General features: G+C 72.8%; 51 protein-coding genes, 1 tRNA gene and 3 pseudogenes (1 of these 55 only partly in view). 26 read left to right on the forward strand and 29 right to left on the reverse strand.

The genetic code is table 11. From position 1 onward, the window contains the following. A pseudogene (locus RM779_RS14050) lies at positions 1–583 on the reverse strand (hypothetical protein); the annotation flags it as partial. A gap of 209 nt (positions 584–792) precedes the next feature. On the opposite strand from RM779_RS14050, the gene RM779_RS14055 reads away from it, so the two are divergent. Together RM779_RS14055 and RM779_RS14060 are read left to right on the forward strand one after the other, a co-directional pair. Then, positions 793–2799, forward strand: coding sequence for an MDR family MFS transporter (locus RM779_RS14055; RefSeq protein ID WP_311618019.1), 2007 nt, complete (start codon positions 793–795; stop codon positions 2797–2799). A 193-nt stretch (positions 2800–2992) separates the two neighbouring features. Beyond that, the gene (locus RM779_RS14060) at positions 2993–3682 is read left to right on the forward strand and encodes an HAD-IA family hydrolase (RefSeq protein WP_311618020.1); all 690 of its coding nucleotides are present in this window, start codon (positions 2993–2995) and stop codon (positions 3680–3682) included. Positions 3683–3866: 184 nt separating this feature from the next. Here the strand turns inward: RM779_RS14060 and RM779_RS14065 are convergent, their stop codons facing one another. Beyond that, the gene (locus RM779_RS14065; protein WP_311618021.1) at positions 3867–4445 is read right to left on the reverse strand and encodes a superoxide dismutase family protein; all 579 of its coding nucleotides are present in this window, start codon (positions 4443–4445) and stop codon (positions 3867–3869) included. A gap of 197 nt (positions 4446–4642) precedes the next feature. On the opposite strand from RM779_RS14065, the gene RM779_RS14070 reads away from it, so the two are divergent. Then, complete coding sequence (locus RM779_RS14070) at positions 4643–5308, forward strand: DedA family protein (protein WP_311618022.1); 666 nt, start codon at positions 4643–4645, stop codon at positions 5306–5308. A gap of 403 nt (positions 5309–5711) precedes the next feature. Further along, positions 5712–6317 carry a response regulator transcription factor gene (locus RM779_RS14075; RefSeq protein WP_311618023.1) on the forward strand — a complete coding sequence of 202 codons (606 nt, stop codon included), beginning with the start codon at positions 5712–5714 and terminating at the stop codon, positions 6315–6317. On the opposite strand, the gene RM779_RS14080 is transcribed toward RM779_RS14075, so the two are convergent. The 12 genes and pseudogenes from RM779_RS14080 to RM779_RS14135 all read right to left on the reverse strand — a co-directional run bounded on the left by RM779_RS14080 (position 6204) and on the right by RM779_RS14135 (position 19738). Then, positions 6204–8063 carry an ATP-binding cassette domain-containing protein gene (locus RM779_RS14080; protein ID WP_311618024.1) on the reverse strand — a complete coding sequence of 620 codons (1860 nt, stop codon included), beginning with the start codon at positions 8061–8063 and terminating at the stop codon, positions 6204–6206. The two genes, RM779_RS14075 and RM779_RS14080, sit on opposite strands and share 114 nt — an antisense overlap. Continuing rightward, entirely contained in the window at positions 8056–9786 is a 1731-nt protein-coding gene (locus RM779_RS14085) for an ABC transporter ATP-binding protein (RefSeq protein ID WP_311618025.1), read from the reverse strand. Before RM779_RS14085 ends, RM779_RS14080 begins: the two co-directional genes overlap by 8 nt. A 101-nt stretch (positions 9787–9887) precedes the next feature. Beyond that, entirely contained in the window at positions 9888–10028 is a 141-nt protein-coding gene (locus RM779_RS14090; protein ID WP_107485122.1) for a SapB/AmfS family lanthipeptide, read from the reverse strand. Between the two features lie 104 nt (positions 10029–10132). Then, complete coding sequence (gene lanKC, locus RM779_RS14095; protein WP_311618026.1) at positions 10133–12748, reverse strand: class III lanthionine synthetase LanKC; 2616 nt, start codon at positions 12746–12748, stop codon at positions 10133–10135. A 100-nt stretch (positions 12749–12848) separates the two neighbouring features. Beyond that, positions 12849–13649 carry an SAM-dependent methyltransferase gene (locus tag RM779_RS14100; protein ID WP_311618027.1) on the reverse strand — a complete coding sequence of 267 codons (801 nt, stop codon included), beginning with the start codon at positions 13647–13649 and terminating at the stop codon, positions 12849–12851. Between the two features lie 194 nt (positions 13650–13843). After that, positions 13844–14317 carry a carboxymuconolactone decarboxylase family protein gene (locus RM779_RS14105; RefSeq protein ID WP_311618028.1) on the reverse strand — a complete coding sequence of 158 codons (474 nt, stop codon included), beginning with the start codon at positions 14315–14317 and terminating at the stop codon, positions 13844–13846. 111 nt (positions 14318–14428) lie between these two features. Then, complete coding sequence (locus tag RM779_RS14110) at positions 14429–15211, reverse strand: SDR family NAD(P)-dependent oxidoreductase (RefSeq protein WP_311618029.1); 783 nt, start codon at positions 15209–15211, stop codon at positions 14429–14431. Between the two features lie 236 nt (positions 15212–15447). Continuing rightward, positions 15448–15989: pseudogene (locus RM779_RS14115) on the reverse strand (alpha/beta hydrolase). A 190-nt stretch (positions 15990–16179) separates the two neighbouring features. Beyond that, positions 16180–17382 (reverse strand): MBL fold metallo-hydrolase, encoded by a 1203-nt coding sequence (locus RM779_RS14120; RefSeq protein WP_311618030.1) that lies wholly within the window; start codon positions 17380–17382, stop codon positions 16180–16182. A 189-nt stretch (positions 17383–17571) separates the two neighbouring features. Further along, a pseudogene (locus RM779_RS14125) lies at positions 17572–18045 on the reverse strand (Scr1 family TA system antitoxin-like transcriptional regulator); the annotation flags it as partial. 198 nt (positions 18046–18243) lie between these two features. After that, positions 18244–19299, reverse strand: a complete 1056-nt coding sequence (locus RM779_RS14130) for a fatty acid desaturase family protein (RefSeq protein ID WP_311618032.1) — start codon at positions 19297–19299, stop codon at positions 18244–18246. Between the two features lie 364 nt (positions 19300–19663). Next, positions 19664–19738 (reverse strand) — tRNA-Val (locus tag RM779_RS14135). A 170-nt stretch (positions 19739–19908) separates the two neighbouring features. On the opposite strand from RM779_RS14135, the gene RM779_RS14140 reads away from it, so the two are divergent. Beyond that, the gene (locus tag RM779_RS14140; protein WP_311618344.1) at positions 19909–21210 is read left to right on the forward strand and encodes a coiled-coil domain-containing protein; all 1302 of its coding nucleotides are present in this window, start codon (positions 19909–19911) and stop codon (positions 21208–21210) included. On the opposite strand, the gene RM779_RS14145 is transcribed toward RM779_RS14140, so the two are convergent. Next, a complete protein-coding gene (locus RM779_RS14145; protein WP_311618033.1) occupies positions 21194–21802 on the reverse strand; it encodes a TetR/AcrR family transcriptional regulator in 609 nt (202 codons plus the stop codon). The two genes, RM779_RS14140 and RM779_RS14145, sit on opposite strands and share 17 nt — an antisense overlap. A gap of 83 nt (positions 21803–21885) precedes the next feature. Between RM779_RS14145 and RM779_RS14150 the strand changes: the two genes are divergently transcribed. Together RM779_RS14150 and RM779_RS14155 are read left to right on the forward strand one after the other, a co-directional pair. Further along, complete coding sequence (locus RM779_RS14150) at positions 21886–22059, forward strand: hypothetical protein (protein WP_311618034.1); 174 nt, start codon at positions 21886–21888, stop codon at positions 22057–22059. Positions 22060–22103: 44 nt separating this feature from the next. Then, positions 22104–22721 carry a DUF4383 domain-containing protein gene (locus RM779_RS14155; protein ID WP_311618035.1) on the forward strand — a complete coding sequence of 206 codons (618 nt, stop codon included), beginning with the start codon at positions 22104–22106 and terminating at the stop codon, positions 22719–22721. Between the two features lie 37 nt (positions 22722–22758). On the opposite strand, the gene RM779_RS14160 is transcribed toward RM779_RS14155, so the two are convergent. From RM779_RS14160 to RM779_RS14170, 3 genes are read right to left on the reverse strand one after another with little or no spacing between them, the layout of a single operon-like run. Next, complete coding sequence (locus RM779_RS14160) at positions 22759–23571, reverse strand: HAD family hydrolase (RefSeq protein WP_077063638.1); 813 nt, start codon at positions 23569–23571, stop codon at positions 22759–22761. Between the two features lie 41 nt (positions 23572–23612). Continuing rightward, a complete protein-coding gene (locus tag RM779_RS14165) occupies positions 23613–26027 on the reverse strand; it encodes a phosphoribosyltransferase (RefSeq protein WP_311618036.1) in 2415 nt (804 codons plus the stop codon). Continuing rightward, positions 26024–27187 (reverse strand): HpcH/HpaI aldolase/citrate lyase family protein, encoded by a 1164-nt coding sequence (locus RM779_RS14170; RefSeq protein WP_311618037.1) that lies wholly within the window; start codon positions 27185–27187, stop codon positions 26024–26026. Before RM779_RS14170 ends, RM779_RS14165 begins: the two co-directional genes overlap by 4 nt. 115 nt (positions 27188–27302) lie before the next feature. On the opposite strand from RM779_RS14170, the gene RM779_RS14175 reads away from it, so the two are divergent. Further along, entirely contained in the window at positions 27303–27986 is a 684-nt protein-coding gene (locus tag RM779_RS14175) for a TerD family protein (RefSeq protein ID WP_311618038.1), read from the forward strand. 28 nt (positions 27987–28014) lie between these two features. Here RM779_RS14175 and RM779_RS14180 read toward each other — a convergent pair whose 3' ends face one another. From RM779_RS14180 to RM779_RS14200, 5 genes are all read right to left on the reverse strand, one after another. Continuing rightward, on the reverse strand, positions 28015–28767 hold the full coding sequence (locus RM779_RS14180) for a Tellurium resistance (protein WP_311618039.1): 753 nt from the start codon (positions 28765–28767) through the stop codon (positions 28015–28017). An 88-nt stretch (positions 28768–28855) separates the two neighbouring features. Then, positions 28856–30010: a DUF475 domain-containing protein gene (locus RM779_RS14185; RefSeq protein WP_311618040.1), complete on the reverse strand. Its 1155-nt coding sequence runs from the start codon at positions 30008–30010 to the stop codon at positions 28856–28858. Between the two features lie 48 nt (positions 30011–30058). Further along, the gene (locus tag RM779_RS14190) at positions 30059–30655 is read right to left on the reverse strand and encodes a TerD family protein (protein WP_311618041.1); all 597 of its coding nucleotides are present in this window, start codon (positions 30653–30655) and stop codon (positions 30059–30061) included. 118 nt (positions 30656–30773) lie between these two features. After that, complete coding sequence (locus tag RM779_RS14195) at positions 30774–31232, reverse strand: peroxiredoxin (protein WP_077061703.1); 459 nt, start codon at positions 31230–31232, stop codon at positions 30774–30776. Between the two features lie 116 nt (positions 31233–31348). Beyond that, positions 31349–31783 (reverse strand): DUF3052 domain-containing protein, encoded by a 435-nt coding sequence (locus tag RM779_RS14200; RefSeq protein ID WP_311618042.1) that lies wholly within the window; start codon positions 31781–31783, stop codon positions 31349–31351. Between the two features lie 368 nt (positions 31784–32151). Between RM779_RS14200 and aceE the strand changes: the two genes are divergently transcribed. The 3 genes from aceE to RM779_RS14215 all read left to right on the forward strand — a co-directional run bounded on the left by aceE (position 32152) and on the right by RM779_RS14215 (position 37117). Further along, entirely contained in the window at positions 32152–34884 is a 2733-nt protein-coding gene (aceE, locus tag RM779_RS14205) for a pyruvate dehydrogenase (acetyl-transferring), homodimeric type (protein ID WP_311618043.1), read from the forward strand. A gap of 125 nt (positions 34885–35009) precedes the next feature. Beyond that, positions 35010–36176, forward strand: a complete 1167-nt coding sequence (locus RM779_RS14210; RefSeq protein ID WP_311618345.1) for an alpha/beta hydrolase — start codon at positions 35010–35012, stop codon at positions 36174–36176. A 65-nt stretch (positions 36177–36241) separates the two neighbouring features. Then, positions 36242–37117 carry a DUF4429 domain-containing protein gene (locus tag RM779_RS14215; RefSeq protein WP_311618044.1) on the forward strand — a complete coding sequence of 292 codons (876 nt, stop codon included), beginning with the start codon at positions 36242–36244 and terminating at the stop codon, positions 37115–37117. Positions 37118–37151: 34 nt separating this feature from the next. Here RM779_RS14215 and RM779_RS14220 read toward each other — a convergent pair whose 3' ends face one another. Both RM779_RS14220 and RM779_RS14225 read right to left on the reverse strand, forming a co-directional pair. Then, the gene (locus tag RM779_RS14220) at positions 37152–38168 is read right to left on the reverse strand and encodes an aldo/keto reductase (RefSeq protein WP_311618045.1); all 1017 of its coding nucleotides are present in this window, start codon (positions 38166–38168) and stop codon (positions 37152–37154) included. A gap of 8 nt (positions 38169–38176) precedes the next feature. Continuing rightward, entirely contained in the window at positions 38177–38644 is a 468-nt protein-coding gene (locus tag RM779_RS14225; protein ID WP_077061699.1) for a MerR family transcriptional regulator, read from the reverse strand. Positions 38645–38783: 139 nt separating this feature from the next. Between RM779_RS14225 and RM779_RS14230 the strand changes: the two genes are divergently transcribed. From RM779_RS14230 to RM779_RS14240, 3 genes are all read left to right on the forward strand, one after another. Next, complete coding sequence (locus tag RM779_RS14230; protein WP_311618046.1) at positions 38784–39599, forward strand: serine hydrolase domain-containing protein; 816 nt, start codon at positions 38784–38786, stop codon at positions 39597–39599. A 77-nt stretch (positions 39600–39676) separates the two neighbouring features. Beyond that, positions 39677–40378: a bleomycin resistance protein gene (locus tag RM779_RS14235; protein ID WP_311618047.1), complete on the forward strand. Its 702-nt coding sequence runs from the start codon at positions 39677–39679 to the stop codon at positions 40376–40378. A gap of 102 nt (positions 40379–40480) precedes the next feature. Beyond that, positions 40481–40933 (forward strand): hypothetical protein, encoded by a 453-nt coding sequence (locus tag RM779_RS14240; RefSeq protein ID WP_311618048.1) that lies wholly within the window; start codon positions 40481–40483, stop codon positions 40931–40933. 26 nt (positions 40934–40959) lie between these two features. On the opposite strand, the gene RM779_RS14245 is transcribed toward RM779_RS14240, so the two are convergent. Both RM779_RS14245 and RM779_RS14250 read right to left on the reverse strand, forming a co-directional pair. Continuing rightward, the gene (locus RM779_RS14245; RefSeq protein WP_311618049.1) at positions 40960–42537 is read right to left on the reverse strand and encodes a hypothetical protein; all 1578 of its coding nucleotides are present in this window, start codon (positions 42535–42537) and stop codon (positions 40960–40962) included. Positions 42538–42719: 182 nt separating this feature from the next. After that, on the reverse strand, positions 42720–43397 hold the full coding sequence (locus RM779_RS14250) for a pirin family protein (RefSeq protein ID WP_311618050.1): 678 nt from the start codon (positions 43395–43397) through the stop codon (positions 42720–42722). 75 nt (positions 43398–43472) lie between these two features. On the opposite strand from RM779_RS14250, the gene RM779_RS14255 reads away from it, so the two are divergent. The 5 genes from RM779_RS14255 to fabF all read left to right on the forward strand — a co-directional run bounded on the left by RM779_RS14255 (position 43473) and on the right by fabF (position 48357). Continuing rightward, on the forward strand, positions 43473–44654 hold the full coding sequence (locus tag RM779_RS14255; protein ID WP_311618051.1) for a PucR family transcriptional regulator: 1182 nt from the start codon (positions 43473–43475) through the stop codon (positions 44652–44654). A gap of 88 nt (positions 44655–44742) precedes the next feature. Beyond that, positions 44743–45705: an ACP S-malonyltransferase gene (locus RM779_RS14260; RefSeq protein ID WP_311618052.1), complete on the forward strand. Its 963-nt coding sequence runs from the start codon at positions 44743–44745 to the stop codon at positions 45703–45705. Then, complete coding sequence (locus RM779_RS14265) at positions 45702–46700, forward strand: beta-ketoacyl-ACP synthase III (RefSeq protein WP_311618053.1); 999 nt, start codon at positions 45702–45704, stop codon at positions 46698–46700. Before RM779_RS14260 ends, RM779_RS14265 begins: the two co-directional genes overlap by 4 nt. A 58-nt stretch (positions 46701–46758) precedes the next feature. Next, a complete protein-coding gene (locus RM779_RS14270; protein ID WP_077061690.1) occupies positions 46759–47007 on the forward strand; it encodes an acyl carrier protein in 249 nt (82 codons plus the stop codon). A gap of 87 nt (positions 47008–47094) precedes the next feature. Then, entirely contained in the window at positions 47095–48357 is a 1263-nt protein-coding gene (fabF, locus tag RM779_RS14275) for a beta-ketoacyl-ACP synthase II (RefSeq protein ID WP_311618054.1), read from the forward strand. Positions 48358–48443: 86 nt separating this feature from the next. Here the strand turns inward: fabF and RM779_RS14280 are convergent, their stop codons facing one another. Beyond that, entirely contained in the window at positions 48444–49376 is a 933-nt protein-coding gene (locus RM779_RS14280; RefSeq protein WP_311618055.1) for a beta-ketoacyl-ACP synthase III, read from the reverse strand. Positions 49377–49421: 45 nt separating this feature from the next. Between RM779_RS14280 and RM779_RS14285 the strand changes: the two genes are divergently transcribed. Continuing rightward, positions 49422–50075, forward strand: a complete 654-nt coding sequence (locus tag RM779_RS14285; RefSeq protein WP_311618056.1) for a TetR/AcrR family transcriptional regulator — start codon at positions 49422–49424, stop codon at positions 50073–50075. Positions 50076–50191: 116 nt separating this feature from the next. Here the strand turns inward: RM779_RS14285 and RM779_RS14290 are convergent, their stop codons facing one another. After that, entirely contained in the window at positions 50192–50686 is a 495-nt protein-coding gene (locus tag RM779_RS14290; protein ID WP_077061685.1) for a DUF3145 domain-containing protein, read from the reverse strand. A gap of 243 nt (positions 50687–50929) precedes the next feature. On the opposite strand from RM779_RS14290, the gene RM779_RS14295 reads away from it, so the two are divergent. The 6 genes from RM779_RS14295 to RM779_RS14320 form a co-directional block, all read left to right on the forward strand. Next, positions 50930–51823: an SGNH/GDSL hydrolase family protein gene (locus RM779_RS14295; RefSeq protein WP_311618057.1), complete on the forward strand. Its 894-nt coding sequence runs from the start codon at positions 50930–50932 to the stop codon at positions 51821–51823. A gap of 131 nt (positions 51824–51954) precedes the next feature. Then, positions 51955–53121: a mandelate racemase/muconate lactonizing enzyme family protein gene (locus RM779_RS14300; RefSeq protein WP_311618058.1), complete on the forward strand. Its 1167-nt coding sequence runs from the start codon at positions 51955–51957 to the stop codon at positions 53119–53121. Continuing rightward, on the forward strand, positions 53118–54137 hold the full coding sequence (locus RM779_RS14305; RefSeq protein ID WP_311618059.1) for a zinc-dependent alcohol dehydrogenase: 1020 nt from the start codon (positions 53118–53120) through the stop codon (positions 54135–54137). Before RM779_RS14300 ends, RM779_RS14305 begins: the two co-directional genes overlap by 4 nt. Before the next feature lie 64 nt (positions 54138–54201). Next, entirely contained in the window at positions 54202–55230 is a 1029-nt protein-coding gene (locus RM779_RS14310; RefSeq protein ID WP_311618060.1) for a hypothetical protein, read from the forward strand. Between the two features lie 6 nt (positions 55231–55236). Then, entirely contained in the window at positions 55237–56340 is a 1104-nt protein-coding gene (gene chvE, locus RM779_RS14315) for a multiple monosaccharide ABC transporter substrate-binding protein (protein WP_394813299.1), read from the forward strand. A gap of 48 nt (positions 56341–56388) precedes the next feature. Then, positions 56389–56466: the beginning of an ATP-binding cassette domain-containing protein gene (locus RM779_RS14320; protein WP_311618062.1), read on the forward strand. Its footprint extends 1581 nt past the window's final position; 78 of the gene's 1659 nt are visible here — the first part of the coding sequence; its start codon is at positions 56389–56391; the stop codon falls past the right edge of the window.

Below are 56466 nucleotides of genomic sequence, written 5' to 3' on the forward strand. Positions count from 1 at the left end.
GGGTGGGGGTGGGGTCGGGGCCGCCGGTCGTGGGCGAGGGGTCGGGCTCCGGCTCCCCGGTGTCCGGCCGTTCGGTCCCTTCGGTCTCGGGGGTGGGCCCCGGCCGCGGGGTGTCCCCTTCCGGCTCGGGCGGCGGCTCCCCGCGGTCGGGCAGGACCTCCTGGCCGTCCGGCAGGGCGACGCTCGGCCCGGTGCCGTCGGTGTCGAGGACCTGTTCGTGGCGCCCGTTGCCGCCGAGCAGCGAGGCGGCGAGCGCGGTGCAGCCGACGACCGCGGCGACGGCCCCGCCGGCCGCCGCGGCGATGCGGTGGCGTTCCCGCGGCTTGCGGTGGGAGGCGGGCGGGCGGTGCGAGCCGTGCACGACCACGGAATCCGCGTCCCGCGGGGGCGGCGCGGCGGCGGGGGCCGGCGGGCCGGGCCGACCGGCCGAATCGAGGGGGAACAGCGCGACGTCGGCCGGATCGGGGCCGTGCTGCGGGGGGTCGACCGGGTGGGAGAGGGAGTGCGTCCAGCACCGGCAGTCCGGCTCTCCGGTGGACAGCGACGGCCGGCCGCATATCAGACACTCGGCCCGGTCGGTCATCGCGCGCTCCCCTCCCGGTCGATTGGCAGCGATTATGCACCACCCGGGTGGGGGTGGCCGGGGAGTCGCCCAACAAGCCGGACACGCAGATTACGGACAAAATGGCCTCAACGCTGCACGTGCAGAGCACGCGTGCGCCGGACACCCGCGCGTCAGCGGTGCGGCGCCGGCACCGGGCCGGCGCCCGCGACGAGCGCGAGGAGACGCCCATGACCGTGCGGCCCCCGCCCGCCCGGCAGTCCCGCGGCACCCTGTGGCTGTCGATGAGTGCCCTGCTGCTCGGCCTTTTCCTGGCCGCGCTCGACCAGACGATCGTCGCCACCGCGCTGCCGACGATCGTGGGTGATCTCGGCGGCCTCGACCACCTCTCGTGGGTCGTCACCGCCTATCTGCTGGCCGCCACGGCGGGCACACCGCTCTGGGGGAAGCTCGGCGACCAATACGGCCGGAAGAGGCTGTTCCAGACGGCCGTGGTGATCTTCCTGGCCGGCTCCGTGCTGTGCGGTCTCGCGCGGAACATGCCCGAGCTGATCGCCTTCAGGTTCCTCCAGGGGCTGGGCGGCGGCGGGCTGATCGTGCTCTCCATGGCCATCGTCGGCGACCTCGTGCCGCCTCGCGAACGCGGCCGGTACCAGGGCCTGTTCGGCGCCGTCTTCGGCGCCACCAGCGTGCTGGGGCCGCTGCTCGGCGGGCTGTTCGTGGACCACCTCGGCTGGCGCTGGGTGTTCTACATCAACGTGCCCGTGGGCGGCGTGGCGCTGGCGGTGATCGCGGCCGTCCTGCACCTCCCGGCCCGCCGGGAGCGGCACGTGATCGACTACGCGGGCTCGTTCCTCATCGCCGCGGCCGCCGGGGCCTTCGTCGTCATCGCCTCGCTCGGCGGCACCACCTGGGACTGGGGCTCGTGGCAGATCGCCGCCCTGGCCGTGCCGGCGGCGGTGTGCCTGGCCGCGTTCGTGCGGGTGGAACGCCGCGCCGCGGAACCGGTGCTGCCACCGGCCCTCTTCCGCAACCGGACGTTCACGCTGTCCTGCGCCATCGCGTTCGTCGTCGGCTTCGCGCTGTTCGGCGGCATGACCTACCTGCCCACGTTCCTCCAGGTGGTGCACGGCATCTCGCCCACCCTCTCCGGCGTGCACCTGCTGCCGATGGTGCTCGGGCTGCTGCTGACCTCGACCCTCTCCGGGCAGCTGATCAGCCGCACCGGCCGGTGGAAGGTCTTCCCCGTGCTCGGCACGGCCGTCACCGCCGTCGGCCTGGTGCTCCTGCACACCCTCGACCGCGACAGCGGCAACCTGGAGATGGGCGTCTGCTTCGCCGTGTTCGGCATGGGCATCGGCATGGTGCTCCAGGTGCTGGTGCTGGCCGTGCAGAACGCGGTGCCCTACGGCGACCTGGGCGTGGCGACGTCGGGGGTGACGTTCTTCCGCTCCATCGGCGCGGCTTTCGGCGTGGCGGTGCTCGGCACGGTGTTCACCGGCCGCCTGCGGGACGGTCTGCACGACGCGCTGGGCGGCACGGAACTGCCCGCGGGTGTGACGGTCGAGTCGCTGCTGCACGACCCGGAGGGCCTGGGCGCCCTGCCCGCCACCGCCCGCGCGGCGGCGCTCGGCGCCTATGCGGACGCCATCACCGCCGTGTTCCTGTACGCGGTCCCGGTGGTCGTGCTCGCCCACGTGCTGGCCTGGCTGCTGCGCGAGGACCCGTTGCGCGAAAGCGTGCACGCCCCCGACCTCGGCGAGGCGGTGCCGCCGAGCCCCGTTCAGCGTTCGTCCCGCGAGGAGTGCGCCCGCGCGCTCTCCGCGCTCGGCTCGCGCGCCGGGCGGCGCGACATGTACCGGCGGATCGCCGCGGCGGCCGGCGTGGACCTGCTGCCGGCCGCGTGCTGGCTGCTGCTGCGCATGGCGCGGGACGGCTCGGCGGAGCCGGGGCTGCTCGCGGACCGGGCCGCGGTGCCGCTCGATGTCGTGACGGCGGCCGCGCGCCAGGTGGAGGAACGCGGGCTCGCCGTGCGGCAGGGCCTGTCGCTGGTCCTCACGGACGCGGGCCGCCGCGTGGCGGACCGGCTGGCCGAGGCGCGGGAGAACGCGCTGGGCGAGCTGCTCGGCGACTGGTGGGGCCCGGACCGGCCACGGGATCTGGCCGAGCTGGTGCACGACCTCAGCCGGGAACTGGGCGGCTCGCGGGCCGAGTGGCCGCGCGGCGGCCCGACGTGAACCGGGGTCGAACGCGCGGCGACGCTTTCGTTCCGGATGCCGGTGGGGGGTGGCGCAACCCGCCCCCGGTTTTGTACCGTTGACAAACAAAGTGGTTCCGCCCGCTTCCCCGACCGTAAACGGGCGGGGCCACTGGCTTCCCGTCCACCCGCATCGCCCGCATCGCCCGCATCGACCCTGGAGCCCGCCACCGATGTCGCCCCTCAACCTGACGGCCCGCGCACTCCTCCTCGACATGGACGGCACCCTGCTCGACTCCGACGCGGTCGTCGAACGTGTCTGGCGGTCCTGGGCCGAGGCGCGCGACGTCGACCCGGCCCGCGTCTTCGCGATCATGCACGGACGGCAGGCGTACGCCACCATGGCCGAGTTGCTGCCCGAGCGGCCGATGGCGGAGCACCGGGCGGACGCCGCCCGGCTGCTGGCCCGGGAGACCGCCGACACCGAGGGCGTCGTGCCCATCCCCGGCGCCCAGGACTTCCTCGCGGCCATCGCCGGGGCCCCGCACGCGCTGGTCACCTCCGCGGACGCCGCCCTGTCCGACGCGCGCATGGCGGCGGCCGGGCTGCGGATGCCGGACGTGCGGATCACCGCCGAGTCGGTCAGCGCGAGCAAGCCGGACCCGGAGGGCTTCCTCAAGGGCGCCGCCGAGCTGGGCGTGGACCCGGCCGACTGCCTCGTCTTCGAGGACTCCGCCGCGGGCATCGCCGCGGCCCGCGCCGCGGGGATGCGCGTGATCGGCGTCGGCCCGCGGGCCGCGGCACTCGCCCCCACCGCCTACGCCGCCACCCTGGAGCAGGTGCGGGTCGAGGCCGCCCCCCGGACGCGCCCCGAGGGCTTCCCCCCGGCCGACGGCCTCATCCGCCTCACCGTCAGCCGTTGATCATCCGCCCTTGATCATCCGCCCCTGACCGTCGGGCCCTGACCGTCCGCCGACGGCCGTTCACCGACGCCCGTTCACCGACGCCCGTTCACCGGGGGCGCACAAGTGTGCGCGGTGTTGCGCACCGGGCGTGTTCCCGCCCGGGAAGGCCGGGCGGGAAGGGACCGTGGCGCCGCCGCCGGTCTCAGCGGGCGGCCGCGTCCTCGCCTGCGAACGGGAGGGTGAAGCACGCCACCCGGCCGCCCGCGTCGCCCGGCGGGTGCTCGTCGTGGCCCTCGGACGTGGCGCGCTCGTGCAGCACCACCGAGCCCGCGCCGCCCGTGCGGAACAGCCAGTTCTTACCGGTCTCCGCCTTGCCCACGCCCCGCGCGTCGACCGTGAAGTCCAGCCAGACCTCGTTCTGAGCGTCGACCACGCCCGGCTCGTCCTGGTAGTGACCGCCCGAGTCGGCCGGGTCGGCACCGCACGGTTCGGTGTGCACGTGGGTGCCGTAGGTGTGGCCGGGCACCAGGCCGAGCGCGGCGACCTCGATCTGCATGGCCTCACCCCTGATGGCCTGGGCGACGTGGATCGTGGAACCGGCCGGCACCAGCTCCTCGTCGTAGGTCACCGCCTTGGGCACCTCGCCGCCCGCCTCGCCCACCGGGGCGAAGCGCCCGGCGTCGTACAGCAACACATCGCCCTGTCCGGCAGCGGCCACCGCGGCACCCGCCGTGGCGAGCACCGCCGCCATGGCAGCCGCGCCCGTCGCGAGAATTCTCATCCGATCTCCTTCATGGTGATTGCCTTCCTCCGGTTCACCCTGCACAGTGCAGACTTTGAGATGCCCACCACACGCACCCGCGTGCACCGTGCGAGGGACCCAGGCGTACGCTGTACGGCGGAACCAAAGCCGTGCAAGAGCGCGTCAGATCGAACACGCAGCCGCACACGGCACCGGACAGGGGAATCGGGGACACCGTGCAGGAGACCTTGGGGATACTGCTGTACGCCCCGTGGATCTACGTGATCGTCGCCGCGTCCATCCTGCTCGATGTCTTCGTGCCGCTACTGCCCAGCGGCGCGCTGGTCGTGACCGCGGCCACCGTGGCCGCCGGCGCCGCCGCCGATGTCGCGGGCCTGCCCGGGCCCGGCTCCGCCGACCCCCGGCTGCCGCACCTGCTCGTGCTCGTGCTGTGCGCCACCAGCGCCTCGATCGTCGGCGACCTGCTCGCCTACCGGCTCGCGCTCCGCGGCGGGCGCCGCTTCGACAGCGCCATCGCGCGCTCGCGGCGGCTGTCCGCCGCCCACAAGCGGCTGGAGTCCGCCCTGGTCCGCGGCGGCGGGCCGCTGGTCGTGCTGGCCAGGTTCGCCCCGGCCGGACGCGCCGTGGTCAGCCTCGGCGCGGGCGTGGCCCAGCGGCGCACGCGGGACTTCCTGCCCTGGTCGGCGCTCGCGGCCGTGGTGTGGACCGGGTACAGCGTCGGCATCGGCTACCTCGGCGGTCAGCTGCTTGGCGCCAGCTGGTTCAGCACCGGCCTGTCGATGGTGGCCCTGATCGCGGCGGGCGGCGTCGCCGTCCGCCTGCTGCGCCGCGCGCCCGCCAAGGGCTCCGCGGCCACCTCCACGGCAGCACCCACCGTCTGAGCCCCGCCGCCTGAGCCCCGCCGCCTGAGCCCCGCTGGCCGAGTCCCGCTGGCCGAGTCCCGGCGGCCCTGCCCCGGCACCGTCCGGGCGGACGGACGGCCCGCTCCCCCGTTTCCGCATTACGCGTGATCCCGCATTCGAGCCCCGCCGAACGCAATTCCGTGGTATCGGCAGGAAATTGCCCGGGGAAAATGCCCCCCCGTTGGACGCGTTTTCCCGCCGGTGCCACGGAAAACTGTCCGAAATACGCGGGCGGCATTTCTTCCGTGCGCCCCCGTGCGCCCCGGCGTGCTTCCTGCCCGTACCGGGCCGGGTCGGCGTTCCCCGGACCGCAGGGCACGGATATGAGGAAACTAGGTGGTCGAGGGACGAGTCCGAGTCACCGCCCAAGGAGGCACCACACGTGATCCGGTTGCTGTTCGTGCACGATGACACCTTGCTGCGCTGCGCGCTGACCTCACTGCTCGGTGCGGAGGAGGACATCGACGTCATTCCCGCTTCCTGGGAAGAATGGGCACGGATGGAGCCGCGCCGCCAGGAGGCCGTCTGGCTCGTCGACGCGACCTGCGCCGGGTTCGCCCGGCTGGCGGACGCCGCGGCGCCGCACCGGCTCTACGACCCGGAGGACCACGGCCTGGTGGTGCTGGCCCCGGCCGGCAGACCCGGCCTGCTGCACCGGGCCTTCGAGGCGCGCGCCCTCGGCTACGTCAGCAAGGAGGCCGCGCCGCAGCACCTGCTCGACGCCATCCGCACGGTCGCCAAGGGCGGCCGTTACGTGGACGAGGCCCTGGCCTACGACTTCCTCAGCGCCTCCCGCATGCCGCTGACCCCGCGCGAGCTGCGCGTCCTGTCCCTGGCCGCGGACGGCGCCCCGGTGCCGGAGATCGCCGGGGAGTTATGGCTTGCGGAGGGAACGGTGCGCAACTACCTCGCCGCGGTGATACGCAAGACCGGCGCCAGGAACCGGGTCGACGCCATCCGCATCGCCAGGGGCGCCGGCTGGGTCTGACCAGCCCGCGGCCAGGTCGCGGAACAGGGCGGAGCGGGTGAGCAGCTCGCGCGGGGTGCCGGTGAGCAGGTCAGCGCCGTCGAGCACGAGCACCCGTTCCGCCCTGCGGGCCGAGCTGATGCGGTGGGCGATGACGACGAGCGTGCCGCCCGGGCGGGCCGCGAAGGCGCGTTCGGCGCGCGCCTCCGCGGCCGGGTCCAGGTGGCAGGTCGCCTCGTCGAGCAGCACGACCGGGGCGGTCGAGAGGAACGCCCGTGCCAGCGCGATCAGTTGGCGTTCGCCCGCGGACAGTGCCGCCGGGTCGACCGTTCCGCCTGGGCCGCCGAGGCGGTCCACGAGTTCCCCCGCGCCGACGGCCCCGGCCGCGGCGAGCAGCGCCGCGTCGCCCGGCGGCCCGGGGTGCAGGCAGCCGAGGTTGTCGGCGACGCTGCCGCCGAAGACGTACGCCTCCTGCGGGATCAGCACCCGCAGCGCGGCCAGTTCGGCGGCGCCACGCCCGGCGACCGGCTCGCCGCACAGCCGCACCTGGCCGGCCCGCGGGGCGAGCAGCCCCGCGGCCAGCGCCGCGAGCGTCGACTTGCCCGCGCCGCTCGGTCCGACGACGGCCAGGTGCTGTCCCGCGGGCACGGCCAGGTCGACGCCGTCGAGGACCGGCGTGGCCCGGCCGCCGTAGGCGAAGGTGACGCCGCGCAGCTCCACGGCGTTCGCGCGCGGCGCCCGCGCCCGCCGCCCGGCGGCGAGCGGCGGGGCGTCCTGCGGCGGGCCGTCCGGCGACGGGCCATCCGGCGACGGGCCATCCGGCGGCAGGGGGTCGCCGCGCAGGCGGGTGAGTACCACGGCGAGCCGGGTTCCGGCGCTGCCGATGCCACCGATCAGCGCCTGGAGCGCGGGCAGCAGCGCCTGGGTGACGAACGTGAGGGCGCCGAGCAGCCCACCGGGCGTGACTCCGTTGCGCAGCAGCCACGGGCCGAGGAACAGCAGCAGCAGCACCGGGAGATGGCCGCCGATCGCCACGGCCACCACCCGCACCGCGCCCCAGCGGCCCAGGGCGAGGGCGGCGGCCAGCTCCGCGTCGACGCGCGCCGCGACGCCCGCGGCGGTCCGTTCCTCCGCGCCCGCGGCCGTGACGTCCCGCAGCCCCGCGACGGTCGCGCCGAACGCGTCGGCCAGCGCCTCGTCCGCGACCAGTACGGCGCGCTGCCGCCTGGCCAGGGGGCGCAGCGACCAGCAGAAGACGGCCAGGGCCAGGGCCAGCGGCCCCAGCACGAACGGCAGCAGCACCGGCGCGAGCCAGGCCAGGCCGGCCAGGGCGCCCGCGGCCGTGCACAGGAACATCTGGAGCACCAGGATCAGCCCCGCGAAGCTGTCGCGGGCGATCTCCACCTGGTGGGTCAGGCGGGAGACGTCGGCGGTGCCGCCGTCCGGGCGGCCGGCCCGCACCGCGCGGTGCAGCCCGCGGGCGACGACCTCGCGCACCAGCTGGTCGCGCAGCGGCTCGGCGAGCGCGCCCACCGCCCGGTGCACGCGGCCGGTGCCGAACGCGCCCGCCGCCGCACCGGCGGCGGCCGCGGCCAGCCAGCCGAGGCCCACCCCGGTGCGCCCGGCCAGGAACCCGTCGTCCAGGGCGCGCGCGAGCCCGTAGCCGAGGAGGAACGTCTGCGCGGCGGGCAGCAGCGACCAGGCCGCGAGGGCGGCCAGGGCGCGGCTGCGGCGCCGCAGGAACGCGAAAGCCCCCAGGTCACGCATCCGCGGCCACCTGCTCCCCCGCCCACAGCGCCCGGTAGTCGGCGCGCCGCCACAGTTCGCGGTGGGGCCCGAGGGCGCGGATGCGGCCGTCGTCCAGCCAGGCCACCAGGTCGGCGCGCGCCGCGGAACCGGCGCGGTGGGCGACGATCAGGCGGGTGCGGGCCGCGGAGTGCGCGGCCAGGGCGCGCGTGACGTGCAGTTCGGTGACCGTGTCCAGGCTCGACGTCGCGTCGTCCAGGATCAGCAGCCGCCCGCCGTGCGCGAACGCGCGGGCCAGGCCGAGCCGTTGCAGTTCCCCGCCGGACAGCGGCACGTCGGCGCAGCGGGTCGCGTAGCCATCGGGCAGCATCCGGACGAACCCGTCGGCGCGCGCGGCCACGGCCGCGGCCTCGACGCGCGCGCGGGGCGGCGGGGCGGGCCCGGGGCCGAGACCGATGGCGCCGGCGAGGGTGCCGCCGAGCAGCGCGGGCCGTTCGAACGCGTAGCCCACGGCGCCGCGCAGGGCGTTCCGGTCGAGGTCGGCGAGGGGCACGCCGTCCAGCAGGATGCCGCCGCCGTCCGGCTCGGTCAGACGGCCGGCGAGCGCGGCGAGCAGCGACTTGCCCGCGCCGGAACGGCCGACGAGCGCCACGGTGGTGCCGCCCGGCACCACGAGGTCGAGGCCGCGCAGCACCTCGCGCCCGCCGCGGCGGGCCGTCACCCCGCGGAACTCCAGCCGCCCGGGGCCGTCCGCGGGCAGCGTCCGCGCGCCGTACCGCGGCGGGGGAACGGCCAGCACCTCGCCGACGCGCCGGGCCGCGGCGCGGGCGCGCACGAGGCGGTTGAGGTGGCCGACGAACAGGCCGATGCCGGCGGCCAGCGCCGCGTACCTGGCGACCGCGAGGAGCCCGCCGACGCTGAGGTCCCCGGCGGCGAGCAGCAGCCCGCCGGTCGCGACGACGGACAGTGTCAGGAGCGGGGTGAGCAGGGCGGCGCGGGCGGTGGCGCGGGCGGTGACCCGCCACATGCGGTGCCCGTGGGCGCCGAGGCCGGGCAGCGGGGCGAGGATGCGGCGGCGTTCCGCGCGTTCGGTGCCGGCGGCGGCGATCGTTCTGGCGCCGCGCAGCGCGTCCACCAGGCGGCCGGCGATATCGGCCTGGCAGCGCTGGTAGTCCGCGAACGCGTCGCCCGCGGACCGGGCGAACGCCCGCAGCAGCAGCGCGAGCAGCGGCAGTCCGGCGAGGAAGACCAGGGCGAGCCGCGGGTCGGTGAGCACGAGGGCGACGACGGCTCCGGCCGGGGTCACCGCGGCGGCCACCGCCGCGGCCAGCGCGGCGGGCGCGGCGCCCGCGTGGACGGCGTTGCCGCCTGCGCGCGTGACGAGGTCGCCGTGCGGGAAGCGGTCGGCGGCGCCGGGCCCGGCGGCGAGCAGCCGCCGCAGGAGCCGGCCGCGCAGCCAGGCGGCGGCGCGGGCGTCGGCGCTCGCGGTCAGGACGGTGGTGGCGGCGCCGAGCGCGGCCTGGCCGCAGAGCAGCGCGGCGCTTAGCAGGCTCCAGCCGTTGACCGCGTCGCCCGAGGTCAGCAGCAGGTCGAGGGCGCGGCCGAGCGCGGCGGGCAGCGCGAGCGCGGCGCCCGCGCCGGCCAGGGCGAGCAGGCACAGCACCGCCATGCGCGCGGCGCCGTGCCTGGCGGTGGCGCGCAAGGTCGGGCCGGCCGGGGTCGGTTCCGCGGGGGTCTGGGGCATGGGCGGTCGCGGCTCCTTCTGAACGGTTGGGCCGGGAACGGGCGCGGCCCCGCGCGGTGTGCGCGGGGCCGCGGAATCCGCCGGGCTGCCCCGGAACGGAATCAGAGACAGAGAATGACGCTGTTGGAGCTGTGGGTGTCGCAGATCAGCAGGCTGACGCTGCTGATGTCGCCGCCGCCACCGCCGCCACCGCCATCGGTGGCCGTCTCGGGCTCCATGCTCTGCAGGTCAAGAAGCGACATGTCAGTTCCTCTCCTCGAACGAATACTCGGGTTGATGGTGCGTGGTGGTGCGTGGTGGTGCTTTGGGTGGTGCGTGGTGGTGCGGTCGTGCCCGCGGCGTCCCGTCAGGCGGACGGGGGCCGGGTCTTTGGGTGGTGCCGCGGATGCGGCAGGAAGGGCAGCCGCGGGACGTCCCCGGCGTCCCCGGCGCGGTGCAGGGCGGCGCCGAGCGCCAGCAGGCAGCCGGCGGTGCCGGTGGCCAGGTCCATGGACAGGCGCATCATCTGCTCGCCGGGGAAGGCCAGTTCGCCGCGGTAGGCCATGGCGTACCAGTCCAGCGCCTCGATCTGCGCGGCAGCCCCCGCGGCCCCGGTGCGTGCAAGGTGCCAGATCATCCCGGCCCGGCCCCGGAACAGCCCCGGCTGCGCGTAGTACCGCAGCCGCGCCGCGGGCAGCACCTGCCGGCCGGCCTGTACCAGGTCCTCCTCGGCGGGTCGGCCGGCCGCGAAGGCCGCGGCGAGGTAGTCGTCCAGGACGGCCGCGATGCCGACGCTGCCCTCGCCGAGGTACGGCATGAGCCGGTCGCCCTCGTCGACGAGCAGCGAGCCGGAACGGTCGGCCCGGCAGTGCGCCAGGTCGCGACGCAGCGCGTCGGCGGCCTGGGCGAGCAGCCGTTCTTCGCCGGTCCGCTCGTACCGGCGCAGGAACAGCAGCGCCGCCCCGGACGCGCCGTACAGCAGCCCGGCCCGCCGGTGGCCGCGCGGCTCGGGCGGGCCCGCGAGCCGTTCCGCGGCAAGACCTGCCGCACGGCCGGCGTGCACGGCGAGCGCCGGATCGCCGGTGTCCGCGGCCAGTTCGTCCAGCACGAGGCCGATACCGGCGAGACCGCCGAACAGGTGGACGGGCAGCCGCTCCCAGCCCTCGCCCAGCGCCCGGGACGCGAGATCGAGCGCGGCCGGGGTGTGGCCGAGGCGGTGCAGGGCGTGCACGACGCCGAAGAGGCCGTCGTACAGGCCGAGCGGGCTGTTGCGCGGCGGGTCCGCGGCGCGGCGCAGCAGCCAGCGTTCGCCTTCCGCGTACCGCTCCACGCCGGTCTCGGCCAGCGCGTACAGCACGCCCGCGGCGCCGTGCGCGAGCCCCAGGCCGCCGCCGGGCGCGAACTGGGCGATATCGCCGGGGAACAGCCGGTCGTCGCGTTCCGGGGTGGCCGATGCCAGGATCGCGCGGGCCATGGAGTCGCGGGCGGCGGGCCAGTCGCCCGGCGCCGGCGGCGCGGCGCGCGGCGGCGTCCCCACCTCGGCCCCGGGCCGACCCTCGATCTCCGCGACGGCCTCGTCGAAGAACGCGGCGGGCACGTCGGGGAACTCCCTGGCGGCCACCCGCGCGAGATGCGCGGCCTTGGCCGGGTCGACCGCGAGCAGCGTGGTCATCGGCAGGAACAGCGCGAGCCGCAGGCAGGCCAGCGCGTAACGGTCGATGGCGAAGCCCGTGCGGCCGGCCGGGGCCACGAAGCCGGGGTGCGCGACGATCTGCCGCACGCCGTCACCGGCCGGGGCCGCCGCCTCGAAGTCGAGCAGGGTCACGGACGTTCCGTCGGGGCCGACCATGATGTTGTACATGTGCAGGTCGTTGAAGACGAGGCCGCGGCCGTGCAGGGCGGCGACGGCCCGTTCGACGTTGCCGTGCACCGTCAGCGCCCACCGGGTGTAGGCGGCGACGGCGGCCGGTTCCGGGTCCGTGGCAAGCAGCGGGTGGCGTTCGGCGAAGAACGAGTTGAGCGTGCGGCCCGGCACGTGGTCCATCACCAGGAAACGGTGGTCGCCGACGGTGAGCCAGTCCCGTACGGCCGGGGCCACGGAGAGCCCGGCCAGCAGGTCGAGGGCGTCCTTCTCGCGCTGGAGCCGGGTGACGGCGTCCGCGCCGTCCGCGGCGAGACCGGCGTGCGGGCGCGCCTCCTTCAGCACCACCGCCTCCCCGGTGCGCAGGTCGGTGCCGCGGTAGACGCCGCCGCCGTTGGAGAAGTGCAGCGCGCTCTCGATGCGGTACGGCAGGTCCGCGAGCGTGACCCCGTTGCGCGCCGCCAGGTGCGGGGCGAGGAACGGCGGCAGCGTGACCCAGTCGGGAACGGTGAACGCCGGCCCGCGGCGGTCGGGCACCAGTCGGCCCTCCGCGTTCTCGATCGCGGGCACCACCGCGCCCGTTCCGTCGTCGCAGAACCGCGGGACGAAGCCGCCGTAGCGGACGTACAGCGGGCCGCTCCCCCAGCGCAGATCGGTCAGGACGTAGGGCCCCGGCTCCCCCGCGAGCAGGTCGCCCAGCTCCGTGAGCACGTCGCGCAGCCGCGCCTCGTCGGCCGGGTAGATCGTGACGAACTTGCCGCTCGAATGGCGCCCGGCGTATTTGGAGTTGCGGAGGTAGAGCAGATGCGCGGCCGGTACGAATTTGAAGGGAATGCGGCGGGGAACGCAATAGTCCCAGACTTTCGCGGCGGTCTTGTCGGCGTTGTCGAGGCAGGCGGATACATGAACTTTCCAGCCCTGCGGCGGCATGACCGCATCACGCGGCTGCAAGTGCAGCCAATCACCGAAGCGTTCGGAGAACCAGCCCTGCGGCACGGCGCGCCGCGCCGTTTCGTACAGCCCTTCCTGGTGGCCCTCGCCGCCGAGTCGCGCGGTGGCGCGCTCGGGGGCCTCGTAGAAATGCCGGTCGACCAGACAGAAAACCTCGTACCGCTTGTCCATTGCCCTCCCTCGGGAAGTGACAATGAGGTTTCCACGGCGGGAGGTTGTTCAGACAGTCACCGGTGTCACGTCGGGGGCGTGCGATACGCACACATTCCCCTCACAGTCTGGCGACACCGCCGTACCAGGAGACGTCGGCGTGCGAGGGCCGCTCTTCCGGCGGCTCGGTGGCGCGCCATTCGGAGACGACCTGTATCCCGGGCTCGATCAGGTCGAGCCCCGCGAAAAGCTCCGTGAACCGCTCCTTGCTGCGCAGCGTCAGCGGCACCCCGTGCGAACGGTAGGCGGCCTGCACCCCCATCGCCGCCTCGGCGGAGAGGTCGGCGGTGCCGTGCGACAGCACGAAGTGGCTGCCGGGCGCCAGACTCCCGGTGAGCGCGCGCACGATGCCCGCCGGGTCCTCGTCGTCCCCTATGAAGTGGAGCACCGCGACCGCGAGCACGCCCACCGGCAGGGACAGATCCAACTGCTCGCGCGTGCGCGGGTGGTGCAGCACCGCCAGCGGGTCACGGATGTCACCGCGCACGACGGTGGTGCGCTCGTTCTGCTCCAGCATGGCCCCGCCGAACGCGAGCACGATCGGATCGTTGTCCACGTACACGACGCGGGTCTCGGGCTCGACCTCCTGCGCGACCTGGTGCACGTTCTGGGACGTGGGCAGCCCGGGCCCGAGGTCGAGGAACTGGCGAATCCCGACGTCCTGCACGAGGTGGCGAACGACGCGGGCGATGAACTTGCGGTTCTCCTGAGCGGCGATGCGCAGCGTGGGGGCCGACGCCAGCGCCTTGTCCGCGGCCTCGCTGTCCGCCGCGTAGTGGTCCCTGCCGCCCAGCAGGTAGTCGTACATCCGGGCCGAATGCGGTCGGTCGGTCCGGGGAACGACCGGCGAGTCGCCGTTCACGGGCACGCCCCTCTTGGCTGGTTGAACTATGGATCAACGGGCCGAAGAATAATGCGGATTGCACCCACCCGTCGATCGCAACGCATGGCCGACCGCCCCCAGCCTAGCCCGCGCGCACTCAGCCTGCCCTCAGCCTGCCCCCGGCCCCCGCCCAGCCCCCGCCCAGCCCGCGCCCAGCCGATGGTGGCCCCCCGTTACCCGAACTGGCCGGGCTGGTAGCCCCCGGCGGGCTGCTGGACGAGGACGTTCAGGCGGTTGAACGCGTTGATGAGGGCGATCGCGCACACCAGGGCGGCGAGCTGGTCCTCGTCGTAGTACGTGGCGGCGTTCGCCCAGACCTCGTCCGCGACCCCGCCGGCGGCGTCCGCGATGCGGGTACCCTGCTCCGTCAGCTCCAGGGCCGCACGCTCGGCGCCGGTGAAGACCGTGGCCTCCCGCCAGGTCGCGACGAGGTTCAGACGCACCGAGGTCTCCCCGGCCCGCGCGGCCTCCTTGGTGTGCATGTCGATGCAGAACCCGCAGCCGTTGATCTGGCTGGCGCGGATCTTCACCAGCTCCAGCGTCGCGCCCGGCACCGTCGAGCGGGGGAACGTATGGTCGGCGGCCGCGAGATGCTTCCCGAACTTTGCCGCGCCCGGGATCTGCATGAGGTTCAAACGAGCTTCCATGGCCAGTTCCTCCGCGTTGTCGGTGCGTACACACCCCTGACGCCGCAGCGCGATGAGATGTGACAGCCGCTGGTCGGGAAGGACCCCACCGCGGGGAACGGACCGGCGCGGTCAGAGAGCGTGTCCGCCGGCCACCTGGAGGACTTGTCCGGTGATCCAGCGGGCCTGGTGGGAGGCCAGGAAGATCACGGCGTCCGCGATGTCCTCCGGTTCGCCCACCCGTCCCATGGGCACGATCGCTGTCGCCTGGGCGATGAGATCTTCTCCGATCCACCCGGTCTGCACCGGGCCCGGTGCCACGGCATTCACGCGGACGCCCCGACCGGCCAGGTCCAGCGCGGTGGCCCGGGTGAGTGCCTCCAAGGCCGCCTTGGACGTTCCGTAGCCGATCTGCCCGGGGAACGCCCTGGCGGCGTCGGTCGAGATGTTGACGATGGACAGCGGCTGATCGCCGCCGCGCAGCCCTGCCACCTCGGCGGTGAGGAGCGCCGGAGCGATGGTGTTCACCCGGTAGTGCCGTTCCAGCGAGTCAGAGGTCAGGGCGTCGACGGTGTCCGGCGTCTCGCAGTGGGCCGCATTGTTGACCAGCACGTCGATCGAGCCGAGACGTTCCGCGGCAGCCACCGCCAACTGGCGTGCCCCGTCAGGCCGGGACAGATCCGCGCTGATGGCCACGGAGCCGTTGCCGAGCTCCTGTGCCAGCTTCCCGGCTTCGCCCGGGCCGGGCGTGATGTGGCCCCAGTCCGCACCCTCCGGGGCAGGAAGGTCCTGCGCGAGATAGTGGATCGCCACCCGCGCCCCCTGCGCCGCGAAAGCGCGGCTGATCGCCGCACCGATGTTCCCGGCACCACCGGTGACCAAGACGTTCTTGCCTTCGAGTCGGGTATCGATCACGTGCGTCTCCAAAAGGGTGTTCCGCCGCTGGTCTCACAACGAGCGGGGCCCGGCGGAAGAGATAAGGGAAGAAAAGACCTGATCTGCTGGCACTTCCCCCACGGGGCAACACGCCTCGCACATGGGGGTGGGCATAGTCAGGAACGCATGCCCACAAGCTATCAGACCCGAGTGCGGGCCCGGCGCGCCGATCGGAACGGACCCGATCGGCGCGTCGTGGACCTCAAGTGGCCGTATCAGCCGAGGTGTCGAGCAAAGAATCGCAACGTGCTGTCCAGCTCGAGTGCCGGGACCTCCCCGTGCTTACCGGCGTTGGCGTGCAGCGTCTTCTCGGCCGGGGCAAAAGCGTCGAACAGCGCCAAGCTCTGGGCCCGCGGCACCCGTTCATCGTTCCCTCGGCCGATGCCAGCGCCCCTCCCAAGCCCAGCACCGCCGCACGGACCCGGGGTCCGTCGGCGACGAACGGAACGCCGAGTCCGCAACCCACCACGCGAGCCTGGTTCTCGGTCGCGATCCGGTTGTACTCCTCGTCCACCGGCCGATCGCCATGGCCGGGCACGTCGACCGCCGCCGCCGCGAAACCACACTCGGCCACAAAGCGGCGCGCGCGGACCACGATGTCGGGTGCCTTCTTGTGCTGGCCGCCGCCGTGTCCTGTCAGGATCAGGGGACGGGCACCGGCGGCGCCTTCCGGCGTCCACAACACGCCGGGAATCTCACCGAGGGTGAAGAGCTGTTCGGACACGCCGCCGGACGATGTCCGCAAGGTGAAGCGCATAGCGTTTCAAGCCTCTCGGGATGCCTTCCGCGGGCACTCCCCAGACCATGCGAGAGAGGGAGCCCCGACCTGTCACACCGTTGATCGGTCTCACCTCCACAGTTCGCAGTGACGCACGGCAAGCGGCGAACGTACCGTCGAACGTTGCCCGGTGCGGCACTGGCGACACAGACGGCGACCGCCGCGCGGGTCAGCGGCGGCGGCTACCGACGCCGAGTTGCATCAGGTCCTCGCCGACGATGAGTCGGCCGGAGTAGCCTTCGCCCGCGGGCAACCAGTGCTCAGGGCCGGGGTCGGTCGGGACGAGGTGGGTGAGCACCAGGTTCTTCACCCCGGCGGGCTCGGCCACGTCCCTGCCGACCTGTTCGATGGTCGTGTGGCCCTGCAGCAGGGTCATGCGCATGAACTCCCGCTGATCCGGCGGGAAGACGGAGACGACCTCGTCGATGTACGCGGCGTCCACGCACTCGTGCACGAGGTAGTCGGCGCCGCTCGCCAGGTCGATGAGGTTCTGGCTGACCCTGGTGTCGCCGGACACGACGACGGAGCCGTCCGGCGTGTCGAACCGGAAGGCGAACGACGGGGCCGTGGGCCGGTGGTCGACCAAGGTCGCGGTGATCCGCACGTCGCCGTCGGTCCACACGGGGATCGGCGCGTCGAGGCGGGGCGGGATGCCGGGCGGATCGACGTGCCAGAGCGAGGAGATGTCGATGTCCTGCACGACGAACAGCTCGTCCGGGAGCCGGAACAGGCTGGCGCGCGCCCGCTCGTTGAGGTCGGCGGCGAACGTGTCCCGCAGCCGGTCGGTCGTTTCGCTGATCCCGGGTATGGGCCGCTCCGGGGTGACGACGGGTGGCTCCGGCCGGCCGGGCGGGCTGACCGGAGGAAGGGTGTCGCGGTCGCCGGGGCCGAAGACGCGGATGGGCTCGGACAGGCCCGTCCCGTTCGATGGCACCGTCGGGTACAGCGCCGGCCACTCGGCCCAGTGATCGGAGTGCATGTGCGTGAGGAAGATGCCGCGCACGTTGTCGAGCACACCGGAGGGCGACCCGCTGCCGAGACCGGCCGCGGCGATGCGCATCTGCGAGCCGAATCCGAGGTCGACGAGGTACACCCGGTCCTCGTAGACGATGGCGGTGGAGATGCCCATGCGCGCGCCGTCGGTGAGGACGGGGCCGCCGGCCGTGCCCAGCAGGACGACGCGGGTGCGGTGGCGGCTGCCGCTGGTGTCCGGGCGCGCGGCGCCAGGCGCGCCGGCCGCCTGCGCGGCCCCCGACGTCCCGGCCACGCCCAGCCCGACAGCCGCGGCGGCCACACCGGCCGTTCCGGCGGCACGGAGGGCACCGCGGCGGGACATGTGGGCCCTGAGCAGTGGCCCGAGGTCGTCACACACAGAAGCTCTCCTTCACGTCGTCACTCGGCCTGCCCGAGCGGCAGAGGCCGCGATAACCCGGCCGGACGCAGCATGCTGACAGATTCGGCTCGAGGATCGCTCAAGGCGGCCCGGTGCCGGAACCACGTGACGGGAACGGCTCGCACGCCCGCTGCCGGCCTTATCGTGACTCCCCAAGGGAGGCCCTCGTCATAATCCTTCGATCGCCCTCAGGATCAGGGCGCGCGCATCCGCGCCGTAAACGGCCAGCTCGCGCAGCTGCTGAAAGGCCCGCAGGTAAAGGGCCACTTCGGACGGCTGGGTGACCGTAACTCGCGCGGTCAGCAACTCCACGGCCACGAGGGTGTCGTCGTAGACATGGAAGGCTTCCAGAGGTCGGATTGCTCGATCGGGAAGGTCAGCGGGGATGACGCCCAGGGACACGGCGGGGAGCGCGCCGGCCGTGAGGAGGTAGCCGAGCTGCGCGGCCATGGCGGCCGAGTCTCCCAGTCGGTAGTGCAGCACGGACTCCTCAACCAGCAGCGCGAGCCGATGGCCCTGAGCCGGGTGCCGACGCGGCGGCCGGGGCTCTCGCACGAGGTCCGCGAGCGGCCGACCAGATGTTCGGGGCAGCCCGCCGAGAAGTTTGGCTCTCGCGCTCCCTCTCGCGCACAGCATGACCGGGGTGTTACGTGCACCTGGGAGGCATCCTGGCCGCAGCCGGCGAACTGGACGAGGCCCATGCCGCAGGCAACAACGCGCTCGCCGTACTGCCCGGCACAGGATCGGAGAGGATGACGGGAACGGACAGGCGCCATCAGGCCCTCCGTGGGAGCCTGCCCTGCGCACAGCGGCCCGGTCACATGGCCCCCCCGGTCGCGGTCAGGAACGCGGCTCTTGCCGGATCGGTACGCCCACGGTGTGCAGATGCCGGACCGCCTCGCCCCAGGAGGCGAACAGCCCCGTCTCGTAGTAGGGCACGCCCACCTCCGCGCAGTACCGCTTCACGATCGGCGCGGCCCTGCGCAGGTGCGGGGTCGGCATCGACGGGAAGAGGTGGTGCTCGATCTGGTAGTTGAGTCCGCCCAGCGCGATGTCCTTGAACACGCTGCCCGTGACGTTCCGCGAGGTGAGCACCTGGCGGCGCAGGAAGTCCGGGCGATCGTCGCCCTTGAGCGTCGGCATGCCTTTGTGGTTCGGCGCGAAGCAGCAGCCCAGATACACGCCGAAGAGAGCCTGGTGCACCAGCACGAAGGCCACGGCCTTGCCGGGGGACAGAACGGTGAACAGCACGCCCAGATAGATCACCACGTGCGCGGTCAGCAGCACGCCTTCCAGTCCACGCCGTTTCATCGGTGCCGAGCGCAGTGCCCGAAAGCTCGCGACGTGCAGGTTGAAGCCCTCGAGAGTCAGCAGCGGGAAGAAGATCCAGCCCTGCACACGGCCGATGAAACGCGGCATTCCCCGTGCCGTCCGCGCCTGTTCCTGCGACCACACCAGGATGTCGGGCGCGACGTCCGGGTCCAGTTCCTCGTGATTGGGATTGGCGTGGTGCCGGGTGTGCTTGTTCATCCACCAGCCGTAGGACATGCCCACCCCGAGATTCCCGAACAGCCGGCCCCAAATCTCGCTCGGCCGCCGCCGGGAGAAGATCTGCCGGTGCGCCAGATCGTGCATCACCAGCGCGGCCTGCCCGAAAGCCAGTGCCATGAACGCCGCCACGGCGAGCTGCCACCAGCTGTCCCCCACCAGGGCGAAAGCCACCCAGGCACCCAGGAACGCCGTGGCCACCAGGGACAGCCGCACCGCGTAGTACCCCGGCCGCCGCCGCATCAGCCCCTCCTCGGCGATCCGCCGGGACAGCCGGGCGAAGTCACTGCCTTTCGCACTCCCCGGCTCAGCAGCCTCTGCGGACACCGTCTCCGTGCTCGTCGTCATGCCGCCAAGTCTTCGGCCCCCGGCACCGGCGGGACAGCCGCCTGCCCCCCGCCCTCATGGGGGCCTGCACCCCCTGACGCAGGTGATGCTGGGTACACCATGGACCAGGAGTGCGATCCGCACCCGGTCCGCGACCGCCGGGTTGCCCTTGCCAAGACCGTCCGCGATGGCCCGGGCGGTGGCGAGTTCCCGTTCGGTCAGTGCGGACAGCTGTTTCCGCGTGTTTCCGCGCGGCTTCGCGGGCCGGGTCGCGAGCGTCGGAGGACCGCGGCCGAGCCGCCGCGGCGATCACCCGCGCCGTGGGGATGTGGACCCTGTGTGGACTCTTACCGCACGCCAGAGTGCCGGCAGAGGACATACTGTCTGGTGGGTGCAGACGGGTTCGAACCGCCGACATCCGCCTTGTAAGGGCGGCGCTCTACCGCTGAGCTATGCACCCTGGATCGGGGCCACAGCCTACACGGCCGTCCGTGGCGTGCAGTAAACGCCGGGTTGCCCCCGCTTCGTGAGGCTGGTGGGAGAATGGGCGTGGGATTCACATGGCCAATCCACCGGCGGGGAGTGGGACACGTGACAGCGACGCGCACCGCGAAACGGCTTGCCGCACTCATGCTGCTTCCGCCGCTGTCCGTGCTGGCCCTCGCGGGTGCCGCGCTGCCCGCGGCTTTCACCGGTGGGGGGACGCGCCGGTGGGGGCGGGGGCGGGTGGAGGATCTGCGGGCGGAGGCGCAGGAGGCGAAGGACGCCGCGGCTGCCGCGTTCTACGAGCTGGACACCGCGCAGCGGGATCTGCGGATCACCGTGGAGACGATCACCGCGGCCGACGACACGCGGCAGGCGGCGCGGGCCGCGGCGGATTTCGCGGCGTTCGGCGAGCGGATCGACCAGGTCAGCCAGGCGTACATCACCGCGATGGACGCACACGACCTGGACGCGGAGGGCCTGGACGCCGGGGGCGCGTCGCGGGCGGCGCGGGAGCTGCTGGGGGCGCGCGACGAGCTGGCGCGCACCCGGCAGGATCTGGAACGGTTCGGCGAGTCGCTGGGGCCGCTGCTCGAGCGGGCCGAGTCGCAGCTGGCGCAGGTGGCACCGGCGGTGGAGCGGGCCAGGCAGGCGCTGCGGGCGGCGACGGAGGCGCTGGACGTGGCGCGCGGCGCCGGTCTCGGCGCGGAGGATCTCGCGGCTTCGCTGGCGGCGCTCGGTCCTGAGCTGCGGCGGCTGAACGAGGGGGCGGGGCAGCACGGCATCAAGCCGACGATCCGCCGGGCGGAGGACGTGCGGCGGCGGGCCGAGTCGATCGCGGCGGACGCGGCCCGGCTGCCGCAGCGGGCGGCGGAGATCGACCGGCGGCTGTTCAGCCTGCGGACGCGGGCGGAGGCGATCATCACGCGCGCCGGCAAGGTGGAGCCGGTGCTGAGCGAGCTGCGCCGCCGGTTCAGCGTGGCGTGCTGGCAGGACCTCCAGCGGGTGCCGGAGCAGGCGGCGCAGTCGGTGCGGCAGGCGGAGCAGGTGCTCACGGCGGCGCAGCGGGCGCGGGACGAGCAGCGGTTCGCGGATGCGACGGCCCGGCTGACGACGGTGCACGCGCTGCTCGGCCGCACCGACGAGGCGGTGTCGGCGGCCGGGGAGCGGCTGCGGCGGCTGAACGAGGTGTCGTTCGATCCACGCAAGGAGATCGACAGGACCCGCTTCGTGCTGCGGGACGCGCAGCGGCTGGCCATGACGGGACGGACGATCCCCGAGCCGCGGCACGCGCGGCCGCTGGACGCGGCGGTCGAGCGGCTGGACCGGGCCGTCGCCACGTTGGAGAACGGGGGCCGCAACCCGGACTACTGGCTGTTCCTGACGGAGTTGGAGGCCGTGCGCAGCGCGGTGGCCGCGGTGGTGGACGACATCAGGTCGGGCCGGTAGCCGAGGACGGGCCGGCGCCGCCGAGGACGGCGGTCACGAGCGTTTTCGCGGCGGCGTGGACGGCCGCGGCGGCGTCGGGCGCGTCGGCGATGGCGGTGGCGACGATGGCGCCTTCGTGGAGGCTGAGCAGCTGAGTGGCGAGGGTGCCTGGGTCCGGGGCGCCCGCCTCGGTGAGCAGCTCGTGGAACAGCGTGTGCAGCCACTTCTTCTCGGCCACGATGATCTTCCGCCCCTCGTGTTCCGGCTCGGGCAGCTCGGCGAAGGCGTTGATGAAACTGCATCCCCGCTCGGACCCGCCGAGCCATTCGGGCATTACCTCGAACGGCACCAGCACGCGCCGCACCGGGTCGTCCCGCACGGCGTCGAGGAGGGTGCTGATCATGTCGCGCCAGCGGCGGTCGCGGGTTTCGAGGTAGGAGACGACGAGGGCGTCCTTGGAGCCGAAGCGGTTGTACAGGGTCCGCTTGGTGACGCCTGACTCGGCGGCGATGGTGTCGACGCCGACGGCGTGGATGCCGCGCCGGTAGAACAGCTCGGACGCGACGTCGAGAATCCGCCGGGCGCCCGGCGTGAGCTGATCGTTTGCGGTCATGACACACACCCCTTGACTTCACAGATCTGTATACCTACCGTGGAACACGGAACTTCACAGATCAGTGTACCTGGAGGCACACCATGAAGGTGATCTTGCAGCCGTTCGTCGAGGCGGTCCGCGCGTTCGGCCACGGCATCAAGGCCGCGAACGCCATCCGGCACAACGTCAGCCCCGACCGCACCACCGCGGAGGCCACGGCCTGGGCGCTCCCCCGCCCGCAGGCCGAGTACGCACGGTGGGGCCCGACGCGTTAAAGCCCGTTTTGCACGGGTACGCGGGGGGCCGAAGGAGGTCCCCCATGGGTACGTACAGCACGAGCGGGTCGCCGCGGCTGCCGAGCACAGGACCGCTGGCGCTGCTGCGGCGGGCCCGCCTGGACGAGCATCTGCCGGTGGACCGGAGGCTCAGCCGCGTCTACCGCGTCGGGGCGGGCCTGATGGGGCTCGCGCTCGTGGTCTTCGGCGCACTCGGCCTGACCAGGAACCTGGGGATGTTCTCCACGCGCGAGGACACCATTTGGGGGCTGTACACCAACGGCGCGCTGAGCTGGCTGTCGATCGTCGTCGGTCTCCTGCTGTTCTTCGGCATGGTCAAGGGCGGAAACCTCGCCTCCACGCTGAACATGCTGCTCGGGGTCGCGTTCGTGCTCAGCGGCTTCGTCAACCTGGCGCTGCTCGAGACCGGCGCCAACGTCCTCAACTTCGGCATGCAGAACGTGATCTTCAGCTTCGCCGCTGGCCTGCTGCTGATGTCGTTCGGCATGTACGGCCGCGTCAGCGGGCGGCTGCCGCACGACAACCCGTACTGGCAGGCCAGGCACCCGGAGGTGCGCGACGGCGCGCCGGAACGGCAGGAACTGGCGGAGCGCCGGCGCAAGGAGCTGAGCGAACGCGAGGAGTCCGGCGCGCGCAGGTAGCTCGGCGAGCGCAGGTAGCTCGGCGAGCGCAAGTGACTCAGCGCGCGCCGCCGTCGAGCCGGCGCAGCACAGCCCGCAGAATCTCCTCCCCGCAGGCGACACCCTGCCCGGTCAGCGCCGTGACGTGCGGCGCCGCCCAGCCGGCGGCGGCCAGCTCGCCGTGCCCCGGCCGCCAGCCCTGGTCGGCGGCGAGCAGCAGATCGGTGTCGAGCAGCGAATCACCCGCGGCCAGCACGGTGCCGGCCCCCGTACGGCGGGCGATCTCGGCGACCGCCGCGCTCTTGGTGAGCGGGCGCGGCACCGCGTACAGCTTGCGGCCCTGGAGCGAGACGGTCCAGCCGCGGGGGGCGGCCCAGTCGGCCAGCTCCTTGGGCCAGGTGTCGGGCAGCAGCCCGCGGTCGACGACCAGGTAGGCGAACAGGCCCTCCGCGTCGCGCTCCCGCAGCAGCCAGGCCGGGTCCGCGGTGCGGCGCAGGTGGTCGCGCACCTCCGCGAGCGGCGCGCAGTCCGCGGCCAGGGCGCGGCGCACCGCGGCGTGCCAGTCCTCGTCCGTTCGCCCGTCGACCAGCAGGTGGCCGCCGTTGGCACAGATCGCGTAGCGCGGAACGGGCCCGGGCAGGCTGATCCGCAGGTACTGCTCGCGGGTGCGCGTGGTCGTGGGCACGAAGAACGCGCCGGGGTGCGCCGCGAGTTCGGCCAGGAGGCCGCCCGCTGCCTCGGTGACGAACGACTGCGGCAGCGAACGGTACACCTCGACGCAGGTCAGCCGCGGCGCCTCCGCGTCCGGCATGCCGAGCGCGAGCGCGGCGGCGGAGTAGATGAGGGTGCGGTCCAGATCGCTCGCGACGATGGTGCTCGCGCGCGTGCTCGCGCGCGGCGGCGCGGTCTCGGTCACTGCGCGGCCTTTCCGTCGGCTCCGGTGGCGCCCTTGGTGTAACGGGGGTGGATAAGCCCGACGCAACTGTAGGGCAGGTCGTCGGTCTCCTCGACGGGAACGCCGCGCTGCTCGGCGAGCAGCCGGATGTGGTCGAGGTCGGCGCCCGCGCCGCGGCGCGCCAGTATGCGCCAGGGGACGCGGCGCAGCAGCACGCGGGTGGTCTCGCCGACGCCCGGCTTGACCAGGTTGACGTTGTCGATGCCGTAGGCGGCGCTGATACGTTCCACCGCGCGCCAGCCCTCCCAGGTGGGGGTGCGGTCCGCGGCGAGCAGCGCGGCGGTGTCGGCGGCCACGCCCGCGGCCACCTCGGCGAACCGGCCGGCCACCACGTCCAGGAAGTGGCGGGAGAGGTCGGCGCCGGCCAGCTCCCGGTAGTGCTTGGCACCGTGGAAGTCGTGCGGACCGACCAGGTCGGACCGCAGCACGGTACGCGAGATGAGCCCGGACACCGTGGAGTTGAGGCAGGCCGAGGGGATGAGGAAGTCCTCGCGGGTGCCGTAGGTGGCCACGCAGCCGCCGGGGTCGGCGAGCACCGCGAGGGCGGGGTCGAAGCCGGGGAACGGGGCCAGCGCGTCGGCCAGTTCCCGCGTGATGGCGCCCTTGCCGGTCCAGCCGTCGACGAACACGACGTCGGCCGGGTCGTGATGGGCGGCCAGCCAGCGCAGGGCGGTGGTGTCGATGCCCTGGCCGCGGACGATGGAGACGGCGTAGTGCGGCAGGTCGAGCCCGTGCGCGTGCCGGGCCCAGCGGCGCATCAGGACGCCGACGGGCGTGCCCGCGCGGGCCAGGGAGACCAGCACGGGAGTGCCGCCGGGCCGGGCCCGTTCGGCCAGGACGGCCTCGGTGACGGTGCCGACGGCGCGGGCCACGCGGGCCGCGGAGGTCTCCAGGGCCTGGTGGAACAGGCGCTGGTACGCCGGGCTCGGCTGGTACTCCACGGGCAGCGATTCCGCGTAGTGGGCGCCGCCGGACTGGATGGCCTCCTCGCGTTCCTCCGCGGGCGCCTCCAGGGTGACGCCGGAGAGGTCCTGGAGGAGCCAGCCGACGTCCTCGGGCGCGTAGGAGGAGAACGCGGGGCCCCGCAGCGGGTGCGGCAGCGAGGGCACGACGGTGAACAGCAGGTGCCGGGTGTGGGCGGCGAGCACGGCCAGCAGCCCGTCGGGCGCGTGCAGTTGCGCGGTGTCGCCCGCGGCGTCGGTGACCAGCAGGACCGCGTCCCAGTCGCGGCCCGCCACGTTGTACGCGTAGCGGGGCCCCGGCCCGTCGGCCGGCCGGTCGTGGGCCGGGAAGACGAGGCGGCTGCGTATCGCGTAGCCGGGGTCGTCGACGGCGAGGACCGGGGAGCGCGTGGTGGTGGAGAAGTACACCTCGGCCCCGGGCAGCGCCGCCTCCGCGGCGGCGGCGAGACGCAGCGGCGTGTACGACAACTCCTCGGTGCCCAGGACCAGAACGCGCCGCGCGCCGGGCGGCAGCGCCGCGGCGAGCCCGGCGGCGAGGCCCGGCAGGGCTGCCTCCAGGCGGGCCAGGTCGGCGGGCAGGTAGCCGTGCCGCCCGCCGTCGGGCAGCCCCGCGGGCCAGTCGAGGGCGACGCGCTCCGGGCGTGCGGCGGGCCGGCCGCGGCCGTCACCATCGCCATCGCCGTCGGGGGCGCGGTCGGGGTCGGGTGCGCGGTGCGCGTCGACGAGCGCGGCACCGCGGCTCAGCACGTCCTCCGGCAGGTCGATGCGGCCGACCGCCAGGGCGGTGGTCTCGACGGTGACGCCGAGGTCGGCGGCGAACTTGGCGAGGGCCGCCCGGTCGCTCTCGGTGCGCATGTCGACCAGGGCGGCCACGAGGTAGCGCTGCCTGGGGCGGGCCCGGTGCAGGGCGGCGATGGTGTTGCGCACGGTGCGGCCGGTGGACAGTTCGTCGTCGACGAGGACCAGCGGCCCGTCGCCGGCCAGCAGCGCGGGGTCCTTCGGCAGCAGCAGGTGCGAGGTGTGGTGGCTGTGCTCCTCCTCGAAGCCGCCGGCCCGGGCGACGCCCGGCACCGGGCGGCGCGTGGAGTGCAGGTAGGGCACGCCGCCGAGGCCGTCGGCGACACAGTGGCCGAGCCCGGTCGCGGTCTCCGCGTAGCCGAGGACGAGGGCGCGGGGCGCCGCCTCGCCGAGCAGCTCCTTGACGCGGCGGCCCAGCTCGACGCCGGTGCCGTACACGGTGCGCGGCGACTGCGGCACGTGCTTGCCGAGGACTTCGGAGACCAGCAGGTGGGCGCGCTTGGGGTTGTGCCGCAGGGCCAGGCCGAGCAGGCCGCGGGCCGCGTCGCCGTGCAGCCGCACGCCGAGGCGGCTGGTGACCCAGGTCCCGGGCCATATCGCGCCGGCGCTCATCCGATACCCGCCGTGAGGAGGTCGACGAAGTCGACGCCGTCGCGGGAGACGCCGAACACCTCGGCGCGCAGCATGGTCCGCTCGGCCCACGCCCGGTGCGGCTTCACCTCGTTCATCTTGTTGGTGTAGGCGGAACGCAGGACGCCGCCGCCGGACGGGCCGGTGCGCAGGATGTCGGCGGCGTCGCTGAACTCCTCGTGGCTGACGACGGACAGCGCGTGCACCGGGGCGACGTGCGAGGGGTGGATGCAGGTCTTGCCCAGCAGGCCGTTGGCGCGATCAAGGGCGATCTCGCGCAGCAGCGCGTCCATGTCGTGCTTGATGAGGCGGCTGCGCAGGGCCTCGGCCCGGCCGCTGAACGGGCTGTACCGCAGCTGCGGTTTGAACATCCGCTCCTGCGTGCGGAAGTACTCCCAGACCGGGCCGGTGACGACGTAGCCGCTGCCGTCGGCGCGGCCGAAGACGTTGACGACGTCGCTGATGACGGAGGCGACGAGCTGCACGTCGTAGGCGGTCATGTCGGGGCTGCGGCGCAGCGCGTACGCGGCGCAGAAGTCGGTGACGCCCAGGCGGACCGCGGGTATGCGGTCCCGGTACTTCTCCACGGCGCGGGCCGCGGCCGTCAGGCCCGCGCCGCGCGTCTCCAGGTGCAGCAGCTCGGGCGACTCGAGGACCGGCATGGCCAGCAGGCGCCGCCCGGCGAGGACTTCGGCCCCGGTGACGGCCTCAAGGAACGCGGGTCCCGAGTCCGCCGTGAACTTGGGCAGCACGAAGCCGGCCAGCAGCCGTCCCGCGGCACCGAGCCGGGCGGTGAGGCGCGTGATCTGCTCGGGCAGGCGGACGCGGACGAACAGCAGTGGCAGCGGGCCCCCCGGCCCGTCCCGGTGCAGCTCCTCGAACTGGCGTACCAGATTGTCCTCGGCGCCGGCCACCTCGTCGTCGCCGATGGAATCCTCCAGGCAGAGCACCATGGACACGACCCCGGCGGCCGCCTGTTTGCCGATGTCGGCGGCCAGCCTGGGGCGGGTCGCCGGGCTGTAGAGGGTGGCGCCGAGCGCGGCCCCGAGCGTTCTGACGTGGGACTCGGGGCCGAACTCGGCGGGCTCCTGGTGAAACAGCGCGCGACGCCGTGCAGGCGAGAGGTGCCCGTAATGCTGCATCGGTCTCCCCGGTTTTGTCGGGCCGTCCTGCCGCCCGGCTGGCGGCACCGGCTTCCCGTGGCAATCGTAAGCGCGGCATTGTTTCGGAAGTATGGCGGCAGGCAGGATTCCTTATATGACGCACGGGTTGGAGAGGGGAGCCACAATTCATCTTCCCTTCACCGCGTTACGCGCCGTGTTGCGCTGGACGCCCACGGCTTCCGGCGCCCGGCGCCCAGTTCCCGATCTCGATCTTTCCGCGCTGCTGCTCGACGCGTCGGGACGGGTGCGCTCCGAGGGCGACTTCGTGTTCTACAACCAGCCGCGGCATCCGTCGGGCCTGGTCAGGCGCCTGCCGAAGCGGCGGGACGCGGAGGGGCTACGGGACACCGTTGAGGCGGATCTCGCGCGTCTTGAGACGTCGGTGACACGCGTGGTGCTCGCCGCGTCGGCGGACGGCGGGTTCGAGGCGGAGGCCAGCCGGCCGCGGCTGCTGCTGCACGGCGCGGCGGGCAGGGCGGACGGCGGCGCGGGCGCGGCGGCGCCGCTGGCGGTACTGCCGCTCACGCCGCGGCCGGGGGAGACGGCGGTGGTGTGCGGCGAGGTGCTGCGGGGTGCCCGCGGCTGGGAGTTCCGCGCGACGGGACGCGGGTACCGGGGCGGCCTGGTCGCGCTCGCCGCCGACTTCGGGATCACCGCGACGGGCCACCCGCCGCCCCGCGACCCGCGGACGGCCCCGCTGACCTACGGGTACCCGCAGCCCGACCCGGCGTTCACGCTGCCGCCGCAGGGCCCGCAGTTCCTGCCCGCGCGGTCCTGACGCGGTCCTGACGCGGCCCGGGCGCGGCTCAGGCGCGGCTCTGCTTGGCGCCGCGGCCCCAGGACATGCCCCAGCCGTAGAGGCGGTCGATCTCGGACTGGAAGCCGTAGACGTACTTGACCTCGCGGCGGGCGACCAGCTGCCCCTTGTGGGGCTCGATCAGGGCGACCGCGCACGCCCTGGCCTGCGGCGGCGGGTCGGTGAGGCCGATCTCCACGTTCCTGCCGTCGGCGGTGACCAGGGTGACGACGACGTCGGCGCGGTCGAACGCGGGCACCCCGTCGTAGATGTAGACGAAGACCAGCAGTCGCTTGAACTCCTCGGCGTAGTCGAGGTTGAGGTACAGCGTCTCGCCCGAGGCCGTGCCGAACCTGTCGTCGCCGCTGAGCTTGAGGTAGGGCGGCGCGCTGAAGTCGCCCTGGAGACCGCCGAGGGACTGCACGACGCCCTTGCTGCCGTCGGTCAGCTCGTAGAGGCAGGCCAGGTCGAAGTCGATGCTGGCCACGCCCTGCGAGTGCCCCCGTATCTCCGCGGGCTTGAAGATCTCCAGCGGGTGCCGCAGGAAGCGCGCACGCCCGTGGGCTCGGTCGAAGTCCATGTTGGTGCGCATCCGCCAGGACAGGTCGACGCGCAGCGTGCCGGTCTCCGCGCCCTGGGAGGTGAGCGGCGCCGTCGGAGACCGTTTGGTCAGCTCCACGGCGTAGCTCGACATGCCGCCGACGGTGTCGAACTTCTGCCGCGCGATGCCGCCTCCGCGCCAGTACGACCACAGGGACGCCATGGCCGCCCACCCCCTCGACTCTGTCACGCACGTAGCGGGACGGGCGGTCACCGTCCCGCTACGTAAGGCTTCCGCAATCCGCCGGGGCTCACACCCCGGAGCGCACCTCCGACTGCTCCTGCCCGTCCCCGCCGCCGCCGGACGCCTCGTTCGCCGCGTCGATCCGGTTGGCCCGTACCGAGGACCAGAACGACAACCCGATGAGGGTGACGCCGAACAGCCCGGTGACCACCTCGTGCAGGTGCCAGCGGATGCTGATCAGCAGCAGCACGGCGAGGGCGCCGATGGCGTAGTGCGCGCCGTGCTCCAGGTAGCGGTAGTCGTCCAACGTGCCCTGGCGGACCAGGTAGATGGTGATGGACCTGACGTACATGGCGCCGACGCCCAGGCCGATCGCCATCCAGAAGATGTGGTTGGTGATGGCGAACGCGCCGATGACGCCGTCGAAGGAGAACGAGGCGTCCAGCACCTCCAGGTAGAGGAACAGGAAGAACGCCGCCCGGCCGGCCAGGCCGACCGCGGTGGGCTCCTTCCCGGCGCGCTTCGCGGCCTCTTCCTCCTCGGCCGCCCGCTCCTCACCCTCCTCCAGCCGGTGCTCGAAGTATCCCGACAGGCCGCCGACCAGGAGGTACGTCAGCACGCCCGCGACGCCGGACAGCAGCACCGTGTCGGACTTGTCCAGGTGGGCGCCGCCGTGCTGGTAGGCGCTGGTGGCGACGGTGGTGGCGGTCAGCAGCAGCGCGGCCAGCGCGACGCCGACGGCGAAGCCGTCGATCCGGCCGAGCTTGGCGAGCGGGCGCTCCAGCCAGCCGATCCACCGGTGCTCCCGCTCCTGGAAGATGAAGTTGAGGAAGATCATCAGCAGGAACATGCCACCGAACGCGGCGATGGACGGGTGCGCGTCGGTGACGAGCTGCTCGTACTGGTCGGGATCGTCGAGTGCCAGCTCGACGGCCTCGATCGGTCCGAGCGATGCGGTGATCGAGACGATGGCCACGGGAAAGACCAGCCGCATGCCGAAGACGGCGATCAGGATGCCGATCGTCAGGAAGATCCGCTGCCAGAACTCGTTCATCCTCTTCAGGACACCCGCGTTGACCACGGCGTTGTCAAAGGAGAGGGAGATCTCCAGGATGGAGAGGATCGCCACGACGGCGAGCGCTTCCCAGCCCCAGAAGATCAGGGCGGCGGCGAGGCCGGCGGCGGTGACGCCGAACGACCAGCCGAAGGTTTTCCAAATCACGAAAATTCCAGTCTCCCGCGCGGGGCCGCGGATATGCAGGCTGACATGTCAGACGTTGACCCCGTAGTCCAGGGCGATCCCGCGCAGTCCTGAGGCGTATCCCTGGCCGATGGCGCGAAACTTCCACTCGCCAGCGTGCCGGTACAGCTCACCGAAGACCATGGCGGTCTCCGACGAGGCGTCCTCTGTCAGATCGTAGCGGGCCAGCTCCCTGCCGTCGGCCTGGTTGATGATGCGGATATAGGCGTGGGAGACCTGGCCGAAGTTCTGCTGCCGGGACTCCGCTTCATAAATGGACACGGGGAAGACGACCTTGGTGACCTCGGGCGCGAGCCCCGCCAGGTCGACCGTGATCTCCTCCGCGTCCCCCACGTCCCCGCCGGCCTCGTGGGCCGAGCCGATCAGCTCGTCGCCAAGGTGTGTGACGGAGCCGTCGGGAGATGTGAGGTTGTTGAAGAAGACGAAGTGCAGGTCGCTGAGCACCTTGCCGCGCGCGTCGGTCAGCAGCGCGCTCGCGTCGAGGTCGAACGCGGCGCCCATGGTCCTGCGGGCCTGCCAGCCGAGGCCGACCATGACCACGGTGAGGTCCGGTGCCTGCTTGGTCAGCGAGACGTTGCCGCCCTTGGTGAGGCTCACTCCGCCCACGAGTTCTCCCTGTCCACCCTGTCCTGTCGGTCCCCGACGTCCGCGGCCGCGCCCGGCGGGGCCGCGACGGCCGACTGCCGCCGCGACGCCCTGATCCTCCCCGGACGCGACCGCGGGCTCACAGCGCCCCGAGCGCCGTGACGTAATCGTTCAGATCGCGGGCCTCGGGCAGGGCGTTGACGACGGTCCACCGGACCACGCCCTCCTTGTCGATGATGAACGTGCCGCGCACCGCGCAGCCCTTCTCCTCGTCGAACACGCCGTAGGCCCTGGACGCCTCGCCGTGCGGCCAGAAGTCGGAGAGCAGCGGGTAGTCGAGGCCCTCCTGCTCGGCGAACACGCGCAGCGCGAACGGGCTGTCGTTCGAGACGGCGAGCAGCTGCACGTCGTCGTTGGCGAAGGTGGGCAGCTCGTCGCGCAGCGCACAAAGCTCCCCGGTGCAGACGCCGGTGAAGGCGAAGGGGTAGAAGAGCAGCACAACGTTCTTCTCGCCGCGGAAGTCCGCGAGCGTCACCGTCTGGCCGTGCTGGTCCCGCAAGCTGATGTCGGGTGCCTTGGTACCGGGCTCGATCGCCATGGGCGAGTCATCCGTTTCCCTGGGAGAGGTAAAGTGGCACCGCCCAGCCTACGACGCGGTCCCCGGCGGCTTGTGCGCCCCCGGGGACTCGTGTGCTCGCGTGTGTGCCCCGCGGGCTATTTCTTTCCCGCGGCCTTGGGTGTGACCAGGCGGCTGCCTGACCAGTCCCGGCCGGCGCTGACGCTGCTGGTCTGCGCCAGCCCCGCCGTCTGCGCGGCCTCGCCGATGTCACTGGGCTCGACGTAGCCGTCCCGGCCCGTCTTCGGTGTCAGGAGCCAGACCGGTGCCCCGGGATCGATCATCGTGGTGGCATCCACCAGCGCGTCGGTCAGATCGCCGTCTTCCTCGCGGAACCACAGCACCACGGCATCGGCCACGTCGTCGAATGTCTCGTCGACGAGCTCCTGGCCCGTGATGGCCTCGATTCCCTCGCGGAGTTCCTGCTCGGCGTCGTCGTCGTAGCCGAGCTCCTGGACCACCTGCCCGGGCTGGAAACCCAGCCGAGCGGCGGGGTTGGTCCGCTCCTCCGCGTGGTCCGCGGTCGCGCTCACGGATAGCTCCTGTCCTGTTTCGGAATGTACGGGTCGGTCCCGCGCGTGCGCGCGGCTTGGCCGTAGTCCACACGCGCGGGACGGATCGCGCAAGTACCCGGCCGCCGAGCCTGCCCAAACGTTGACGTCTTGGCCCCCGTCGGCCGCGTGATCTGCACCATAGTGTCGCGAACGGTTGTTCGCAGCGCCCCTCGCCCGGGGCGTAGGGTGGCCCGTTGGCCCATGGCCGAGGCAAGGCTCCGCCAAGGATCGGTGAGGATCATGAAGTGAGGATTACCGCCCAGTAGAGATGACGTTTCGCCGTCGGCGGTCCACGATGGAGACGGCGCGACACAAGCAGAGCAGACAACTCACAGTGAAGGAACAGCGTGGCTTCCGGATCAGATCGCAACCCGATCATCATTGGCGGCCTTCCCAGCCAGGTCCCGGATTTCGACCCTGAGGAGACTCAGGAATGGCTCGACTCGCTCGACGCCGCCGTCGACGAGCGAGGCCGGGAGCGGGCCCGCTATCTCATGCTCCGCCTGATCGAGCGCGCCCGTGAGAAGCGGGTGGCCGTGCCCGAGATGCGCAGCACGGACTACGTCAACACGATCGCGACCAAGGACGAGCCGTTCTTCCCCGGCAACGAGGAGATCGAGCGCAAGATCCTCAACGCGACCCGCTGGAACGCGGCCGTAACGGTCTCCCGCGCCCAGCGTCCCGGGATCGGGGTGGGTGGCCACATCGCCACCTTCGGCTCCTCGGCGTCGCTGTACGACGTCGGTTTCAACCACTTCTTCCGCGGCAAGGACGGCGGCGACGGCGGCGACCAGGTGTTCTTCCAGGGACACGCCTCGCCGGGCATCTACGCCCGCGCCTACCTCCTGGACCGGTTCTCCGACGAGCACCTGGACGCGTTCCGCCAGGAGCGCTCCAAGGCGCCGTACGGGCTGTCCAGCTATCCGCACCCGCGGATGATGCCGGACTTCTGGGAGTTCCCGACCGTCTCCATGGGGCTCGGCCCGATCAGCGCCATCTACCAGGCGCGGATGAACCGCTACATGCAGGCCCGCGGCATCGCGGACACCTCCAAATCGCACGTCTGGGCGTTCCTCGGCGACGGTGAGATGGACGAGCCCGAGTCGCTCGGCCAGCTGTCCATCGCGGCGCGCGAGGGCCTGGACAACCTGACGTTCGTGGTCAACTGCAACCTCCAGCGCCTCGACGGCCCCGTGCGCGGCAACGGCAAGATCATCCAGGAGCTGGAGTCCGTCTTCCGCGGCGCCGGCTGGAATGTGATCAAGCTGGTCTGGGACCGCTCCTGGGACCCGCTGCTGGCGCAGGACCGGGACGGCGTGCTGGTCAACAAGCTGAACACCACGCCGGACGGGCAGTTCCAGACCTACGCCACCGAGACCGGCGCGTACATCCGCGACCACTTCTTCGGCGGCGACCAGCGGCTGCGCGGGATGGTCGAAGGCATGTCCGACGACCAGATCCTGCACCTGGGCCGCGGCGGGCACGACCACCGCAAGGTCTACGCGGCGTACAAGGCCGCCAAGGAGCACCAGGGCCAGCCCACGGTGATCCTCGCCCAGACGATCAAGGGCTGGATGCTCGGGCCGAGCTTCGAGGGGCGCAACGCGACCCACCAGATGAAGAAGCTCACGGTCGCCGACCTGAAGGGCTTCCGCGACCGGCTGCACCTGCCGATCCCGGACAGCGAGCTGGAGTCCGGCCTGCCGCCGTACTACCACCCGGGCCGGGACTCGGAAGAGATCCAGTACATGCACGACCGCCGCCGCGAGCTGGGCGGCTACGTGCCGACGCGCGTCATCCGCGCCAAGCCGCTCACCCTTCCGGGCGATAAGGCGTACGCGGCCGTCCGCAAGGGCTCGGGACAGCAGCAGGTCGCCACCACGATGGCGTTCGTACGGCTGCTGAAGGACCTGATGCGGGACAAGGAGATCGGCAAGCGCTTCGTGCCGATCGCCCCGGACGAGTACCGCACGTTCGGCATGGACTCGCTCTTCCCGTCCGCGAAGATCTACAACCCGCTGGGGCAGACCTACGAGTCGGTGGACCGCGATCTGCTCCTCTCCTACAAGGAGTCGCCCACCGGGCAGATGCTGCACGACGGCATCACGGAGGCGGGCTGCACGGCCTCGCTGATCGCGGCGGGCTCGGCGTACGCGACACACGGCGAGCCGCTCATCCCGATCTACGTCTTCTACTCGATGTTCGGGTTCCAGCGGACCGGCGACCAGTTCTGGCAGATGGGCGACCAGCTCGCGCGCGGTTTCGTGCTCGGCGCGACCGCCGGCCGCACCACGCTGACCGGCGAGGGCACGCAGCACGCGGACGGCCACTCGCAGCTGCTCGCCTCGACGAACCCGGCCTGTGTCGCCTACGACCCGGCGTTCGGCTTCGAGATCGCGCACATCGTGCGGGACGGCCTGCGCCGCATGTACGGCGAGGACTCCGAGGACGTCTTCTACTACCTGACCGTCTACAACGAGCCGATCAGCCAGCCCGCCGAGCCCGAGGGCGTCGACGTGGAGGGCGTCCTGAAGGGCCTCTACCGGTACCAGGAGGGCGGCGGCGACGGCGTTCCGGCGCAGATCCTGGCCTCCGGCGTGGCCGTGCCCTGGGCCCTGGAGGCCCAGCGCATCCTCGCCGAGGAGTGGCAGGTCAAGGCGGACGTGTGGTCGGCCACCTCGTGGAACGAGCTGCGCAGGGACGCCGTCGCGGCGGAGGAGCACAATCTGCTGCACCCGGAGGAGGAGCAGCGCGTTCCGTACGTGACGCGCAAGCTCCAGGGCGTTCAGGGGCCGATCGTGGCGGTATCCGACTGGATGCGGTCCGTTCCCGACCAGATCGCGCGCTGGGTGCCCGGCACCTACCAGTCGCTGGGCGGTGACGGCTTCGGTTTCGCCGACACCAGGGGCGCCGCGCGTCGCTTCTTCCACATCGACGCCCCGTCGATCGTCCTGGCCGTGCTCACCGAGCTGGCCAAGGAAGGGAAGATCGACCGATCGGTCCTCAAGCAGGCCATCGACCGCTACCAGCTGCTCGACGTGGCCGCGGCCGACCCGGGCCCCGCCGGCGGCGACGCCTGAGGCGCGCGGGACAGCAGGTCTGAAAGGGCGGACCACCGGAACGACCGGTGGTCCGCCCCCCGTATGCTGTCCCGTCTGTGCTGAAGTTTCGTCCTGTTCTCTCCCGCACCGTCCGCCGGGTCGTGATGCCGTTGACGGTGGTCTTCGCCGTGCTGGCGACGGCCGGCTGGGTGGCCGGCGGCGCCGACCCGGCCCCCGACGCCTACGACGTTCAGCTCGAAGCCTGGGAGCGCGGCAGCGCCCGCGGCAGACCGCTGCCCGACCCGGCGGCGTCGCCCGGCCGGATCAGTGCCTTCTTCGCCGGGCTCACCGCCGCGGAACGTGACCGCCTGGCCGCGCGCCACCCCCTCGTCGTCGGTAATCTGCCCGGCGCCCCCGTCACCCTGCGTTACCAGGCGAACCGGCAGGCGCTCGCCGACGCCAGGGACAACGAGCGCCGCCGCATGCACGACGAACGTCTTTCCCCGGCCGGCCAGCACGAGGCGGGCCGGCGCATGAACCGCTTCACGTCGATGCTGGCGCCGGGCCGCCAGTTCCTGTCCTTCGACCCGACGGGCCGCGGCCGGGCCGCCGAGGTCTTCGGCGACCTTCAGGGGGCGGACCGGATCTCCGTCGTGGTGCCGGGGGTGGACACCGAACTGCTCACGTTCGAACGGACTCGCGGGAAGTACCGGGCGCCCTCCGGCATGGCCGAGGCCCTGTACACCCGCGAACGGTCGCTCGACCCCGGCGAGTCGACCGCCGTGATCGCCTGGGCGGACTACGACAGCCCGGACGGGCTCGGCATGTCCGCCGCGACCGCCGAACTGGCCGGGGAGGGCGCCGACCGGCTCACGGAGTCCGTGCGCGCGCTGCCGGGCGAGGCGCCCGTCGCGCTGTTCTGTCACTCCTACGGCTCAGTGGTGTGCGGCGTGGCCGCCGCCGGGCTGCCGGACCGGGTCACGGACATCGCGGTCACCGGGAGCCCCGGCATGCGCGCCTCGGACGTGCACGGCCTCGACACCTCGGCGCGGGTCTGGGCGATACGGGCGGAGGACGACTGGGTGGCGGACATTCCGCACCTCGCGCTCGGCCCCCTGGGCCACGGCGCCGACCCGGCCGCGGAGTCCTTCGGGGCGCGCGTGCTGTCCGCGGGCGACGCGGAGGGACACAGCGGCTATTTCGAACCCGAGGCGAGAAGCCTGGAAAATCTGGCGCTCATTGGCGCCGGTGAGGTAAATGACGTCACTTGTGCCTCAGGCACCACGGGCTGCGCCCCCGCCGACCCCTGTGCCAGGCCCGCGACCGCCTGAGCTGACAGGAACACACCCATCCGGGGGAAGCCGAATCGTCAGCCCCGGCGCATACGATGACCCGCATGGGTGATGTGCTGGCCGGAATCCACTCCACGTGGGAGTTCGACACCGACTCCGTGCTCATCCGCTTCGAACGGGGAATACGCACACCAAAACTGTTCCAGGTCTTGGGCGAGCGCCGTATCCCGTTCGAGGCGCTGAGCACCGTCGACCTGGCCCCGGGAACGCGCAAGGGCACCGTGGTCCTGCACGCCGTGCCCCGCCCCGGGGCCGACCCGCTGCTCGAAGCCGCCGCGGGCCAGCTGCGGCAGGCTGCCGACCCCTACCGGCTGGTCCTGCCCGCCGAGCGCGAAACGCTGGGCGACTACTACGCCACCGAGCTGCGCGCGGCCCTGGGCCCGCACGCGGACGAGCCCGCCGACCAGTACCTCGTCGCGGCCCCGCCGGCGCCGCTCCAGTTCAAGGCGTACGACGCCAAGGTGTCATTCGACGGCAAGGTGGTCTCGTTCCGCTGGTTCTGGACCGGCGCCTCATCCGCCAAGTGGAAGGCCGGCGACCAGTCCTTCCCGGTGAGCGAGCTGGCCGAGGTCGACTGGCGGTCACCGGAGATAGCCGGCGGCCACCTGCGCCTGCGGCGGCGCGGCCCCGACGGCCAGCCCGAGCCGCGGAACGAGGCGGCCGACCAGGACCCGGCGGCCGTCGTCTTCGGCCTCGGCTACGGCCTGGTCCACGAGTCGCTGCCGCTGGCCGCGGCCGTGTCGGAGGCGATCCGCGCGGCGGAGCCCGCCGGAGAGGGCCACCTGGACAACGGCCACCGGCGGGCGGACCCGGGCGACATCGCCAACCGCATCCGCCACCTCGGCGAGCTGCACTCGGCGGGGCTGCTGACGGACGAGGAGTTCACCGCGAAGAAGACGCAGCTCCTGGCCGAGCTGTAGGTCCCGTCCTGCCGCGGGCCCGGCCCGGCCGGGGCTACTCGCGGGCGGCCGAGGTGAAGCTCATGTCGTGGTAGCGGTCGCCGGTGACGCCGGCGGCGATCGGCTCCAGGGCGGCCAGCTCGTCCGGGGTCAGGACGATGCGGGTGGCCGCCGTGTTCTCCTCGACCCGCGCCCTGCGCCTCGTTCCCGGGATCGGGACGACCGCGAGACCGCGCACCGCCGCCTGCTGGTGCACCCAGGCCAGCGCGATCTGCCCCGGCGTCGCGCCGCGGGCCTCTGCGATGGCGCGGACCGGGGCGAGCCGCTCGGAGTTCGCCACCGCGTTGGCGCCGCTGTAGCGGGGCTGCTGGTGGCGGAAGTCCCCGGCCGGAAGCTCGGCGCTCGCGTCGGTGAACGAGCCGGTCAGGAAGCCCCGGCCGAGCGGCGCGTACGGCACGAACGTGACGCCCAGCTCCCCGGCCGCCGGCACGGCGGTCCGTTCCACGTCGCGCGAGAACAGGGACCACTCCGACTGCACCGCCGCGATGGGGTGCACCGCGTGCGCCGCGCGCAGCTCGGCGCCGGTGACCTCGCTCAGGCCCAGGTGCCGCACCTTGCCCTCGGCGACCAGCTCGGCCATCGCGCCGACGGTGTCCTCGATCGGCACCCGCGGATCGCGCCGGTGCAGGTAGTACAGGTCGATCACGTCCACGCCGAGCCGCCGCAGGCTGCCCTCGGCGCAGGCCCTGAGGTAGGCCCGGTCGTTGCGGACGCCCCGCTTCAGCGGGTCGGCGGGGTCGAGCACGATGCCGAACTTGGTCGCGATGACGACCTCGTCGCGGTGGGCCAGGAAGAACGGCGAGAGGAACGTCTCGTTGTCCCCCGAGCCGTACATGTCGGCGGTGTCGTACAGGGTGACGCCCAGCTCCAGCGCCCGTTCCAGGGTGGCCCTCGCCTCCGTGGCGTCCGTGGGCCCGTAGGCGAAGCTCATGCCCATGCAGCCGAGACCCTGGATACCGGTCCTGGGGCCGTGCGTGCCGAGCGGGGCGGTGGCGATCGTGGTGGCGCTCATGCGGTGGTTCAGTGCCTTTCCTGCGCCTTGGGGGCGTCGCTGTAAAGCGCGATCTTGAAGTCGAGAACGGTCAGGGCGTCGTGCAGCTCCCCGATGCGGCGCAGCACGCCCTGCCGGGTCGCGGCCAGCAGGGCCCGGCGCTCGGGGTAGGTGTGGTCGCCCTGCCGCACCAGGTCGGCGTAGCGGACCATGTCCGCCACGGCCATGCCGGTCAGCCGCAGCTTGTTGACGAAGGTGAGCCATTCCAGGTCGGTATTGCGGTAGCGCCGCTGGCCGGTGTGCGAACGGTCGATGTGCGGCATCAGGCCGATCCGCTCGTACCAGCGCAGCGTGTGGACGCTCAGCCCGGTGTGCGCGGCCACCTCGCTGATCGTGTAGCGGTCCTGCCCGTCCGGGCGCGGGTGGGGGCGCTCGGCCGACGCGCAGTGGTCGGTGGTCTCCTCCAGCTCGGGTACGGCATGCTGTGTCACGGTCATAGGTGCACGCTAAAGAGTTGGAGTGCACTCCAGGCAAGCCGCAACGTAACTTTTCCCGCGCCGCCCGCTCGCCCCCCGCCGCTCGCTCGCCTGCCGCCCGCTCGTCGCCGCCCCCGCCGCCCGCGTTACGCTCGGGGCCATGCGCAGCCTGGAGTTGATCGACAGCTGGCCCGTGTCCACCGCCGCCGCTGCCGTGGTCACCGCCGACGGCCGCACCTTTGCCCGCGGCCCCGCGGCGCGGCCGTTCCCGCTGGCCTCCGTCACCAAGCCGCTGGCGGCGTACGCGGTGCTGATCGCCGTGGAGGAGGGGGCGACGGAGCTGGACGAGCCGGCGGGCCCGCCCGGCGCCACCGTGCGCCACCTGCTGGCGCACGCCTCAGGACTCGCCTTCGACGAGCACCGCGTGGTGGCGGAGCCCGGCACGCGGCGCCTGTACTCCAACTCCGGGTTCGAGGTGCTGGGCGACCACGTCGCCAAGGCCACCGGCATGCCGTTCGCGGAGTATCTGCGGCAGGCGGTGCTCGACCCGCTGGGCATGACGGGCACCGGCCTGCCCGGCTCGCCCGCGAAGGACGGCGTCGCCACGCTGGACGACCTGAGCCGGTTCGCCGCGGAGCTGCTGACCCCGCGGCTGCTGGCGCCGCAGACGCTGGCGGAGGCCACCGCGGTGGTCTTTCCCGGGCTGAGCGGGGTGCTGCCCGGCTTCGGCCACCAGCGGCCGAACGACTGGGGTCTCGGCTTCTCGCTGCGGGACCACAAGTCCCCGCACTGGACGGGCGCCACGTCCTCGCCCGGCACGTTCGGGCACTTCGGCCAGTCCGGGACGTTCCTGTGGGTCGATCCGGCCGTGCGGGCCGCCTGCGTGGTGCTGACCGACCGGGCCTTCGGCCCGTGGGCCGCCGAGGCGTGGCCCGCGTTCACCGACGCGGTGCTGGCGGAGCTGCCCGCGGCCTGAGCACGTTCCGGTGCCGCGGCCCGCGGGGGCCGCGGCACTGAGGGCCGCAACTAATCAAACTTGACTAGACTGACCGGGTGACTGAGAAGATGATTCCTCTCCTCCCCTGCCGCACCATTCAGCCCGTGGTCGACTTCTACACCGCCCTCGGCTTCGAGGTGACCTACCTCCAGAAGAGTCCCTACGCGTACGCCGTGGTCGAACGGGGCGCCATGGAGCTCCAGTTCTTCGCCATGAAGGAGTACGACCCGGCCGCGTCCTACAGCGGCTGCTACATCCTGACCGACGAGGTCGACGCGCTGCACGAACGGTTCCGCGCCGGCTGGAAGGCGGCGTTCGGCAAGGTCCCCGCCCGGGGTCTGCCCCGCATGGGGCCGGTGCGGGAAATGTCCTACGGGGTCAGGCAGTTCATCATGACCGGCCCCGGGGGCAACAGCATCCGCATCGGACAGCCGAACGGCGGCGGCCCCGACCACGCGCCGCCGCCGAAGGAAACGTTCGCCCGCGCGCTGCACTTCGCCGAGACCTTCGCCGACTCCAAGGAGGACCTCGATGCCGCCGTCAAGGTCCTCGACCGCGTGCTGGCCCTGCGGAACGAGAAGCCCACCGCCGTTCAGCGCTTCCGCATCCTGGTCCTCCGCGGCGACCTCGCCCACCGCCTCGGCCGGGACGAAGAGGCCGCAGACTGGCTGGCACAAGCCGCCGAAGTCCCCCTCGACGAGGCGGAACGGGCCACCGTCACCGACGAAACCCGCCGCCTCGCCGAGCTGCGGCAGTAGTCGGCACGATGCCCACCGTACTGGTGAACGGCCTCCCGGGGGCCGGGAAGACGACCCTGGCCAGGGCGCTGGCGGACGAGCTGGAGCTGCCGCTGTTCGCCAATGTCCGCCAAGAACACCGTGAAGGAGACCCTGGCGGACGGCCTGGCACGGGTGCGGCCCGCGGGACTCGGCCCGCAGGAGTGGAGTCGCGGGCTGGGCGCGGCCGCGGCCGAGACGCTGTGGACGCTGCTCGGCGAAGCGCGCGGCCGGGCCGTCCTGGAAAGCCCGTGGCTCGCGCACCTGCGTCCGCAGGTCCTGGCCGGGCTGCGGCGCGCCGGCGTCGCACCGGCCGGGACGCACGAGGTGTGGTGCGAGGTGCCGGTGGAGCTGGCGCGGGCGCGTTTCACCGCGCGCGCCGGCGCGCGGCACGGCGTGCACGCCGCGGGCAGCGGGGCGACCGACGAGGAGTGGCGGTTCTGGGCGCGGCACGCACAGCCGCTCGCCCTGGGCACGGTGCACCGCGTGGACACCTCCGTTCCGGTCGACGTGGCCGCCCTGGTCCGCCTGATGTGATGGCGGGCCGGGGGGCCTGGGACGGGTCAGATGCCGGTTTCCTCGGTCAGGTCCTCCAGGTCCTGCAGGTCGGGCCACAGGAGGTCCTGCTCGGTGGTGTACGAGCACCAGGTGTAGATGTAGTCGGCGTCGAGTCCGGTGGTCTCGGCCAGGTTGCTGGCGGACAGTTCGGGCGAACGGTGCAGGAAGTGGTAGTCACCCGCCGGGAGTTCCAGCGTGGTGCTGGGATAGTCGATGTTCGCCGTGCACGAGTCCGTGCCCGGGTCCGTCGGGTAGATGGAGCAGTCCGGGCAGGGCGCCACCGTCTCGCTTCCGGTGCGCGGCCCGGTCCACAGCAGCTCCAGCTCGTTCGGCGAGTCGTTCAGCACCTCGACGATCACGGTCGCGCCGCCCCCGCCGGAGCCGGGCGCGGGCGGCAGTTCCTCGCCCGCGGCCGGGAGTTCGGCCGCGATCTGGGCGGCGATCAGGATGTCCCCGGCGTGCCCGGCGCGGTCGTGCTCCGGGTGGTCCGTCACCAGCTCGGTCAGCGAGGTCTCGGCTCCGGTGTAGTCGCCGGAGAGGAACCGCGCGCTGCCGCAGGCGAACAGGCCGTCCGGCACCGGCGCCTCGCCCCCGGCCGCCAACTGGCCGAACTCGTCCCCCGGCAGTGCCGCCAGCAGCGTGTTGTAGCCCCGCAGCTCCTCGAGCGACTCGCAGGGCGCGTCCCCGGCCAGCCCGTCGACGGCCGTGTCCCGCAGGCCGCCCAGCTCCTCGGCGAGACCCGTGGCGTACGGGGACTCCGGGTGGTCGTTGAGCAGTTCGCCGAACGGCTCCTCGGCGCCCGTCATGTCCGCCTGCCCGGTCCGCGCGATCCCGCAGCCGTGCAGCGGCTCCGGGAGGTCGCCGCCCGCCCGTTCGGCCAGCCGTCCGGCCTCCGGGCCCTCGAAGTCGTCCGGCAGGTCCTGGAAGAAGCGCAGCGGCGCGAGCGCCGCGCAGGCGTCCTCCCCCGGCCGCTCCGCGGTGGCCCGGCCGTAGAGCGCGTCGAGCCGGTCGGGCACCTCGGCCGCCGCGTCGGTGTCCGGGTGGTCGCCGCGCACGGCCAGGTACTCGGTGAGGGCCGAGCGGTAACGGTCCTCCGCGCCGTCGAACGACGAGCCGCCGGCCCGTTCGACCAGCCCGTCCGCCGCGGTCAGCCGGTCCTGGAGCGCGCGTTCCAGGGCCCGTTCCTGCGCGTCGTTGAACAGCACGGTGCCGCTGACGGGCAGCGCGAGCAGCAGCACCCCGGCCGTCACCGGCGTCAGCAGGGCGCGGCGGCCGGGGGCCGCGGGGCGCGCCAGCCGCCACGCGTCGGCGGCGAGGACCAGGAGACCGGCCGCGTACAGCACGGCCCACCACCCGGACATGCCCTCGGCCGGCACCGGGAGGGCGACGAACAGCAGGACACCGGTCAGCAGCCAGGCGGCCACCGCCCGCCGCCAGTGCCGCAGGTACAGGTAACCGGCGCCCAGACCGCTGAGGTTGAGCAGTGCCGCGGTGGCCGCGACGCCACGGTCCCTGGGCAGGCCGACGGTGGGCGGTTGCGGGGGCGGCGGGGGGATCGGTCTGTCGCTGCCTAAGACGGTCATCTCGGTCTCCTCGTGCGCTCGCTCGGGAACGGTGGCGCGCGGCCGTACGCGCCGCGGGTGCGTGCGGCGGGTCTGCCGTGGGGTCTGCCCGTAGGGTCTGCCGTGGGTACCCGCAAAGAAACCGACGGTGACGGGCGGGCGCGCGGTTCCCGCGGGCGCGCATCCTTCCGGGGCCGCGGCGGTCAGCGCGCCCCGCCGACGCTCCCCAGCTCCCACACCAGCAGCTCCGCCGGGCCCTCCGCGGCGCACAAGGCCAGTTCGCCGGCCCCCGTCAGCCGCGCCGCGTCGCCCGCCGACAGCCGTTCGCCACCGCCCAGGAGCGCGGCACCGCGCACGGCGTGCACGTAGACCAGCGGCGCCGCGGGCACCGCGGTGCGCTCGCCGGCGGCCAGCCGCCGCACGTGCAGCACCGCGTCGGTGCGCGGCAGCGCGTACGGGGTGCCGTCCGCGATGCCGCGGACCACCTCGTACTCCGGCTCGCCGCCCGCACGGTCGGGAATCAGCCACATCTGCACGAAACGCAACGGCTCCTCGCCCGCGTTGCGTTCGGCGTGCCTGGTGCCGGAGCCCGCGGTCAGCCGCTGCACGTCGCCGGGACCGATGACCGTGGCCCGCCCCTCGGCGTCCTCGTGGCGCAGCCGCCCCTCGGCCACCCAGCTGACGATCTCCACGTCCCGGTGCGCGTGCGGCGGGAACCCGGCGCCGGGCGCCAGGCGTTCCTCGTTGCAGGCCGTCAGCGCGCCGAAGCGCACGTTGTCCGGATCGTAGAAGGCGCCGAAGGAGAACGCGTGCCTGGTGTCGATGCCGGCGGCCGGGTCGCCGCCGCGGTAACGCATGTCCGCGCGCCGTACCTGAAGCATGGAATCACCGTATCCGTCGGCCGCACCCACCCCCGCCGGGTATGAGCGGACGGGAAATGAGGCAGGCTGGTCCCCGTGTCCGATGCCGATGATGAAAAACAGGCGCACGCCGCCACGGTGCGCAGACTGGAGCAGTCCTCGGGAAAGCTGGCCGCCGCCGCGATCGCGCGCATGGACGACCAGTTGCCCTGGTACCGCGCCATGCCCCCGGAGAACCGCTCCTGGATCGGGCTCGTCGCCCAGGCCGGAATCGCCGCGTTCACCGAGTGGTTCCGGCACCCGGACACCCCGCAGGCCATCAGCACCGACGTCTTCGGCACCGCCCCGCGCGAGCTGACCAGGGCGATCACACTGCGGCAGACGGTGGAGATGGTGCGCACCACCATCGAGGTCGTGGAGGCAGCGGTCGACGAGCTGGCCATCCCCGGCGGCGAGAGCGCGCTGCGCAACGCGCTGCTCGTCTACGCCCGCGAGATCGCGTTCGCGACCGCGCAGGTGTACGCGCAGGCGGCCGAGGCGCGCGGCGCCTGGGACGCGCGTCTTGAGTCGCTGGTGGTCAACGCCGTGGTCTCGGGCGAGGCCGACGAGAGCGACGTCTCGCGGGCCGCCGCCCTGGGCTGGAAGGCTCCCGAACATGTGACGGTGGTGCTGGGCAACGCGCCGAACGGCGACAGCGAGCTGACCGTCGAGGCGATCCGCCGGGCCGCCAGGTACGCCAAGCTCCAGGTGCTCACGGGCGTGCTGGGCAAGCGGCTCGTGGTCATCGCCGGCGGCAGTGACGACCCGGTGCAGGCCGCGAAGGCGCTGATCGGCCCGTTCGCGTCCGGGCCCGTGGTGGCCGGGCCGCTCGTCGGCGACCTGCTGGCGGCGACCCGCTCCGCGCGGGCCGCCGCGGCCGGGCTGCGCGCCTGCGCCGCCTGGCCGGACGCGCCCCGCCCCGTGCTCGCGGACGATCTGCTGCCCGAGCGCGCCATGGCGGGCGACCCGGCGGCCAGGACCCTGTTGGTGGAGGAGATCTACAGACCGCTCCAGGAGGCGGGCTCCGCGCTCCTGGAAACGCTGAGCGTCTATCTGGAACAGGCCAGCAGCCTGGAGGGTGCCGCCAGGATGCTTTTTGTGCACCCCAACACCGTTCGCTACCGGCTCCGGCGCGTGACCGATGTCACCGGATGGCCCCCATCGGACGTCCGATCGGCCTTCACCCTGCGCATCGCGCTCATGCTCGGTCGCCTCGCCGACGAAGAACTCCGCTCATAGGTTTTGTTCGGCTTCGACAAATCCCTCGACGGTTCTTCGTTCTCGCCGCCACCGGCGGTGAGCGCCGCCTACGGGAGAGAGTGAGAGCGTGCTCGTACTCGTCGCTCCCGGCCAGGGCTCCCAGGCACCTGGCTTTCTGAACCCGTGGCTCGAACTGCCCGGCGTGGCCGACCGCCTGCGCGGCTGGTCCGACCTCGTCGGCCAGGACCTCATCCGGCTCGGCACCAAGGCCGACGCCGATGAGATCCGGGACACCGCGGTCGCCCAGCCGCTGCTGGTCGCCGCCGCGCTCGTGTCCGCCACCGCGCTGTTCGACGACGAGGCGCTGCCCGCGCCGAGAGCGGCCGTGGGGGCCGTCGCCGGGCACAGCGTCGGCGAGCTGGCCGCGGCGGCCATCGCCGGCGTCTTCTCGGCGGAGGACGCCATGACGCTGGTGCGCCGCCGTTCGCAGGCCATGGCCGAGGCCGCGGCCGTCTCCGAGACCGGGATGTCCGCCATCCTCGGCGGCGACCCGGACGCGGTCGCCGCGCGCCTGGCCGAGCTGGACCTGACCCCGGCGAACAACAACGGCGGCGGGCAGATCGTCGCCGCGGGCACCCTGGAGCAGCTGGCCGTGCTGGCCGCCGACCGGCCGGACCGGGCGCGCGTCAGGCCGCTGAACGTGGCCGGCGCGTTCCACACCCGGCACATGGCGCCCGCCGTGGCCGATATGGAAGCCGCCGCCGCGGGCATCACCCCGGGAACGCCGGGCATACGTTACGTGTCCAACGCCGACGGCGGCGTGGTGACGGACGGCGCGGAGGTCGTGCGGCGGCTGGTGTCCCAGATCTCCAGCCCCGTGCGCTGGGACCTGTGCATGGAGACGTTCTCCCGCCTGGGTGCCACCGCCATCGTCGAGCTCTGCCCGGGCGGCACGCTGACCGCCCTGGCCAAGCGCAATCTGCCCGATGTCTCCCGGGTGGCCGTCAAGGGCCCGGATACCCTGGCCGCGGCCCGCGAGCTGATCGCCGCGCACGCCGCGCAGGCCGCCGAACAGGAGCATGGAGCATGACCGCCTCACTCAACGCCCGGCAGGGGGCGCCGTTCGCGCGCATCCTCGGTGTCGGCGGCTACCGGCCGACGCGGGTCGTCCCGAACGAGGAGATCCTGAAGCACATCGATTCCTCGGACGAGTGGATCAGGTCCCGTTCCGGCATCGCGACCCGGCACTGGGCCGACGAGGACGAGACCGTGGCGGAGATGGCGCTGGCCGCCTCGGGCAAGGCCATCGCCGACGCCGGGATCACCGTGGAGCAGGTGGACGCGGTGATCGTCTCGACCGTCTCGCACTTCTCGCAGACCCCGTCGGTCGCCACCGAGATCGCGCACCGGCTCGGCGCGGTCCGGCCGGCCGCGTTCGACATCTCGGCGGCGTGCGCCGGCTTCGGCTACGGGCTGACCATCGGCACCGGCCTGATCGTGGCGGGCAGCGCGCGCCACGTGCTGGTCATCGGCGTCGAGCGGCTGTCCGACCTGACCGACAGGACGGACCGTTCCACGGCCTTCCTGTTCGGGGACGGCGCGGGCTCGGTCGTGCTCGGCCCCTCGCAGCAGCCGGCGATCGGCCCCACCGTGTGGGGCTCCGAGGGCGACAAGGCCGGCGCCATCGGCCAGACGGTGCCCTGGGACCGGTACCGGCCGGGGGACAAGTTCCCCGCGCTGCGGCAGGAGGGCCAGACGGTCTTCCGCTGGGCGGTGTTCGAGATGGCCAAGGTGGCGCAGGAGGCTTTGGACGCCGCCGGGATCACCGTGGATCAACTGGACGCCTTCATTCCGCACCAGGCAAACATGCGGATCATCGACTCGATGGTGAAGGCGCTCAAACTGCCGGACCACGTGGCGGTCGCCCGCGACGTGGAGACCACTGGCAACACCTCGGCCGCCTCCATTCCGCTCGCCATGGAGCGGATGCTGGCGACCGGGCAGGCCAAGAGCGGGGACACCGCGCTCGTCATCGGCTTCGGGGCGGGTCTCGTCTACGCCGCGACGGTCGTTACGCTCCCCTAAGCAAGATCCCATCACCATCCACGCGGTATCCCACCGCAGCATGAGAAGGAGCGCCGCAATGGCTGCCACCAGGGAAGAGATCGTCGCCGGTCTCGCCGACATCGTGAACGAGATCGCCGGCATCCCCAACGACGAGGTGACCGAGGACAAGTCGTTCACCGACGACCTCGACGTCGACTCGCTGTCCATGGTCGAGGTCGTCGTGGCCGCCGAGGAGCGCTTCGGCGTGAAGATCCCGGACGACGACGTCAAGGGTCTGAAGACCGTGGGCGACGCCGTCGGCTACATCGAATCGCACCAGAGCTGACCCCGTCCCTGTTCACCCACAGCGCGTGTCGCCACCCCCGGGGGTGGCGCTGCACCACCATCCCCGACTAGCGGAGTAATGATTCCTGTGAACGCGACCAATCGAACGGTGGTTGTCACCGGTGTCGGCGCAACCACACCGCTGGGTGGCGACAGCGCGTCGACGTGGGAGGGCCTGCTCGCGGGCCGCTCCGGCGTCAGCAACATCACCGAGGACTGGGCGGCAGACCTGCCGGTACGCTTCGCCGCCTCCGCCGCCGTCGACCCGGCGGACGTGCTGCCGCGTCCCCATGCCCGACGGCTCGACAGGACCGCCCAGTTCGCGCTGCTCGCCGCCCGGGAGGCGTGGGCCGACGCCGGGTTCACCGCGCGGGCGGGCGAGGACGACTCGGCGGACCCGACGCGCGTCGGGGCGGTCATCGCCTCCGGCATCGGCGGTGTCACCACGCTGCTGGAGCAGTACGACATCCTCAATCACCACGGTCCGCGGCGCGTCTCCCCGCACACCGTGCCCATGCTGATGCCGAACAGCCCCTCGGCCAACGTGAGCCTGGAGTTCGGCGCGCAGGCGGGCGTGCACACGCCGGTCAGCGCCTGCGCCTCGGGCGCGGAGGCGGTGGGCTACGCGGGCGAGATGATCCGCACCGGCCGGGCCGACGTGGTGGTCGCGGGCGGCACGGAAGGGTGCATCCACCCGCTGCCGATCGCCGCCTTCGCCAACATGATGGCCATGTCGAAGGACAACGACGACCCCCAGGGCGCGTCCCGCCCTTACGACATCGGGCGCAACGGCTTCGTCCTCGGCGAGGGCGCCGGTGTGGTCGTGCTGGAGTCCGCCGAGCACGCCGCGCGCCGCGGGGCCCGCGTCTACTGCGAGATGCTGGGGCAGGGCCTGTCGAGCGACGCCCACCACATCGCGCAGCCGGAGCCGACCGGGCGCGGCATCGCCGCCGCCATGCGGAATCTGCTGGACGGCACGGACCTCAAGCCCGAACAGCTCACGCACCTCAACGCGCACGCCACCTCGACCCCGCAGGGCGACATCGCGGAGATCAAGGCGCTGCGGCACGTGCTCGGCGAGGATCTGGACCACGTGGCGATCTCCGCCACCAAGTCGATGACGGGCCACCTGCTGGGCGGCGCCGGCGGTGTCGAGACGGTCGCCACCGTGCTCGCGCTGCACCACCGCACGGCCCCGCCGACGATCAACGTCTCCGAGCTGGACCCGGAGGTCGACGCGGACGTGGTGCGGGACGGCCCGCGGGCGCTGCCCTCGGGCACGATCGCCGCGATCAACAACTCGTTCGGGTTCGGCGGGCACAACGTGGTGCTCGCGCTGCGCACCGTCTGACGCGCACGGCGGCACCGGCAAGCGCCGACGGCCCGCGCCCGGCTCCTCCGCGTCCGCGCCGGGGCGGGCCTTCGCCGTGCTGCGGCTCAGGGGCAGCGCACGACCTGCCCGGCCCAGGAGAGGCCGCCGCCGAACGCGAAGAGGAGCACCGGGGCGCCCGCCGGGACGGCACGGCGCTCCACGAGCTTGGCCAATGCCAGCGGAACGGACGCGGCCGAGGTGTTCCCCGACTCCACCACGTCCTGCGCGACGACCGCCTGCGGCGCGTCCAGCTGGCGGACCAGGGCCTCGATGATCCGCAGGTTCGCCTGGTGGGTGACGATCCCGGCCAGGTCGTGCGTGCCGATCCCGGCCCGTTCGCAGGCCTCGCGGGCGAACGGGGCCAGCTCCGTGGTGGCCCAGCGGAAGACGCTCTGCCCGTCCTGCGCGAACCGCGGCTGCCAGGCGTCCCGCATCCGCACCGTGTCCCGCCTGGCCGGGTCGGACCCCCACACCACCGGGCCGATGCCGTCCGGCTCGCCCGCGCTGACGACGGCCGCGCCCGCGCCGTCGCCGAGCAGCACACAGCTGGTGCGGTCGCTCCAGTCGGTGACGTCGGACATCTTCTCGGCGCCGATGACGAGGGCGTGCCGTGCCGCACCGGCCCGGACGGTGTGGTCGGCGGTGGCCAGGGCGGTGGTGAACCCGGCGCAGCCGTTGTTGAGGTCGAAGGCGACGGCGTCCGGTATGCCGAGGCGGCCGGCGACCTGGGCGGCGATGGACGGCACCCGGTCGATGGCGCTGCACGTCGCGACGATCACCTGCCCGATGGCCGCGGGGTCGATCCCGGACCCGGCCAGCGCCTTGCCCGCCGCGGCCGCCGCCAGGTCCGTCACCGACTCGTCGCGGGCGATGCGGCGAGCGGAGATGCCGGTGCGCCGGACGATCCACTCGTCGCTGGTGTCGACCAGCCGCGTCAGGTCCTCGTTGGTCATCACGTGCTCCGGCTGATGGTGGCCGAGAGCGGAGATTCGCGTCATGCAAGCAATATAGCTACCGATCGGTCGGACTCTATAGTGAACGGCATGAGTCCCCGTCACTCCGCCGCGGAGGCGGCCCGCACACGCGAGCGCATCATCGAACGCGGACTCGACCTCGCCTCCGTGGAGGGGCTCGAAGGACTCACGATCGGCCGCCTCGCCGCGGGGCTCGGCATCAGCAAGTCCGGCCTGCTGGGGCACTTCGGCACCAAGCAGGCCCTCCAGCTCGCCGCGCTTGAGCGGGCCGCGGTCATCTTCAACGCCGAGGTCTGGCGGCCGGCCGCGGGCGCCGCGCCCGGTCTGCCGCGGCTGCGCGCGGTGTGCGAGGCGTGGATCTCCTACCTCGCCCGCGGGGTATTCCCCGGCGGGTGCCCGTTCGTCAGCTCCACCTTCGAGCAGGACGGCCGCAGCGGTCCGGTGCGGGTCCTGCTCCAGCGGCAGTTCCACGCGTGGAACCGGCGGCTGACGGCCGAGGTCCGCACCGCGGTGGCGAACGGCGGCCTGCCGCGGGGAACGGACCCGGCGCAGCTGGTCTTCGAGCTGTACGGGGTGATGATGAGCCTCAACCACGCGATCCAGCTGCACGGCGACGACGCCGCGACGACCCGCGCCACCACGGCGGTCACCCGCCTGCTCCCCCGGGAAGGGCCGACCGCCCGCCCCGTTCGGCCGGCGTCCGGCGGGAAGCCGGCCAGGTAGGAGGCGGGCACCCTTCTCCCCGGTGTCCACCGCGAAGCTCGGGCCGGAGCCGCCGGAACGGGTGGCCGCCGCCTTGACCGCGAACCCGGTCGGCGGCGGCCCGCTGCCCGGCGCTGTCAGACCACTTGGTGAAGCCAGCGGACCGGCGCACCGTCCCCCGCGTGCCGGAAGGGCTCAAGCTCGTCGTCCCAGGGTTTGCCGAGCAGCCGGGCGATCTCGGCCGCCAGGTCGCTCTCCCCGGTCTCGGCCCGGGCGGCGGCGGCACGCAGCCGGTCCTCGGGGATCATGATGTCGCCGTGCACTCCGGTCACCGCGTGGTAGATCCCCAGCTCCGGGGTGCAGCTGTACCGTTCGCCCTCGGCCGCGGCCGACGGGTCGGCGGTGACCTCGAAACGCAGCAGGTGCCAGCCGCGCAGCGCGGAGGCCAGCTTGGAGGCGGCGGCGGCCTCCCCCTGCCAGGACAGCTCGGCCCGCCAGGTGCCGGGCGACGCCGGCTGTCTGGTCCAGTCCAGACTGACGCGGGCGCCGAGGACTCCGGCCACGGCCCATTCGATGTGCGGACACAGTGCGCGCGGGGCGGAGTGCACATACAGAACACCGCGTGTCGTCATCGGGACCTCCACTCTTCCCAGCCTGCGCCCACCGCGATCCTCAAGGCGCCCCCGATGGCCCCGACGTCGCGCACGAACAGTAAACAGCATTCACGCCATATCTCGGCAAACTGGACAGCGTGTGACGTGCGGTCATCTTCTACTCTTGATGTGGGCGCACGTCGGGCGCCGCCCCTGCCAGGACCCAAGCTACCGCCCCGCTCCGCCGCCACAAGGACGTCACCCAGAACACGAGGAGTCCGCATGCCGCCCCGCCGCCGCGCGCTCGCCCTGCCCGTCGCCGCCGTCGTACTGCTGGCGGGGTGCACCTCCGGCGGCGAGGACGGCTCCGAGGACACCGACCGCGGCGCGCCCGCCGGGAGCGGCGCGGAGCCCACACCGGCGCCGCAGTGGAACACCAGCCCCGAGTCCCTGGCGGCCATCGGCGACTCCATCACCCGCGCCTTCGACGCCTGTTCGCTGCTGTCCGACTGCCCCGAGGTCTCGTGGGCCACCGGGACCGACAGCGGGATGGCCAGCCTCGCGCAGCAGTTACTGGGCGACGAGGCGTCGGTGGCGGAGCGCTCGTGGAACCTGGCGGAGTCCGGCGCGCAGGCGGCCGATCTGCCGGCCCAGGCGCGGGAGGCCGTCGCCCACGAGCCGGCGCTGGTGACCGTCATGATCGGCGGGAACGACGCCTGCGCCCCGGATGTGGAGTCGATGACGCCGGTCGCGGATTTCCGCGCGTACTTCACCGAGACGGTGGACATCATCCGCGGCCAGTTGCCGCAGTCGCAGGTGTACGTGTCCAGCGTGCCGGACCTGATGCAGCTGTGGTCGGAGGGCAGTGACTCGATGCTGGCGCGCTCGGTGTGGCAGATGGCCAATATCTGCCCCTCGATGCTCGGCGACGCGGGCGACGATTCGGCCGCCGCCGAGGAGCGCCGCGAGGCGGTGCGCACGCGGGTGCAGGAGTACAACGAGGTGCTCGCCGAGGTGTGCGACGCGGACGTGCTGTGCCGGTACGACGGGGGCGCCGTCTTCGACTTCGACTTCACCTCCCACCACCTGAGCGACTGGGACTGGTTCCACCCGAGCCGGGAGGGCCAGTCGACGCTCGCGGCACTGGCCTACGAACAGGTCACGATGCAGGGCTAGCCACCCGGGTACGTGGGGTTCCCAAGCCGTGGGGCGGGGGGTAACCATTGACAGGTCACGCGCCCGCTCATTACGTTCTCGTCAGCATTTCGAACGGTTGACGAAATTTCGAACAGCGGAGGTTGACTCCCGTGCGCATCACCGGAATCAGTACGCATGTCGTCGGAACGCCCTGGCGGAACCTCACCTACGTCCAGGTCCACACCGACGAGGGGCTGACCGGAGTCGGGGAGACCCGCATGCTCGGCCGCACGGACGCCCTGATCGGCTACCTCAAGGAGGCGGAGGTCAACCACATCGCCGGGTCCGACCCGTTCGCCGTCGAGGACCTGGTGCGCCGCATGAAGTACGGCGACTACGGGCGCGCCGGGGAGATCGTCATGTCCGGCATCGCCTGCGTCGAGATGGCCTGCTGGGACATCAAGGGCAAGGCCCTGGGCGTGCCGGTGTGGCAGCTGCTCGGCGGCCGGGCCGACGTCTCGGACAACCGGGTCAAGGCGTACGCGAACGGCTGGTACACCGTCGAGCGCACCCCCGAGGCGTTCCACAAGGCGGCGCAGACCGTCGTCGAACGCGGCTACCGGGCGCTGAAACTCGACCCGTTCGGCACCGGCAGCTTCGAGCTGGACCACGCCGAGACGGTCCGTTCGCTGTCGCTGGTGGAGGCCGTCCGCGACGCGATAGGCCCCGAGGCCGAACTGCTGCTGGAGATGCACGGCCGCTTCTCCCCCGCGACGGCGATCCGGCTGGCCAGGGAGCTGGAGCCGTTCGCGCCCTCCTGGCTTGAGGAGCCGGTGCCGCCGGAGAACCTGAAGGCGCTGGCCAAGGTGGCGGAGAAGACGACACTGCCCATCGCCACCGGCGAACGCATCCACGACCGTATCGAGTTCCGCGAGCTGTTCGAGTCGCAGGCCGTCGACATCATCCAGCCCGACCTCGGCCACCTCGGCGGCATCGGCGAGATGCGCAAGCTCGCGGCCACCGCGGAGACCCACTACGTCCTGATGGCGCCGCACAACGTGGGCGGTTCTGTACTCACCGCGGCCAGCCTCCAGCTGGCGGGCTGCACGCCCAACTTCAAGATTCTCGAACACTTCAACGACTTCGCCGACGCCGAGATCAAGAAGGTCGTCAAGAACGCCCCGCAGGTCGTCGACGGCTACTTCACGCTCTCCGAGGCGCCAGGACTCGGCGTGGAGCTCGACACCGAGGCGGCGGCCGAGTTCCCGCAGCAGCAGGCGCGCTTCGACCTGTGGGCCGAGGACTGGCACAAGCGGGACGGGCAGGCCAAACGATGACGACCGGGCGCAGCGTCGTCGTCGAGGCGCCGCGGCGGCACCGGCTGGCGACGGCGGACCACCCGCCGGAGCCGGGCCCCGGCGAGGTGCGGGTGGCCGTGCACGCGGCCGGGGTGTGCGCGAGCGACCGCGAGGTGTACGAGGGCACCCGGGCGGACGGCTACGTGCGCTACCCCGTGGTGCCCGGGCACGAGTGGTCGGGAACGGTCGAGGCCGTCGGGCCCGGCACCGACCCGGCACTGGTGGGCGCGCGGACCGTCGGCGAGGGATTCCGCGCCTGCCAGGTCTGCGCGCGCTGCCGTTCCGGCGAGACGAGTCTGTGCACCGCGGGCTACGAGGAGACCGGCTTCACCCAGCCCGGTGCGTTCGCCGACCACCTCGTGCTGCCCGCGCGGCTGCTGCACCTGCTGCCCGACGACGCCGACCTGACCGCCGCGGCCCTCCTTGAGCCCGCCGCGGTGGTCGCGGCGGCCGTCCTGCGGGCCGCGCCGCGGCCCGCGGAGCGGGTGGCGGTGGTGGGCGCGGGCACGCTCGGCCTGCTCGCCGTCCAGCTGCTGGCCGCCTCCTCCCCCGCCGAACTGGTCGCCGTCGACCCGAGGGACCGGCCGGGCGAGCAGGCCCGTACGTTCGGCGCGGACCGGGCCGCGACCCCGGCGGAGGCCGCGGAGCTGCACGGCCGGTTCGACCTGGTGGTGGAGACCGCCGGCGCGCCCGGCACCGCGCGCGACGCCTGCCTGCTCGCCCGCCGCGGCGGGCGGGTGGTGCTGACGGGCCTGCCCGCGCCGGGCGCCCACGGCATCGACGCCGTCCACCTGTCGGTCAGCCAGCTCACCGTGGCGAGCGTGTTCGGGGCCCCGCCCGCCGCCTGGGCCTACGCGACGCGCGCCTTCGCCGCGGGCCTGCTGCGACCGGCCCCGCTGATCACGCACCGGCTTCCCCTCGAATCGTTCGGGGAAGCCGTCGAGCTCGTCGGTAGCGGCGACCCCGAAGTGGGCAAGGTCCTGCTGGAGCCCTAGGGCGCCGACCTCAACGATCCGAACCGCGTACGAGATTCCGAACCACCGCGAACACTGGAGCACCGTGTCTGAGTCCGCCCCCGCCCATCCCCGCCTTCCGGGCCAGGCCGCCCTGGCTTCGCTCGGCTACGCAGCCCCGGTGGCCGACCCCGCCGACGCATCGCCGCACGCTTTCCCCGACGGGGGCGGCTGGCGCACCGAAATACCGTCCGTGGAAGGCCCGGAGGCCCTTCACACCGTGCTGGCCGAGGCGGCCAGGCTCGACGTTCCCATCCACCGCATCAGCCAGGGCAGCGGCGTGTGGATGCTCACCGACGCGGAAATCACCGAGATGGTCGACGCGTGCGCCGCGGCCAACGTGGAGCTGTGCCTGTTCACCGGGCCGCGCGGCTCCTGGGACATCGGCGCCTCCACCCGCACCGCCTCGGGCGGCGGCGGCCTGCGCGCCCGCGGCCACGGCGCGGTGGCCGGCTGCGTCGAGGACGCGCTGCGCGCCGCCTCGCTCGGCGTCCGCTGCCTGCTGGTGGCCGACGAGGGCGTGCTGTGGGTGCTGCACCGGCTGCGGGACCAGGGCCTGCTGCCCGCGGACACGACGATCAAGGTCTCGGCTCTCATCGGCCCGGTGAACCCGGCGGCCGTCAGCGTTCACGAGGGGCTCGGCGCCGACTCCGTCAACATCCCCTCCGACCTCACGCTTGAGCACCTGACGGAGATCCGCCGGGCCACCCGCGTGCCCCTGGACTTCTACCTGGAGGCGCCGGACGATCTCGGCGGCTACGTGCGGATGTACGACGCCGCCGAGTTGATCCGCCGCGGCGCGCCGATCTATCTCAAGTTCGGCCTCAGCAAGGCGCCCGGCATCTATCCCTTCGGGGCCCACCTGCGCGACGTGACACTGAGTACCGCGAAGGAACGCGTGCGCCGCGGGCGCCTCGCCCTCGATCTGCTGGCCAGGCTCGGCGCCGACAGCGGCATGTCCCCGCTCGGCTCCCGCCTGCCCGGCCCGCTCAACCGTTTCACCGGCTCCATCGGCTCCGCTGGTTCTGTCGGCGTTGCTGGTTTTGATGAGGTTCCGCCTGCTGAGAGGTCGTGATTGCTCGTGTTCCGTGTGTCGGGTGTGGTCCGTGTGACGGCGTTGGCCGTGGTGCTGGGTCTGGGTGTGGCCGGGTGTGGCCAGGATTCGGGTGGGAGCCAGGAACGGGACCCGGACGAGGAGGGCGGCACGATCGGGATAGCGATGCCGACACGGTCCTCGGAACGGTGGATCGCGGACGGGGAGAACATGGTCCGCCTGTTCGAAGACGCCGGGTATGACACCGATCTGCAGTACGGCGAGAACCAGATCGAGAACCAGATCAGCCAGGTAGAGAACATGATCGCCCAGGGAGTCGACCTGCTGGTGATCGCGGCGATCGACGGCTCCTCCCTGGGCAACGTACTCCAGCAGGCAGCCGACGCCAGCATCCCGGTCGTCTCCTACGACCGGCTGCTGCTGGACAGTGAACACGTCGACTGCTACGCCACGTTCGACAACGAACAGGTCGGCCGCCTCCAGGGCCAGTACATCGTGGACGCACTGGGCCTGACCGAAGGCGGAAACGAAACCTTCACCATCGAACTGTTCGGCGGCTCCCCGGACGACAACAACACCCGCTACTTCTACGACGGCGCCATGTCCGTCCTGTCCCCGTTCATCGAATCCGGCCAGCTGACCATCCGCAGCGGCCAGAGCGACCTGAACGAGATCACCACCCAGGGCTGGAGCGGGGCCGAGGCCCAGGAACGGATGGACGACCTCCTCACCGCCGACTACCGCACCCAGCGCCTGGACGCCGTCCTCTCCCCCTACGACGGAATCTCCCTGGGCGTCCTGGCAGCCGTCAAAAGCGTCGGCTACGGCACCCCCGAACAGCCCTTCCCCATCGTGACCGGCCAGGACGCCGAAGTGGCATCCGTCCAGTCCATCATCGCCGGCGAACAGACCCAGACCGTCTACAAAGACACCCGCGAACTCGCACAGCAGGCCGTCGCGATGAGCGACGCACTCCTGAGCGGCCAGGAATGCGAAGCCAACGACACCGAAAGCTACGACAACGGCGTCAAAACCGTCCCCGCCTACCTCCTGGAACCGGTCAGCATCGACGCCGACAACTACCAGATCATGATCGAAGAAGGCTACTACAGCGAGGAAGACCTCGACTGACCCGGGCCGCGACCAACCAGCACGCAAACAACAACAGGAGTATGTGTGATGGGAAACCATGTCCTCGACATGCGCGGCATCGGCAAAACCTTCCCCGGCGTGCGGGCCCTGGACGGCGTCCACATG

The sequence above is a fragment of the Streptomyces johnsoniae genome (genome assembly GCF_031845565.1).
GTDB lineage: Bacteria > Actinomycetota > Actinomycetes > Streptomycetales > Streptomycetaceae > Streptomyces > Streptomyces johnsoniae.

Excerpts from the sequence above, each read along its gene's own strand:
- RM779_RS14055 (WP_311618019.1), top strand. The coding sequence starts at position 793 with ATGACCGTGCGGCCCCCGCCCGCCCGGCAGTCCCGCGGCACCCTGTGG.
- RM779_RS14060 (WP_311618020.1), top strand. The coding sequence starts at position 2,993 with ATGTCGCCCCTCAACCTGACGGCCCGCGCACTCCTCCTCGACATGGAC.
- RM779_RS14065 (WP_311618021.1), bottom strand. The coding sequence starts at position 4,445 with ATGAGAATTCTCGCGACGGGCGCGGCTGCCATGGCGGCGGTGCTCGCC.
- RM779_RS14080 (WP_311618024.1), bottom strand. The coding sequence starts at position 8,063 with ATGCGTGACCTGGGGGCTTTCGCGTTCCTGCGGCGCCGCAGCCGCGCC.
- RM779_RS14085 (WP_311618025.1), bottom strand. The coding sequence starts at position 9,786 with ATGCCCCAGACCCCCGCGGAACCGACCCCGGCCGGCCCGACCTTGCGC.
- RM779_RS14090 (WP_107485122.1), bottom strand. The coding sequence starts at position 10,028 with ATGTCGCTTCTTGACCTGCAGAGCATGGAGCCCGAGACGGCCACCGAT.
- lanKC (WP_311618026.1), bottom strand. The coding sequence starts at position 12,748 with ATGGACAAGCGGTACGAGGTTTTCTGTCTGGTCGACCGGCATTTCTAC.
- RM779_RS14105 (WP_311618028.1), bottom strand. The coding sequence starts at position 14,317 with ATGGAAGCTCGTTTGAACCTCATGCAGATCCCGGGCGCGGCAAAGTTC.
- RM779_RS14130 (WP_311618032.1), bottom strand. The coding sequence starts at position 19,299 with ATGACGACGAGCACGGAGACGGTGTCCGCAGAGGCTGCTGAGCCGGGG.
- RM779_RS14140 (WP_311618344.1), top strand. The coding sequence starts at position 19,909 with ATGCTGCTTCCGCCGCTGTCCGTGCTGGCCCTCGCGGGTGCCGCGCTG.
- RM779_RS14145 (WP_311618033.1), bottom strand. The coding sequence starts at position 21,802 with ATGACCGCAAACGATCAGCTCACGCCGGGCGCCCGGCGGATTCTCGAC.
- RM779_RS14150 (WP_311618034.1), top strand. The coding sequence starts at position 21,886 with ATGAAGGTGATCTTGCAGCCGTTCGTCGAGGCGGTCCGCGCGTTCGGC.
- RM779_RS14155 (WP_311618035.1), top strand. The coding sequence starts at position 22,104 with ATGGGTACGTACAGCACGAGCGGGTCGCCGCGGCTGCCGAGCACAGGA.
- RM779_RS14165 (WP_311618036.1), bottom strand. The coding sequence starts at position 26,027 with ATGAGCGCCGGCGCGATATGGCCCGGGACCTGGGTCACCAGCCGCCTC.
- RM779_RS14170 (WP_311618037.1), bottom strand. The coding sequence starts at position 27,187 with ATGCAGCATTACGGGCACCTCTCGCCTGCACGGCGTCGCGCGCTGTTT.
- RM779_RS14175 (WP_311618038.1), top strand. The coding sequence starts at position 27,303 with ATGACGCACGGGTTGGAGAGGGGAGCCACAATTCATCTTCCCTTCACC.
- RM779_RS14180 (WP_311618039.1), bottom strand. The coding sequence starts at position 28,767 with ATGGCGTCCCTGTGGTCGTACTGGCGCGGAGGCGGCATCGCGCGGCAG.
- RM779_RS14195 (WP_077061703.1), bottom strand. The coding sequence starts at position 31,232 with ATGGCGATCGAGCCCGGTACCAAGGCACCCGACATCAGCTTGCGGGAC.
- RM779_RS14210 (WP_311618345.1), top strand. The coding sequence starts at position 35,010 with ATGCCGTTGACGGTGGTCTTCGCCGTGCTGGCGACGGCCGGCTGGGTG.
- RM779_RS14215 (WP_311618044.1), top strand. The coding sequence starts at position 36,242 with ATGGGTGATGTGCTGGCCGGAATCCACTCCACGTGGGAGTTCGACACC.
- RM779_RS14220 (WP_311618045.1), bottom strand. The coding sequence starts at position 38,168 with ATGAGCGCCACCACGATCGCCACCGCCCCGCTCGGCACGCACGGCCCC.
- RM779_RS14225 (WP_077061699.1), bottom strand. The coding sequence starts at position 38,644 with ATGACCGTGACACAGCATGCCGTACCCGAGCTGGAGGAGACCACCGAC.
- RM779_RS14230 (WP_311618046.1), top strand. The coding sequence starts at position 38,784 with ATGCGCAGCCTGGAGTTGATCGACAGCTGGCCCGTGTCCACCGCCGCC.
- RM779_RS14240 (WP_311618048.1), top strand. The coding sequence starts at position 40,481 with ATGTCCGCCAAGAACACCGTGAAGGAGACCCTGGCGGACGGCCTGGCA.
- RM779_RS14245 (WP_311618049.1), bottom strand. The coding sequence starts at position 42,537 with ATGACCGTCTTAGGCAGCGACAGACCGATCCCCCCGCCGCCCCCGCAA.
- RM779_RS14250 (WP_311618050.1), bottom strand. The coding sequence starts at position 43,397 with ATGCTTCAGGTACGGCGCGCGGACATGCGTTACCGCGGCGGCGACCCG.
- RM779_RS14265 (WP_311618053.1), top strand. The coding sequence starts at position 45,702 with ATGACCGCCTCACTCAACGCCCGGCAGGGGGCGCCGTTCGCGCGCATC.
- RM779_RS14270 (WP_077061690.1), top strand. The coding sequence starts at position 46,759 with ATGGCTGCCACCAGGGAAGAGATCGTCGCCGGTCTCGCCGACATCGTG.
- RM779_RS14280 (WP_311618055.1), bottom strand. The coding sequence starts at position 49,376 with ATGACGCGAATCTCCGCTCTCGGCCACCATCAGCCGGAGCACGTGATG.
- RM779_RS14285 (WP_311618056.1), top strand. The coding sequence starts at position 49,422 with ATGAGTCCCCGTCACTCCGCCGCGGAGGCGGCCCGCACACGCGAGCGC.
- RM779_RS14290 (WP_077061685.1), bottom strand. The coding sequence starts at position 50,686 with ATGACGACACGCGGTGTTCTGTATGTGCACTCCGCCCCGCGCGCACTG.
- RM779_RS14295 (WP_311618057.1), top strand. The coding sequence starts at position 50,930 with ATGCCGCCCCGCCGCCGCGCGCTCGCCCTGCCCGTCGCCGCCGTCGTA.
- RM779_RS14305 (WP_311618059.1), top strand. The coding sequence starts at position 53,118 with ATGACGACCGGGCGCAGCGTCGTCGTCGAGGCGCCGCGGCGGCACCGG.